A 53946-nucleotide genomic window follows, 5' to 3' on the forward strand; every position below is an offset into this window, starting at 1 on the left:
GACCTTGCGCAGCTTCTTCGCGCCGTCGCTCTTGCCCACCGTCACCGACTTGCGCTTCGCGGCCTTCTTATCGTGCCAGCTGGCGGTCGCGCCTTCCTGCCCGTCGCGCTTCTGGCGCTGCCACATGTGCCGATCGCCATCCTGGCGACGGATGGCGAGAGCTTGAAGGGCGAGGCCCTGCGCGTTCTTACCGGCGCCCTTGGGAGCGAAGATCAGCTGCCCGGCCTTGATGGTGGCGACGGCATCGTTTTCGCGCCCCAGGCGGCGCAGGAACGCGGCATCGCTTTCCCGGCTCTGTGTGGCGGTCGGCAGCGCGATCGACGCCATGGCGGGCGCGATGGAGGCAGCAAGGCCATTGCGCCCGGCAACTTCTGTGAGGACGGCACCCAGCGTGGTCGCGGTCCAGCTTTGCGACCGGCGATTGCGGATCTCGCTGGTGAAGTCGGCGGCGCGGGCGCGGATGGTGATCTGGTCGTCTGTGAAAAGCGCTGAAGCCCGCAGGGAGGCGTGGGTTTTGGTGGATATGAAGTAATCGAATTTGCAAGGTTTTGGGGAAATCGGGCGAAAAGCTTGCGATTACGCGCGCCCGTGCACGTAGGGGCTTTCCTCGCAAGTCGGGTCGTGATTCATTGAGTTGGACGACACGAAGAGGTTTTGCCGATGCCTCCGAAGAAGCCCGCGCAGCGCAGTGACGAGTTGTTCCGCAGTCAGCTCGACAACATGGTCGACATGGAACACGCGCTGGTGAAATTGGCGGGGCTGATCGACTGGTCACGGTTCGATGTGGCCTATGGACGGTTCTACCATGAGAAAGGCCGCCCTGGGCTGTCGACGCGGCTAATGGCAGGCCTGCACCTGCTCAAGCACATGGAGGGCCTGTCGGACGAAGCCGTCTGCGCCCGCTGGGTCGAGAACCCGTACCACCAATTCTTTTGCGGCGAGCAGTACTTCCGCCACAAGCTGCCACTGGATCGCTCGTCGATGACGCGCTGGCGGAACCGGATCGGGGCCGACAAGTTGGAACTTCTGCTCGCCGAGACGCTGCGCGTGGCGATGGAAACAAGGGCAATGCCGCCGCAGGCCTGCGAGCGGGTGACGGTGGACACGACTGTACAGACCAAGGCGATTGCCCATCCCACCGACAGCCACCTGCTGCAACGCGGCATCGAGTGGCTGAACCGGATTGCCCGCAAGCACGGTATCAAGCTGCGCCAGTCATTCCTGCGGGTGGGCCGCCAGGCTCGGCGCGATGTCTCCCGGCTGATCCACGGGCGCGGTCACAAGCAGGCGATGCGTTGGGTGCGCAAACTTCGCACCTGGCTGGGCCGGCTCGACCGCGACATCGGCCGCAAGATCGCCGGAAATGAGGAACTCGAGGCCGCCTTTGCCGTCGTCCGCGAGCGGGTGGCGAAGATCCTCACCCAGAAGGCTGGCAGCACGGACAAGCTTTATGCCCTGCACGCGCCCGAGGTGGAATGCATCGCCAAGGGCAAGGCGCGGACCCGCTACGAGTTCGGGGTAAAGACCTCGATCGCGGTGACAAACGCCCGCACCGCCGGCGGCCAGTTCATCGTCGGCATGCAGGCGTTGCCCGGCAACCCCTATGATGGCCACACCCTGTCCGGGCAGATCGAGCAAGTCGAGCGCCTGACCGGCGTCACCGTTGAGCGGGCTTATGTCGATCGCGGCTACAAGGGGCACAAGCATGGCGGGCAGGCCAGGGTCTATATCGCCCACACCCGCGGGATCACCTCACCCACGATCAAGCGCGAGCTCAGGCGACGAAATGCCATCGAACCGATCATCGGTCACACCAAGTCCGATGGCCTGCTCGAGCGCAATCACCTCGCCGGTGCCACCGGCGATGCCATCAACGCCATCCTGGTCGCCGCGGGGCACAATCTCAGGTTGCTCGTCGCATGGCTGACTGCGCTTTTGCGCGCCCTCATCGCCGCCTGGCTATCCCCAGTCCTGCCCGAAATGGGCGCTGCCTGAAAGCAGCGTACCAGTTCGATAAACCCCTCACGGCACATTCGGACGCAATCTACCCGTCGCCGAAACGAACATCGCATTGTTCACGGCCGACGATCTGGTCAGGCGGGCCGGAATGGCTGACGTCGTCGACCTTGAAGCTGCCCTTGTCGATCAGCCCCGGTGTGACGTCGCGGCCCTGCTTCCAGCCCAGCTGCAAATAGAGCACGGCGCCTTCGGGCGGAATGCCCAGCATGCCGTCGTGATCGCTCAGCACGATGTCCAGCTGATCGGCCTCGTCCCCGCGCTTTTCCGAGAGGGTGAGTGATACCAGGCGCGGGCGGATGCGGTCGGACAGATCCTGCCCGTCCATTGTCACCCGCCAGTCAGGGATGTTGTTCACCGCGCGGTTCATGCGTCGGCCTGCTGCGAAGCCAGCGCGGCGGGATCATCGACGCCCAGCAGATCGATGCCGAAGTCGATCCGGCGCGCGGTGCCGTCCGGCAGGAGATAGGCCTGCCGTTCGTCGATCGCGGTGATGACGAAGTTGCCGTAGACGCGCCCGCTTCCGGCAACCAGCGGCCATGCCTCGCCGGTGTTCGCCATGGCGCGCAGATCGTCGAGCGAGACGCTGCCGTTCGACAGTTCGGCATAGACCGCGCCGGAAAGACTGACCGTTTCGTCACCCGGCCCGACGAACTGCGTGGCGTCGCGGGCGCCGATGCGCGGGGAGCGGGCGTGGCGCCAGTCCATGCGGCGCTGCAGTTCGTCGAAAGGTAGGGAGCCGAGTTCGAAGAGGAACATGCCGAGGGCCATCAGGTGCATGGATCAAACCCCTCGTCGCCAAAGCCGCGACCACGCTTCTCGTTCTCAATCCGCTCGATCGCGCGGCGCACCGCGTCTTCGATGTCCTGCGGGTTCGAGCCGACGTCGTGGAAATGCAGGTTGTAGGTATTGCCTGCCGCAGAGACGGCGGCGGCAGGCGCACCTGCGGGACTGCCGGCAGCTGCAGCCGGAACGGCAGCGGCCATTGCCGCGCCCCCGGCCCCGACCGCCAGCGCGCGCGTCATCTGGCCGGACAGGTCGGTGATGCGCGCGATCGGGCCGGAGGTATTGGCTGCAAGCCCCTGATCGAGGCCAGCCATGACGAAGCCGCCCAACCCGGCGAACACGCGCGAGGGGGAATGGATGCCCAGCTTGGCCTTGAACCAGTTGGCGATCGAGGTGGCGGTGCTGGTGATGGTGGACTTGAGGGTGCCGAGCATGCCGACGATACCGTTGATCAGCCCTTGGATCAGGTTCCGGCCGATTTCTGCGAAGTTGAGGCCGCGCAAGTATCCCAGCACCGGGGCGAAAGCCTGGATCATCAGCCCGAGCGGCGTGAAGTTCAGGAACGCCCTGACGATGAAGGCGAGGGCGCCCGCGAAGAAGGCCTTCACCTGTTCCCAGAGGCCTCCGAACCATGCGGCGATTGCGCCCCAGTTGGCATAGATCAGGTACGCGGCAGCGGCCACCGCAGCGATGGCGGCGACGATGGCGAGGAGCGGCAGCAGGCTGATGCCCAGCGGCGCGGCGGCAGCGGTCAGCGCGGCGAAGGCCAGCGCAAGGCCGCCCAGCAGGATCAGCAGGCCTGCACCTGCGGCCAGGAAGATCATGATGCCCTTGGCCAGCACCGGGTTCTCCTGCGCCCATCCGCGCATCGCGCTGGCCGTCCGCTGGACCAGTCCCGCCACCTTGACCACGGTGGGGAGCAAGGCCTTGCCCATGGTGATGTTGAGGCCGGACAGGGCATTGGTGGCAAGCCCCGTCGCGCCTTCGGTGGTGGCGACGCGGTTGAGGAACTCGCCATGCATCGAGTCTGCGATCTCGCTGGCATTACCAACCAGATCCAGACGCTGTTTCAGCCCGTCGAGGTTGGTCAGCATCGGCGCGATCGCCGCCACGCTTTCCGAGCCGAACAGCTGGGTGAGGATCCCGGCCTGCTTGTCGCCGTCCAGCTTGCCGATGCGCTCCATGACGTCGGTGATCGCGCCGGTCGCGTCGGTCTGCATCCGCTTGGCGACATCGGTGGCGCTAAGGCCCAGCGATTCAAAGGCGGCCTGCTGGCCTTTGGTGGCGGCCTCGCCCTTGGTCAGCGCCAGCATCGTGTTCTTGATGCCGGTGGCGGCAACTTCGCTGGGGATGCCGATGGAATCGAGGGTCGAGCCAAGCGCGGCGATTTCAGGCGCGGCAAGCCCGGCCACCTTGCCCAGCGGGCCGATGCGGGTGATGATGTCGGTGACGTTCGCGGCCTTGCCGCCGAAGCGGTTGGTCAGCGCGTTGACGCCATCGCCCAGGGCACGAACGCCCGCCTGCGGCAGTTCGAAGGCAGTGCGCCACTTCGCCATTGCCTCTCCCGCCTGGTCGGCGGTCATATCGAAGGCGACGCCCATTTCTGCCGCGTCGTTGGTGAACTCCAGCAGCTGCTGGCGCTGATCGCGCATCGGCTTGCCGAACTTGTCCATGCCGACACCGGCGGCGCCAGCTGCAGCGGCAATGGTCGCCAGTTCGTGAGCAGCCATCGGGATCTTCTCGCTCATGTCGAGAAAGTCGTTCGACATCTGCGCGACCGCTCCGGCCTTCATGTTGGTGACCTTGGAGACGTCGGCCATCGCGCTTTCGAGCGTCATCGCCTGTTTCACCGCGGTTACCACCGGAGCCGCCGTAGCTATGCCCGCTCCCGTCATGGCAAGGCCCGCGCCGGTTGCCTTGGCGCTGATGTCAGACAGCTTGTCCGAGTTGCGCTTGGCCTGATTGACCTTTTCCAGCGCGGCGGTCTGCTGGCGCAGCGCGCGGTTCGCCTCTTCCGTCTTTGCGGTCAGACGATCCTCATGGCGGGCGAGGTCCGTCACATCGATCCCGGCGGCAGACAGCTTGGCGGACAGCTGCTGCAGTTCGGCACCGCCCGCATCGAGCCGCGCCGTCAGCGCTGCGGCCTGTTTCTCGGCCTTGGCGAAGTCTGCCGCCAGCTTCTTGGTGGGCGCGTCGGTGGCATCCATCTGCGCGCGCAGCTGGGCCATATGGGCGCGGGTCTCTTCCAGGTTGCGGGTATCGGCGCCAAACGCGGTCTCGCGCGCCTTGTAGCTGCCGATCTGCTTTTGCAGCGCGCCCAGCGCTTTGAGTTCATCCCCGGTCTTGGCCAGATCCCGGCGCGCGGCGGACGACGCGCCGGTGATCGACTTCAAGGGGAGGTCAGCCGGTCCAGTCCCTCAAGGATGACCTGAAGCCGCAGGTTCTTGTCCGCCATTACTTCTTTCCGGGGGTGTCAGGTGGACGCGATCGGCGCTCGGCCTGCTTGCGCCAGGCCATGATCTCCGAAAGGTCCATGTCTTCCATCGCAGCTGGCGGCCAGTGGAACACGACCGCCAGATCGGCCATCGCGTCGTCTACAGATCGAGGGCATCCGTGCGCTGCGACTTCTGCAGCAAAAAACTGCCGATCTCCGCGCCGCAGGCCAGCAGGTCCGCCGGGTCCATGTCGATGGCTTCCGCAGGGGTGAGCGTGGGCGTGGTGATGCGCGGCAGGATCACATGCAGGGCATCGACCTTCAGCTGGCCGAGATCGACAAGCGAGAGGCCCTTGAGCGCGCGGCCCTTGGGTTTGCGCAGCTGCAGGGAGGTGATCTTGTCCTCGCCGCGCACGATCGGCGTGTCGAGGGTGACAGTGGCGACGTCGGGGCGCGGGGTGGAAACGGTAAGGTCGGACATGATGAACTCCGGGGTCAGACGAAAGGGGGATGGCCCGGCGCGTGGCCGGGCCGGGGCATCAAAAGACGCCGAGGAGGGCGCGGCGTTCGGCCAGAAGGTCCACGCCATCGACGATCTCGATCATGTTGAGCGGATCGATTTCCAGTTCGGTGCGACCGTTCCAGACCAGCTTGTAGTAGGCGACGGCCATGGTGGCGGTGAACTCGGTCGCCTCGCCCACTTCCTGATCACCCATCTCGACCTCGGAGAAGCGACCGCGCATGATGACTTCGACGTTGTCGATGTCGGCGGTATCATCGGCCTGGTAGTTGCCGACGAAGCGGATGTAGACGCCGTCCACGGTGGGGGTGCCCCACTGGCGCAGCACCTGGCGCATCGGGCCGCCGCAGACGATCTTCGATTCCATCGCCTCCTGGCCCATGTCCATCTGGAGTTCGCCGCTCATCCCGGCGCCGCGATAGCCTTCCATCTTGCGCGTTAGGGTGGGAAGGGTGACGGTCTTGGCGTCGCCGCGATAATCGAGGCCCTCGTTGAACATCATCATGTCCTTGAGGGTGCGTGGCATTCCCATGGTGGTCTCCTGTGATCGGAAAGAAAGGGGACCGGGCGACCGGGGCCGCCCGGCACGGATCAGACGTCCTCGGTCAGCTGGGCGGCGAAGTCCGCGAAGTAGCTGTCGGTGATGCGCTGGTTGAAGCCGAGGTCTTCGAGCGGGGGCGGCACGGTGTATTCGTACTCGATGCGCAGCTTGCCAGCGCGCAGGGCGGTGACGTCGTTGTTCGCCTCGTCGAACCAGCAGCGGAAGCCGAGCACGACGCCCGAGGCCTTCAGCTTGCGGCCAAGGCCGTTGATGGTCTCGATGATGTCCTTGGCGAGGCTGGGCGTCAGCGGCTTGTCGTTGGCCCACTGCATGCCCTGGATCATCGTATCGGTCAGCAGCTGGGCGACGCGCACGGTGCCTTCGAAGACGAAGTCGCTTTCCGGCTCTGCCGTAGTGCGGTTGCCCCAGAAGATGAACCCGGCATCACTGCGCACGAGCGCGGTGATCTCGGATGCGTTGAGCAGCGCCGCTTCGGTGGTCTGATCCTCGATATCCCAGCGGATCGGTTCGCTGACGCCGACGACGCCGTTGACCACGACATTCGACAGCGACTTGTGTGGGCCGGTGGTCTCGTCGATCTGGGCGCGCAGGCCCATGGCGCGGGCGGCAGCAAAGCTGGTGACTGCAGCGTCGGCTTCAACATCCCAGGCAAGGAAATCCGGCGCCAGCAGCATCAGTTCGCGCGCGCTGAAGTTGGCGCGATAGGCGGTGCGCTCCGCCATGGTGGCGCCGATGACGCGGGCATAGCCGAAGCCGCGCAGCTTCTGCGCCACCACGACAAGCGCGGCGGTGACCGCCTGCGTTTCGAGGCCGGGGGTGCCGAGGATCTTGGGCTTTACGCCCAGCAGCGACTTGGCATCGAGCAGCGCCTGCATGCCGGTCTTCAAGCCTTCGGCGGTGACGGTGCCGATGACGTTGCTGGCGGTCTCCGCATCCGTGGCGCCTTCCTCGACGCGCACGACGACAAGGATGGGGCGCGCCTGGTCGGCAATGGCGCGCAGCGACCGGGCAAGGGTGCCATCGACACCGGCCTTGCCGATCGCGGCGTCGATGTCCGCGATCAGTACCGGCCTGTCGAGCGGGAAGGTGGCGGCGTCCGCGTCGGCGGCGGTGGCGACGAGGCCGATGATGGCGGTGGAGATCGCCGTCAGCGTTCGGGCGCCGCTGGTGATCTCGGTGACGGTGATTCCATGCTTGAAGGCCATGTGTGGATCCTTGTTAGAGCGAGGTAGCGATGCGGGCGGTGGAAGGGACGGCGGTGTCCGTGCGGTCGCCTTCGATGACGACGGTGGCGGCGCCTGGACGGGAACCGGCGGCAAGGCTGACGCGGGTGAGGCGCAGGCGATCTTCCCAGCGTGACAGCGCCAGCGCGGACGCGGCGAAGATCCGCAGCACGTTGGCGGGGTTCAGGGGCTGATCGATCAGGCGCGGGACTTCGGAGCCATAGTCGCGGCGGGCGGGGCGAGTGCCTATCGGCGTTCCGAGGATGTCGCGGACGGACTGCGCGATATGCTCGACGCCATCGAGCGCGGTGCCGCCGGTGCGGGACATGCCAGCCATCAGACCGGGCCTCCGCTCTGCGCGCCGCCTGCCTGGACGCCGGTGTGCTTGTGGCCCTTGAGGCTGATGCCACCGCCGACGACGTCTTGCGAGGCTTCGGCCTTGCCCTCGATCGTGACGTTGCCGTTTATGGTGACGTCGGCGTTGATCGTCAGGCCGCCAGGGGCGGTTACGTCGGCGGTGCCACCAGCGGGCAGGGTGACCGTCAGTTTGCCCGTCGCGAAGTGATAGGAGATCTCCGCGCCGTCATCGAACTCGATCAGGAACAGGTCAGGATCGGATGAGGGCGCAGGGTTCCCATCAGACCACAGGCCCGGCAGCACCAGGCCGTTGGCGAGGTCGCCCTCGGGCGAAAGCACCGCGCATTGTTCGCCGGATGAAGGCGGTGCCCAGATCTTCACGCGCCCAGCGCGCCACGCCAGCCAGGGCAGGCTGCCGGTGACGAGGTCGCCCATTTCCACCGTGCACGTCGCATCGCCGTGATCGACCGATGCGACGGTGCCCAGCTGGATTACCTCGCCGGTGAGATGTTCGATGTCTGCAGTGCGCGCCATGGTCCGACCATGGCGCGCAGTTCAGCAGCTTTCGCGGGGCTGCACTTCGCTCATCGCTCAGCAAAATGCAGCCCGAGCACCGTCAGTTGTCGTTGGCGGGCAGGGTGAAGTTGCTGATCAGAACTTCTCCTGCTGAACGGCACTTGGCGCCGATCTGATAGGTCGTATCGATCGCGGCCACCTTGAAGTTGCGGAAGGTATCCCGCACGCCCTCATTGTCGTTCAGCGACATGAGGAACTTGCCCTTGATGCCCGCCAGCTGGGCCGCCAGCGCGGCGAAGTCGTCGCGGCTGAAGACGCCGGGGCCGTAATCCTTCTCGCAGGCCCAATAGGGCGGATCGAGGTAAAACAGCGCGCCTTCGTGGTCATAGCGGCGGATGAAGTCGGCATAGGGCAAGCGCTCGATAACGACGGACTGTAGGCGATCGTGCAGATCCGCCAGCATTGGCTCCAGCTTGCCGACTTCGAAGCGCGAGGGATTGCGGGCGCTGACACCGAAGGCGCGGCCACTAACCTTGCCACCGAAGGCCAGGCGCTGCACGTAGAGGAAGCGGACGGCGCGCTGCAGGTCGGTCAGGCGTTCGGGATCCTGCGCCAGCAGCCGTTCGAACTCGGCCCGGCTTGCCACGCGGAATCGCAGCATGTCGACAAGGTAGGGGTAGTGCTCTGCCAGGCAGCGGAACAGGGTCACGACGTCGCCGGAAATGTCGTTGATCGCCTCTGCGCGCGGGCGGCTGCGGCGACGCAGAAAGATGCCGCCCATGCCCACGAAAGGCTCCGCATAGCTGGAGTGCGGCGTGCGTTCGATGATGGCGCAGATGCGCTTGGAAAGGTTGCGCTTTCCGCCAATGTAACCGGCGACAGGCGCGGTGGGGGGTACGAGAACAAAAGGGGTAGACATGTTGGATTTCCTGCATGATGTACCCTCCCGCGCCTGAGCGCGGAAGGGTACTTGAACGGGGCAGGCGCGCTGCCCGTAGAGTGCGAGTGCAGGCTCGCTGGTTTCGAGATGCGGGAACATCCGAGGCCCCCTTCCGTACAGGGGCAGAGCGGCGCCGTGAAGCGCCGATATCGTCAGCTTTCGGCCTCAGCCGCCGGGCTTGGGGCACTTGCCAGAATGAGCGCCTGTTCCAGCAGGCTGGAGAGCGCATCGTCACCGGCGTTGCACGCCGCGTTCAGCGCGTTCTGGATGTGGTCGACGAGGACGAGGTTCTCTTCTTCAGGCATGCGGGCACTCCGGTGACGTTTAGAGCTGGGTGACCGAGAGCGCGGCGCCGCCGCTGCCCTCGACCGAGACGAAGTTGAAGGCGATCGAGGCGGCGGGCGTGCCCAGCGCAGTCGCGAGGTTGCAGGAGATGGTCACGACCCCGGCGCTGACCGAGACGGTAAACGCGGGGTCGTTGGCGATCGATGCTGCCTGGATGGCCTTGGCTGCAGGCGTGGCAACGACGGCGGCCGTGACGCCGGTGCCCGCAGTTTCCACCAGCGCGATCTCGATGGTGCCGCTGACCGTCTGGCGCCTGACCGTGTTGCTGAGGATGCCGATCGTGTAGCGCAGCACAAGCCCGGCGAACGTGTTGTTCGTTAGGCCCGAGATCGTCAGGCAGGCGGTGGCGGCACCGGGCGTCAGAGCCGTGGTTTGAGCGACGTTGGCCAGCAGCGGCGTCAGCGTCTTGGATGGCAGGGTGAAGTTGCCGCGATGCGCCTCGACCACGCCCTCTCGCGCGGCATTTGCGAACAGGCGGGCGACGGTGGTGCCGCGATTGCGCACCTCCAACGCAGCGCCCTCGATCCCATCCACATAGTGCCGCATGGAGGTGCCCGCGCTGTCCCGCTCGTACCCGGCGCGGATGTAGCCGAACGCCGATCCCGCCAGCGCCACCAGCTTGCTGGGCGTGGTGCCGGTGGCGTCGAGGATCGCGTGAATGATTGTCTGCTGGGTGGAACCCCCGATCCCTACAGGCCCCCATTTGCAGTTGTTCGCGCGCAGGCGGCCCCCAGCATATTGAGGTTGCCGTTGCTGGTGGAGATCGCGCCATAGCCGTACTGCTCGACCCATCCGCCGCCGACCGACAGGTTGCCGCCCGAGGCGATGATGCCCGCATACTGCGACAGCGGCGGCACGCGGTCGCGCGTCTCGGCGTAGAACTGCTGGATGGCGGCGGAAAAGCCGTTGCGATAGGCCACGCCGACGCCGAAGTATTCGGATTGAACGACGCCGATCGCGACCGTCTTGCCGCGCCGCAGGTTGGCGCCGATCGTCATGCGAACGACGGCGTAGACCCACGTTTCGCCCGCAGTCTTCTGAGCGCTGAACGATCCTGACGTGTAGGCATGCGACGCCCAGTTCGGCGGTACATGCCAGCCCGTCGCGCCATCGGCTGATCGCATCACGCACCAGCCGTAGAAGGGCGTGACGGCATTGTTCCAAGTCACGAGATCGTGCGTCGTGTCGGGGCTATTCGCGGTCACGACAACATCGATCGCGGCGATACCGGTGCCGTCGGGTGCGCCGTTGATGTTAATGTTGTCCATCGACCACGCGCTCTCGCCAGACGACGCTTCCCCGGTGACGCCCCCGAGGTTGATGCCGCCTGTCCGAAAGTTCACGCCGATGATCTGGTTGTAGTAGAGCCCCCAAGGGTGCTCCCACAGCGTGTCGAAGTGGATGCCGATGTCGGCGTTGGCGATGTAGACGCGCTCGATCCGCGCGCCGCCCGCCTTGAGGTTTGCATTCGAGCCGATGAGGAAACAGCCGTCCTCGCTGTTCCCGATCACGCGCAGGTCGCGAATGTCGTAGGCGGGGCTTGGCTTCAGGAGCCAGCCCTTGAAGCCCGGCGCCGCGCGGATAGTGCTGTACGAGCCCCAGCATTCGCCGCGAATGACCAGCGCCTTGCCCGCAGGCGGTGTGATCTCGTCAGTCGAGACGTAGGTTGCGGCGTAGCGGGTCCGCACAAGGTGGCCCGAGTTCACCGCCGCCTGGAACGCGGCCCAGTCGATCGACTGACTAAGCGAAGTGACGTGAGGATAGACGGTCTGCGCCTCCACCAGCGTCGCATACCGACTGGACAGCGGCCGCAAGGTGCCATCGCCCACGATAGCGCCATAGGCGTAGGATTCCGGGGTGACGCTACCGGCCAGACGATCGCCCACGGTACCCGCAGTGGGTGCGCCGACCAGCCCGGCGCCCCACAGTGGATCGTTGGAGCGCAGCGCCGTAGCCGTCGCCTCAGTATAGAGCCGGTCGGAGCCCGTGGCGGTGCGGCGGCGTACGTCGGCGATGCCCGTGGTGCTGTTGACCAGCTTGAAGGTGGTGCCCGCCGCGACAATCGCCTCGGCGTCCTCAAGGAAGAGGTCGAAGAAAATATTCTTCGGCAGGACGAGGTCGGCAGCCTGATCGCGCGCCAGTTGCGCGCCGTCCATGAACGGCTTGGCGGCAGGCGTGACCACGTCGATCACGGCGACACCCTTGGTTTCGCCGCTATGGACGACGGGCATCAGTTCGTTTCCGGTTGCGGCGGCAGCAGGAAGACGGGGCAGAGCGGTAATCTTGGCCATGATCAGAACCCCACAGCGATGTAGCAGGTGCCGTCGTTTTCATCGTCGGCGTTGAAGACGGAGAAGCCGGCCTTGGTGATGGTCGAGACGATCACCGCAGGCGTGTTATCCTGCGACCCGGTGCCGAGGTTGGTGACGCCGCTGACCACCGCCGAGAAGCAGGCGCTGGGGAACTCCTGTGCGAAGACCACGGCAGTGCTGGCGTTGGCGGTCGCCGTGAACCGCCCCCATGCAAGCTGGAAGCCGAAGAAGCGGATGAAGCCATTCTGCTGAAGCAGCATCGTGATCGGCCCCAGGCGGCGCGGCGTAACCACCTTGTCGGCAGCGGTGCCTGCCGTGATCTCCTCGGCACTGGCTTCGGTGACGGTGAGGGTGCGATTGCCGGTGAGATTGCCACCGCCGGTGACTAGGCCGCCGCCTGAAATGGTTCGAGCCTGCAGCGTGTCGATGCGCCCTCCGAGCGCCGTATCCGCGTTGCCGCGCGCGGTGATCTCGCCATCAATCCGGTTGCCCAGCGCACTGTCCGCATTGCCGCGCGCAGTCACCTCCGCGTTGATGCGGCCATCGAGCGCGGTATCGGCGGCGGTGCGCGCCTGCGCTTCCGCGCCGATCGCAGCGGTGACGGCGGCCCACAGCGTCGCCAGACGCGCCCGCAGGGTCTTGGGTGTGACGATCGTCTGCGCATCGTCCTCGCCATCGGCAGCGGCATCCACGCGGGCCTGCGTTGCCAGCTTGGCAATGCCGCGCGTGGCCTCGGTCGCGGGCGGCCACACGAAGGTCGCGTCGCCAAAGGTGATCTGCGCCAGCACATCGGCGTTGAAGGCGATGTCGAAGGCCATGAGCGCGAAGGCAACGCCCGCCTTGCTCAGCACCGGCGCACCGGCGCTGAAACTGGCGAACAGCGTGTTGTCCTCAAGGAACAGGCCAAAGCCGGTAGCGCTCCACGTATCGGCGGAAGTGTCGTAGGCGGTGATGTGCGCCACGGTGGGCGCGGCGGCGACACCTGACAGGATGTCGAGCCGCTTGAACTCGCCGGGCAGCGCAGTCAGCGTTGGCGCAGCCACGAACGGCTGCGCGGTCAGGCCAAGCTTGGCGATCACCGTCTTCTCGGTGCCCGCAGGCGCGCGCACGGCGGCCAGGCCCGCCGTTGTCAGTTGAAGGGCAAGCGCTGCCATCAGTTGGTCTCCAGAAATTCGGTGTCGCTGGCGCCGTTGGCGATCGGTTCGCCGTCCTCGGTCTGCAGCAGCGCCATCCAGTCGCGGCTTTCATCCAGCCCGGCGGCGTAATCGGCCCGGCCCACGCTGCCGACCTTGCTGCCAGCGGCAAGGTACATCCCGGCGACGAGGTCGAGGTTCTGCACGAAGTCGAAGTGCGCGCGGGCGGGCTTGGCGATCGCGACGTCGGCAATGATTTCTTCGGCTTTGGCGACCGTAAGGAAGCTGGCCGGGATCTGCGCTGCCGGGGCGCGAACTTCGAAGGTGTGAGGCGTCAGACGCGGATTGGCTTGATGCCATTCCACGATCTCGAAGGCCGCGTGGTGTTCGGCCAGGACTTCTGCGACGGCGAGGCGGGTGCCCTTGCGGCGGTGGTAGGGAATTGCGTCCGCGACGGCTTCGCGCTTGCGCTCGACCGACCAGCTGGTTTTCCAGTGGCTGATCGCGAGGCCCCAGGCCAGCCAAGGCAGATGCCCTGCCGGGCAGGCGGTGGGCGACCAGACGTCGCGCACGGGCGCGGGCATGTCGAGTAGGACAGCGGCAGCCTGTTCGAGCGATCGTTCCAGCTTCGTCGATGCCGGGGGCAGGATGGAGGGATAGGTCACTCGTTGGTGCCCATCAGGCGCGCGACGACGCCGGTGCAATACGGGGCCTGCAGGCGGGAGATCGCGATATCGGCGGTGGGGGAATTGAACCGCACATTCTGCGCGCCCTCGACATGCGCGGCGCGGAACAGCGCGGACATGGTGATGTCGCGCCCGACCCGGTGGCTTTCCGCAACGTAGGCGCGGACGCTGGCCAGCGAGGCAGCAAGCACCACGGCGCCATCGGGGCCGTTGTACGTCGTCAGGTCGTAGTCCACCGCATACTGAATGATCTCGGCGGACTGCACGGTGACAAAGTCGGTAAGCGGGCGGCGCTCGTCCGCCGAGACATAGGCCTGGACGGCGGCAACCAGCTGAGCGGACGCGGCGCCGGTGCCGAAGCGTGAAAGGATGGAGACGATGACGACGCCAGGCGAAGGGCTGGTGGCGGTCGCATCGAGCACTTCGGGATCTGCGGACAGGGCGTGGAAGAGGTAGGCGCCTTCCGGCCCGGCGACGGAAAAGCCCTCGGGCGCCAGCACCATACGGCGGCGGAACTCGGTGTCGCTTTCCACGACGGCGGGGGTTCCCTTCGCCTCGTCAGCGGGCGTGATGACCTTGCGCACGATGCCGAACAGGGCCGCGATGTTGTCGAGGTCATTCTCGACGGCGAAGGCGGGCATCACGGCGCGGGCGGCATCGTTTACCCGCTGGCGCAGCAGCTGGGCGAGGTAGGCGAACGTCTGCAGCAGCTTGATCGCCGGGTCGCTGTCGCGCGTCTCGATCGTGACGCCGAGCGCTGCCATCTCGGCCTTGAAGCGCGCTACGGCTTCGGAAAGCAGCGCCTCATAGTCGAGCGTCTCGATGATGTCCGGCGCGGGCAGGCGCGAGAGATCGACAGCAGTGAAGGTGGGGTCGGCCATAGCGGCCATGTCGCGGGTGTGGGCAGGAGCGCGCTATCCCCCGGCATTTTGATGCGCGTTCAGCGAAGTGCTAAGCGCAGTGCTTTCAATTTCACAATGAATGTCCGCTACCGGGATGCGCCAAAAGACCAGCGAATGGCGATCATGGGTGGACTGCGGACGTTGAATTTCCGGTGGAGCCGCGCAATGATGGGCAATGAATACGAACCTATTTGCGTTTGGCCTTTTGGCATCCGCGTTGTTTTGCTCGGCATGCTCCGCTGGCAAGCCATCCGTAATCTCTCAGGATGCCTGTGACGTTGCGCTACTCTATGCGAAAGAGTTCAAGACAATGTCCGGCATCCCTATTGCTATGAAGCATTCGCCGGATGCAGATGAAATGTCGATTCCAACGCTGGAAAGCATTGAGATTTTTTAAATAGGCACCCCGAATTCAAGAGCGATCCAACCCTCCCTTTGGAGCGAAAATTGGCAGTCCTGCGCAATGTTAGTGTCGTAGGGTCGTGCCCTGAACTTGAAGCGTGGTATAAAAATAATAGTTCTATCTTAGATGACAGCGTTTACGACAAGTTAGCAAAGGAAATGCCGTCTCTTGATCGTCCGGGTAGAGAGGTATTGAAAACCGCAATGCTAGAAATATCGGCTCCTGCCATCTCCGATGACGGAAATACGGCCTATTTCTATATTGGCGAAGCCACCCGGACGGCGGGTGGACGGTTCACTGTCACTTACAGAAAAGATGCTGGGGGAGATTGGCACCTGTATAGCAAGGAATGAACCGCGGCGTGCCTTAACGTCCGCGTTGGGGCGCTTCTGGTTTGTCCGGATTCCGGGGCGATAGGGTGGCGAGCGGGCGTTCGTCAGTCTCTCTCTTCAAGGCGTATGCAAGCGCGGAAAGCGCCACCCTTTGTGTCCTGCCGGTGCCAGATTTCAACTACATGGTAGTATTTGAAATATCCGGGGGAGTGTCGATTGAAAGATACTCGCCAATGCGGGGCAGGAACTCAAACTCAGTCGTGAATAGCGGTTCTAAGGCGTCTTCGTGGTCAAAGGCTTCTACTATCGGCATGGGGGCACGTTACCCAAGCATGGGAATGTCCGCAACGGGGCGTTTTGCGAATGTCGGCTTTAGAGGTCGGTACGGCGGTTAGCTGCTGCTCAGATGCTCGTATAATGCATCCAGCAGCCGTTCCCGGTCGGCATGCGTAGCGCCCAGCAGTTCGCGCCGGGCATATGGCACCGCCCTCGCGCGGAGTGATGGCCGATCGCGCAGACCATGCTGGTGGACGTCTGCGATCTGGGAGACCTTGCCGGTGAATCCGACCCAGAAGCCCTGATCGTCGGTACCGGTTTTCAGGAATCGCGACGATGCCAGGCGGCGGAACATGGCGCGGCGGCGCAGGCCACCACGACGGCGCAGGCGCCCGCCGCCCGCGTTGCGGTGCTCCTCGGGGACGGGCAGCCATTTGACGATCTTGTCGAACTCGAACGAGCGGATGGCGCCAGCCTCGATGTCGAAGCCGGTCATCATCCGCCCGGTGCCCCATGTGAAACTCTTCATGATCACGCGGCGCGGCTCGCCGGTACCGCCGCCGGGATAGAGGAAGCAGGCGGCGCCGCGCCCGGTGACCGGCGGGGCCTTGTCCTTGCGTTTGGCAAACGCGCTGCCGTCCGGTTGGCGCTGGGCGGTGATGCGTTCGCGCTGACTGATCGCCAGCGCGCGGGCCATGGCGCGCAGGATCTTGCGCCGTTCGCCTGCCGAGACGCTGCGGACCAGCGCCCCTGCAATGCGCTCGATCTCGGCCAGATCGTCCGTCATGCGGCCGGATCTGACGGCAGGGTGTCATTCCCGACGAGGATCCCGGAGAAGTTCGCCTCCACACCGGCAAAGGCATCGGTGAAGCTGGGCTCTTCCGGGCGCTCGATGTCGTAGCCTTTGCCGTCGGCGCGGACCTTGACCAGGCGGTTTTCCGTAAGGTCGATGGAAATCTCGATATCGGAGGTTTCGGTGTCGAGGATCTCCGCCTCGAAGGAGAAGGGCGCGCTGTCCTGGCGGCGCAGCAGCTGCGGCTGTTCCTTTTCCACCCATGCCAGCATCGGCACCATGAGCGTGTCGGGATCGCCCGCGAAGTCGCAGACCAGCACCTTGACGGTGTACTGGTAGCCGAACGAGAGGGTGCGCGATTGGCGCGCGTTGATCGTTCCACCTTCGAGATAGATCTGCAGCCGGTCGGGGTGGGTCTTCAGATCCGGGATGTAGGCGGCAAGCCAGCGCCGCAGGCTATCGGCCTTGCGCATCGCTACCTCCCTGCGCCAGGCGCACTTCGGCCTGCAGTTCGACAAATGCCGCGCGGATCTGCCCGGCGACATCGTATAGCGCCTGCAGGCTGGTCTGGGCGTCGGCGCCGGTCATCTGCCCGTCAGCGCTGCGCTGCACCTTGGGCAGCGCCGGGGCGGCGCCAGCAGCTGAGGCGACACCTTCGCCGTTCGCGGCGGCAGCCGCACGGTCGAGCAGCCCGACGCCATCAGGATCGATGCAGACAGTGCGATAGACAGGGCGTTCAATGATCTTTTGCGATTCATGGTAGATTTCCCTGACGTTGGTCTGCCGGGTCTGTTCGTTGGTCAGATGCTGCTGGGCGGAGGCATCGATCTGGCTTTGCCGTTCGTCGCGTTCGGCCTGCGCCGCTGCATCCGCCCGACGTTCTGCCGCTTGCTCCTGCGCGGTGCCGACCTTCACGCCGTAGGCGAAACCGCCAATGCCGGTGACGCAGGCGGCAAGCGCGCTGGCGAGGGCAAGGTGCGCAGCGCCGATCATGCGGCCAGGCGCCCGCACTTGGCACGATCGACGTTGCCGATGCGGTGGGCGACCCAGCCCTTGTAGAACACGCCCAGATTGCGGTTCACGGCAACGAGACGGCCATATTCAACCTTCTGCCGGGCATCGAGACTGTCGAGCATCCGGCGGCACAACTTCGTTGCGCCCAGGCGCTGCTGGCAGGCGGAGTATGCGCCGATGGTCTGCATGCCGATCTGGCCGTCAACGCCGATGCGGGCGGCGCAGATCTCGTTGATCGACTGCTGGAACCAGCGCGAAGGCCGGGCCGGTCCCATGTTGACCGTGGTGTCGAACAGTTCCTCGGTAACCGCGGCATCGATCGATATCAGCGGGGCGAGGCCGGGCTTCACCAGATAACGCTCGTAGTAGATGCTTTCCGCAACGTCGCGCGGCAGCGTCCGCATCGGGCCGGTGTAGCCGTTTTCGCGCGCGACCTGCTCGGTGATGCCCATGTTGGTGGCGCCGCCGGGGTCGCTCGGATGGTTCACGTAGCCGCCTTCGAGCGCGATCGCGGCGCCGATGATGGTGAGCGCGGCGGCGCCGATACGGCGGACGATCGGTTGGTTTTTGATCATCATCGGCCTTTCTGCGGGGGAGGTGCAGTGCGGGTGGGGGTGGGCGAATGGAAAATGCCGTCCGGTCCACACTGCGGGCGTCGAAGGAACAGGCTGCTCGCTCGCGATCGTTCCTGTGATGCAGGGCGATTGAGAAGCCGGATGGCAAGACCATCTACAGGGCACGTATTTGCCTCGATCGGGCGGCGACATATCTTCACGGCATGGGGTGAGTGCGGTCTCAAAATCACGAGGTGACGGCACGTGAGGCATGGCTTCTCGTGGGCGCGAGATCATGAAGTCACCCTCTCTTCGGTAGAAAGCGGTCGGCCAGGCGACCGGGGATGGTGATGAGGGTGTCGGTAGTCGCCCTGGCGACGCGCGGGGTGGCGTCGAAGGCCAGGAGGGCGATGCCGAAGGCGATCGACTGCGCGACGAAGCCGTTCCAGTCGGTGACCGCGATGATCGCCAGCGTGGCGTAGTAGCTTACCGTCGAGCCGACGACCCACTGCAGCAGGCGCTGGCGCCACGGCATGGCAGGCTTCCATGCCTGCGCGGCGGCGGAACCGATCAGCGAGGGGGTGAGCGAGCCGATAAGGTCGAGGCCCCATTCCGAGGCGGCGTGGATGAAGGTGCGCAGGTCCATGGGGATCAGCTCCAGAGTTGGATGAGCGGCAGCGTGGCGCTGGCCGGGGCGTCCGCCGTGGCGGGAACGATGACGACGGTGCCGAGCGGCAGGATCGGTTCGAGCGCGGCAAGGCCGGGGTTGGCATCGCGCACACGGGCGAGATCGCCGGGGCCAAGGCCCGCTTCGCGCGCCAGCAGCTGGTCGAGCATGTCGCCCTGCAGTGCGACCAGGCGCAGCGCTTTGGCCATCAGATCAGGTCCACGACGGTGCGCCCGCGCCCGGTGATGTCGCGTAGGGCATGCTGGGCATCGCGGCGCAGTTCCCCGATCGAGGGCGTGAGTTCGTCCGCCTGACTGCCGCCCGCTGCCGTCGTGTCGAAGTCGCGGTGGCGCTCGATCAGTTCGGCCTTGGCATAGAGGGCGACGGCGCGGGTGTAGCGCAGCACCTGTACGCTCTTGCCGTCCAGCTGGGGCGCGGGGACGGAGTCGAGCGTGGCATGCCCGGCGGCGATCTGCGCGGCGGCATAGGCGCGCAGGTCGATCTCCACCGTCATGATTGCGCCGATGATGGCGGCGCGCAGTCGGGCAGGTGTGATGCTGATCGAGGGAATGCGCGCGGCTTCGCGCACGGCGGCAGGGTCGATGTCGGGGAAGAAGCCGTCATTGACGATCAGCGCTTCGGATGCGCCGGGATCCTCGATCTCGGCTGCAGACGGAATGGGGATGTGCAAGGTCATTACGAAGCCAGCAGCCATGCGAGCATCGCACCTAGGAGCATCAGCAGCTTGCCGAAGAACCAGATTGCCCAGCAGTTGACCGCCAACGCGAACGTGCGGGTGCACAGGACAACGGTGAGCGGCAGATCATTGACTTGTGGTCTCGCGACGCGGCGAACGAAGCAGAGGCGCACCGTGCAGAGCAGCAGCCATATCACGTTCGCATTTCGCCAGGCGGCACGGCCCATGATGACGATGGCAAGCGCGGCGCAACAAGCAGCGGCGAAGATGATCTGATAGATAAAGGGCACGTTTCCTCCGAACTGCCCCGGCTAACAGGGGTGGGGATCGGGTCAGCTGGCGGCCCTATGGCCCGAAGGCCTCCCGCAGCGCGCGATCCGCCCCTGAGCGCCAGGGGCGAGCTTGTCAGGCGGCAGGTGTGCCGCCGGTATCCGTGGGGGCTGCAGCAGCGTTGACGGCGGCCAGCAGCTTGTCGGCGCGCTTGATGCGATCCTTGACGCCGATGCGATCATTGAGGCGCTGGGCTTCGCGCAAGGTGGCAAGGGTAGCTTCCAGCCCGGCTGCGCTATCAGCAGCGGCCATGTCTTCGGCAATGCGCAGCTGCTCGATGCCGATGGCCTTCAACAGCTTGGCGCGGACCTGATCGTGAATGTCGAGGTCGGCGGTAAGATCGTTGGCGCGGGACAGGACATCGAGCGCGAAGCACTCGCCTGCGTTCTGCACCTTCAGCGCGGCGTCCGCGATCAGTTCCACCACGATGGTGGGCACGTCGCGTTCGTAGCGCTTGGGCATTTCGACCTTGTGCCGCAGCAGGAAGGGGACGAGATCGAGCGCGGCCATGAATGCGCCAGTGTCGATGAGCCAGACCATGTATGTCGGCACAACATCGGCTGCGGTGCCGGTGCCAACGCCCGCGTCGGCCTCTACCACGGCGTTCACCCATGCTGCGTATTCTGGGAGCATCTCGCGTTTGGCGTCGATCTTACGGTCGATCGAGCGGATTTCCTTCAGGCGGCGCAAGTCATGGGTCAGCCGCAGCACGATCTGGGCAGCGACCCGGCTTTCGGCAGACGTCGTGTTTTCCGGGGCGGCGACGATCGCGGCGGCGGCGGTGCGCTCCAGATGGTTCATTGCCGGGGTGCGGGTGGCAGGCGCGGGAGGAGTGCGCCCGCCCTCAGCGGAGGAAACAACCAGTTTCGGGTCGGCGGCAGCAACGATGGCTGCAATACGCTCCCGATGGCGACGTGCGGGGGTCATGTGTCGTTCCTGCTCAATGAGGGCGGGCCGGGCCGAAGGCTTATGCCTTCGGCGCCAGTTCGATGTTTTCGAGGAAGGCGCACTTGCCGTATTCCTCGACCATGAAGGCGTCGTTGATGCTCTCGAAGTTATCGATCTGATCGAGCGACGGGTTGTCCTGGATGGCGCGGCGGGCCGAGCCGATCTGCCAGTAGTACGACAGGTTCTTAAAGCTGGTGACGAGCAGCGAGCCGTTCGGGAAGAACGGCACCTGCACCGTCGGCTTGCCGCCGATCTGACGGCTCGACATCAGCACGTCACGGGCGACCTGTTCGGTTGCGGTGTTGCCGGCCTGCTCGACGATCTTGAAATACTTGTCGTGGACCAGATCGCTGCCGACCATGACGACGAGATCCGTCGAGGTGCGGAAGCGTTCGTGCATCAGGTTCTGGACGGCGTCGAACACCAGAGCGTCGAGGTTGGTGTAATCCGCCGAGCTTTCGGGCGAGACGTAGATCTTGGCGTTATCGAGGCTCCCATGCGCCATGCGGCGGGCGGGAGCGTACTCGCGGATCTTGTGCAGCCAGCCAAAGTTGACGTCTTGCAGGAGGGGAACTCCTCGCGGTCAGTTTCGGCGGCGGCATCGACGCCGTTGAAGCCGATGCACATGATGTCCTCGGCCTTCTGCGCCAGCACCGCGTCACGGCACAGCTGCTGGAAGGTCGGCTCATGGGCCCAGGCATCGAGCAGTTCATACGGCCAGGCGTAGTCGTAGTCCGTTTTCGTGCACAGGTACTTGTCGATCTGGTCGGAGCCGGTGACGTCCTGCGGCGAGCGCTTGTTCCCGGCGGCCCGGTTCGTGCGGCTTGCCAGCGAACGGTTCACGCCGACGCCGACGCGGCCACCCTGCTGGTTGACCACCGGCACCACATTGATGCGCGACATGAAATCGCTGATCGTGCGCAGCTTCGCCTGCAGGCGCTGCTCGATCTGGGGCGAGACGTTGAACTTGTCGAGTTTGCCGGGGGTGGCGGTGAAGTCTTCGGGCAGGCCGTTCAGCTTGGCGACCTGCGCGACGAAGGCATTGAGAAGCAGGCGGGTGGAAGTCTGCATTGAGGGTACTCCGGTGGATGGCGGGGCGGGCGCTGATCAGCAGTCGGTCAGGTACTCGGCGTTGCCGCCGCCGCCGGTTGCCGGATTGCGGTGGAAGGTGTTGCCGCCTTCCGAGGTTTCCAGCCGTTCCTTGAGGTTGGCGAAATCGGCCTGCAGCGCCGCGAGGCCATCGTTTGCGGGCTTGACGGCAGCGGTGACCTGTTCGGCCATGACGGTCGCGAAGCGGTCCATGTCAAAAGCGTTGTCGTTCGCGGCGGCGGGGGCTGGGCCACAGGCTGCTCCTTGGGCTTTTCGGGTTTGAAGAGGGTGGCGAACGCGGCGAGGAAGCCTGTCTTTGCGGCCTCTGCCATGCTCGCGGGATCCTCCGCCGCCTCGCCCTCCATCGCGATGTCGGCTTCGAGGGCGGCGGAGAACAGGTTGTCCGGGTGCTGCTTGCGGGCGTCGAACATCGGCTTGAGAGCAGAGAACGACAGGGCTTCGGTGCCCAGCGATGCCGGATTGTCAGTGACGGCGAGGCCGATCAGGCCCACCTTACCGGTGCCGCCGAAGTCGGGAGAGATCTCGACCGACGTGAAGATTTTCTGGCCCTGCTTGTTGATGTCGAGCAGCTGGGCGTTCGGTTCAATCTGGGCGTAGAGGGCGCGACGGCGCACGGACTGGCCATCGATCGTCAGTTCATCCGTCTGCGCCTTGACGGCGGTGACGCTGCCATAGGCATTGAAGGGCGGCTGCGGGCTGAAACCCTTGATGTGTTCGCAGTTGATGCGCGGCGTGAAGGTGGCAGCGTTGAACGTGGCGACGATGTCGTCGATCCATGCCGCCTCGATCTTGCGACCGTCGCTGGCGGTGAAGCCTTCGACGAAGACACGGAAAAACTTGCTTTTGGCCATGATTGGTCCGGTTCCTTGAGGGTGCGGCGGGTTCGGCAGCGGTGTTGACTGGGCCAAAAGGACCGCTGGGCGCTCCGATCTCAAGGGGAGGCATTTCGCGTAGCGTTCAGCGAAATGGACGGCGGTGATCCGGCCGGAAAGTGCGCGCCATGGTCGCCGCCATGAGCACGAAAGCGACCCTTCCAGATCCGCTGGCTTCCGCATGGAAGTTCGATCCGCGCCGCCATGCGCGCAGCCTCTACTGGCGCGGGTGGGGCGTTACCCAGATCGCAGACGAGTTTGCGCTGCACGGGGTGACCAACGACCAGGGCAAGCCGATCCCCCGGCCCACGATCGATTCGTGGCGGCAGCGCGACAAATGGGACGACGCGCCGTCAATCAAGAAGATCGAAGACGGTCTGGAGATCCGGCTGCTGACGCTCATCGCCAAGGAGAAAAAGCTGCCGGGCGATCTGGTGGAGATGGACGCGCTCAACAGGTCGATCGAAAGCCTGGCGCGTGTTCGCCGATACGAGCAGCCCGGCGGGCATAGCGGTGACCTCAACCAGAAGGTCGGTAACCGCAATGCCGGGCCGCGCAAGGCGCCGAAGAAGAACCATTTCACCGAGGAGCAGGCCGAGGAACTGAAGCGCATCTTCCTCGACGGGTGCTTCGACTATCAGGTTCGGTGGTGGGAGGAGAAGGATCAGCGCACCCGCATGATCCTCAAGTCCCGCCAGATCGGCGCGACCTATTTCTTTGCCTTCGAAGCGCTCATGGACGCGATCGAGACCGGACGTAACCAGATCTTCCTGTCAGCGTCCAAGGCGCAAGCCCACCAGTTCCGCTCCTACATCGTCAGCTTTGCCAAGCTGGTGGGCGTTGCACTGGCGGGCGATCCGATGGTCATCACCTCGGACCTGCGGCCACCGGAGGAGGCTGGCGCCGAACTGCACTTCCTCGGTACCAACTTCCGCACGGCGCAGGGGCGCAGCGGCAACTTCTACTTTGACGAATTTTTCTGGGTCCATTCGTTCGAAGAGTTGAACAAGGTCGCCTCGGGCATGGCGACGCACAAGAAGTGGCGCAAAACCTACTTCTCGACGCCATCCACCATCGCACATCCTGCCTATCCCTACTGGACCGGCGAGCGCCGCAACAAGCGCAAGAAGAAAGCCGATCGGATCGAGATCGATGTAAGCCATGCGGCGCTTGCCGCAGGCAGCGTCGGCCCCGATCGCGTCTGGCGGCACATAGTCACCATCCGGGATGCGGATCTCGCAGGCTGCGATCTGTTCGATATCGAGGAACTGGAAGACGAATATGCCGCCGACGAGTTTGCCAACCTCTACATGTGCGAGTTCGTCGACGACAGCCTGTCGGCCTTCAAGTTCAATGACCTGATCGCCTGCGGCTGCGACAGCCTGGTCGACTGGCCGGATTATAATCCAGAGGCTGCGCGGCCTTATGGCGAACGCCCCGTCTGGGCCGGGTACGATCCGCAATCCAGCGAAAATGGCGACAACGCGGCGCTGGTCATTGCCGCGCCGCCGGTGGCCGAGGGCGCGCCGTTCCGTATCTTCGAGCGGCACCAGCTGCGCGGCTTGGACTTCGAACAGCAGGCCGAGTTCATCAAGGCGACGCTCAGCCGCTATAACTGCACCTATCTCGGCATTGATGCCCAAGGGGTTGGCGCGGGCGTGTACCAGCTGCTGGCCAAGGTCGGCGCGATGCCGGGATGTTCCGTCGCCAAGATCGAATACTCGCTGGAAGTGAAGGCGGGCATGATCATGAAAGCGCAGAACGTCATCCGGCGCGGGCGCCTGGCGTTCGAAAGCGGGTATCTCGACATCGTCTCCGCCTTCGTCTCGATCAAGAAGACGCTGACCACCAGCGGGCGCAACGTCACCTTCAAGGCGGGGCGCGGCGGTGATGACGGCCATGCCGACATTGCCTGGGCGACCATGCACATCCTCATGAATGAACCGCTCGACGGCAAGGAAAAGCCCAAGAGCACGATGGAGATTATCGAATGAGCAAGCGCAACCGTGCCCGCCGAATGAGCCGTCAGGAATCGGCGGAGGCGTCGCCGGGGGCGATCGTCGCCGCCAACGACAATCGCGGCGCCGTGCAGGCCTTCACCTTCGGGGATCCCGAGCCGGTGCTGAGCCGGGCAACGATGCTCGACATGCTGGAATGCTACCACAACCAGCGCTGGTATGAGCCGCCGATTTCGCTGCATGGGCTGGCCCGCGCCTTCCGCGCGTCGCCCCACCATTCGAGCGCGATCATCCTGAAGCGCAATATGCTGGCCGCCAGCCTGGAACCTACGCAGTGGCTCAGCCGGGCGACGTTCAGGGGCATGGTTCAGGACTACCTCGTCATGGGCAACGCCTATGCGGAGGAGGTACGCAACCGTCTGGGCGGGCTGCTGCGCCTCAACCACGCGCTGGCGAAATACACCCGGCGCGGCATCGAGCCGGGCCACTTCTGGTGGGTGCCGGGCGGCGGGGAGACCGAAGCCGAGTTTGCGCCGGGCACCGTCCACCAGCTGCAGGCGCCGGACGTCAATCAGGAGATCTATGGCCTGCCGGAATACCTGTCGGCTTTGCAATCAGCGCTGCTGAACGAGAACGCCACGCTGTTCCGCCGCCGCTATTACGAGAATGGCAGCCATGCGGGTTACATAATGTATGCGACCGGTGAGTTTGCCGATGGCGATATCGACAGCATGCGCGACGCGCTCAAGCGCTCGAAGGGGCCGGGAAACTTCCGCAATCTGTTCGTCCATTCGCCCGGCGGCAAGGAAGGCGGGATCAAGATCCTGCCGATCGCGGAGGTGGGCGCGAAAGACGAGTTCCTTGGGATCAAGAACACGACGCGCGACGATGTGCTGGCCGCGCACCGCGTCCCGCCACAGCTGCTGGGCATCGTGCCTGCAAACGCGGGCGGCTTTGGGGATGTGACCAAGGCGACCGACGCGTTCTTCGAACTGGAGATCGAGCCGCTGCAGTCAGTGTTCCTGGAACTGAATGAAGCGCTAGGCGTCGAAGCGGTACGGTTTCGCGACAGGGTAAAGGCACCGGCTTGATAGTCCTCAACAGCCAGATATGTTCCGGCTAGGGCGAGGGCCCACCGAGAGTGAAGGGCGATCCGCAAGGGCCGCCCTTTTCATATGTGCTGGCGCTTGACTTCTTCATCGCCACCGCCCGCCAGCGGTCGATGTAGATTTTCATGTCGCGGTCGCGCACGTAATCGGCCATGCCGTGGACCGGGGCCTTAGTGAGGGCCTCCCAGTATTTATCGACCTGCCATTGCTCAGCGATGTTGTTGAGCACGAGCCAGGACAAAGCGAGGCGCACGGCAGGTGTTGGCTTGATCGGGACGACCGTGGCTTCGAGCCGGGCCGCGTCCAGCACTTCAATGGCATGCTGGTTCATCCGATGCGGACTTGGCCGACGATTGCCGGACACTTAGAGCAGCTGCCCTGCCGCCACGGGCGCTTCCATGAGATCGGCACATGCCAGCGCGCCCAGCATGTACGGCCCGTCGTCCTGTTCCCCGGCGCGGATCTGGCGCAGGAACTCGCGGTTGTCCAATCCTCGCTCCTCAAGAGCGCGCGCCACGGCGACGCGGATGTCTTCAACCTGGGGCATGTTATGTTCCTAAAAATGGAACATATGAAGAACATGGGCCGAGTCGGTCAAGCGAAGTCGGCGGAAACATCGTACACGGTCGAGCAACATTGTTGCGCGGGCCGAGATGCAGGGCGGCACCCCCTCAGCGCGCGCTTTTCCCCCGCCTCGCCCGCGCACTTTATATGTCCCATTTGATGCACCATCGCGACTTCCCTTCCCCGGCCTAGGTCCTAGGCTGCGCGTGCTCCTCGGAGGCCCTTCCAGCGTTGCAGTTTGATGCAGCTGTAAGCCTGTTTCGAGACGATGCCGATCCTCCGAAAATTTCCAGCGCTCACCGCCTTCCTCCGTAGGGAGTGCGGGAAGAGCGTAACATCCGTAACCTATGGCTGCGCATGACAAACAACTCATTGATTTAATTTGAATCTATAGGTTACATCTCTAAGGTAATCCGGCGCAACCTCTCAAAGCGAAAAACGTAACCCCCGCAGAAATCCTAAGGTTTCTCAGATCAAAAGGTTACGTTTTCAAAAGGTAATCTCGTCACTCCGAGGTTACGCTTTAGGTTACGTCAAAAACCGCAGATTCCGGGGGATGTTACCTTTGTTACGTTTTTTCCGGTAGCCCCTAACTAGGAGGAAGTGCGCAATTCAAAAAAGAGACCCTTGAGCATCCACCGTCTTTCTCGGGGGATATATCAGGCTGATGATTAGCCACTGATCAGGGAATCGATGAATCGTGCCCATCAGGAACTGCAAGTCGGCTGCAGGTAACGTTTCCGCCATTTTGCGCCGAAAAGGGGCCTCCCACTCATCGCCGTATGCATGAACGCAGTTCCAATATAATGCGCCTGCTTCCCAGTCCACAATCTTATGTCTAAATTCCTTTAATTCATTACCGACCAGGCAATTGTATCTGTAATGAAAAGAAAAAGGTATCTTTTTCAACTTAGCAAGTGCGACTTGATCAGAAGTCTCGAACAGCCCAATCTGTCGTTCATTCGCTTCCAGTTTATTTCGCTCTTCGTCGGTCCAATCTGGACGCTCAGGGGTGATGTCTAGCGAAATGACTTGGTATGGTCGCAGCAATCCGATGGTAGTGCCCGCAGATTTCCGATCCTGTTCGAGTGCGGCGAAATCGGAGTAGACGTGGACCTGACTTAGCGCTTGTCGGCGTTCCGACCATTGTGCGCGGGTGGACATCGGCTCCTCCCGGCAATCGATCGTATCAACAAATATCTTGTGGCTTTCGGCCCGGCGGTCGCCTTTTGCTTTTTCTACGCGAGCAGTGATCCACTGCCATTTTTTGAATTGTTGCTCATCCCTAACCAGCCGGAATGGCACCGGAAACAGCCGGATAAAATGACCGTTTTCATCAAGGCCAGCGACACACGAAGTCTCGACATGCTTGGCGCTGGGCGAAGGGTAGGTTTTGCACAGAATGAGGATCCGTGCGTTTCGCGATGGCACTTGCTCGACTCCTGAGTAACTTGTCCGGGAGCCTTCGTGTCATTGAGGAAGCCTAGAACTCAAGCATGGGCCGCTGAATCTGTGGGGTTCTTCGTCTTGAGAGATACCTTATTCGAGGACAGAATGCTCTTCTGCACTCCAAGATGACGGACCTGAAACCTGCCTCGGTTTTGCATCTGCTCCACAACCAAGGTTCGGTGGCATTCCTTCGGGCTTCTTTCGTAGCAGAGAAGAACAGTTTTGGAAAATTTCGCGATGTCTGCCGCCTGATCCAGCGCCTTTTGCGCAGGGTCAGTTGAGATGTGTGCTGAGTAAACCGCGAGAAATTCCTGATAGTCTCCGCGTTTCATCGCATCACGGCCAGGCTTGGGGTCGCCCAGGGCTTTCAGATGGGTGTAGCTTATGCCTACCCCGTGAAGCGCTTCAGAAAGGCTCGATTTCGAGAAACCTCGTTTACGTGAAATCGGCAGATCTCGAACATCCAGCAGGTGTTCCACGCCGGCAGAAGTCAGGGTCGCCAAGAACGAGATCAAGGTCAGCCCCTCGTACCCGATCGTGAGGATTTCTGGCGTCATCTGTTTGTCCTTCTAACCCTGCGGCGAATAGCAGGAGCAGCGAGGTGGCAGCCGATAATTGCCCCGTCCTTACGCGCGCCGCGCCTAGCCGCCATACCGTGGCGCTGCAAGTTCAATGAGGTGAGATGGGAACCCCGCCAGGATAACCGGACGTTGGCGTGGTCAGGATAGATCGACGAGTCGCGACCTCAACCTCCTTTCCTTAGCCCTGTCTATTCCGCAATAGGACTCTGTAACCCGCAGCATCCCGTAGCCAAGCGGACAGCACGAATTGCGGAAGATGACGAAAGAAGGCGCTGCGATCCGGATTTTAAGTCCGCAGCGTCTACCATTCCGCCACGCCCGCACGGCCCGGCTGGGCGTGGCAGCGTCTAGCCGCCTGTGAGCGGCGGCGCAATCTTCTGAACGTGGTCTTCTATTCCCCGACGTTGAGGCGGACGCGCATTTCCTTGCCGGGCTTGAAGTAGGGGACGCGCTTTTCCGGCACTTCGACGCTTTCGCCGGTGCGTGGGTTGCGGCCCTTGCGTCCGTCGCGGTGGCGGGTGGAGAAGGCGCCGAAACCGCGCAATTCCACGCGCCCGCCGTCAGCAAGGCGCTGGCTGATTTCCTCGAAGAAGGTATCGACGGCGCGTTCTACGTCTTCGGCACGCAGTTCCGGGTTGTCCTTGCCCAGTACCTGAAGCAGTTCGGACCTGATCATCGCGACTTTCCCCCAAAAAGCGTGCCCATGGCGACCGGGTGTTAAAAATTGTTCACCCGAGCCCCGAAACAGAAAATTACGTTTGGCCTCCCCATGGCCTGTCGTGAAAATGCCACCAGCGTGCGCTTCGCGCAATGCCTCGCGTGAGATGCGCAAAAGTGATCATTTGAGCGCGGCGTGAGCACCATCCGTGGCAAGGCGGACCCATTTACAGCGTAAAATAGGGCGCTAACTTCCTGTTCCTTCACGCGCGGCCTGTCGGGGCGTGGGATCAAGAACCAAAGCAAACACAAACATTCAGGGCGCGAAGGCATCAGCACCATGAAAGACATGTCACTCTGGACGGAAGGGGACTGGATCGGCGCCGCGGGCGCGGTCTTCCTCTTCGCCGTGCTTGCCGTGGGCGGCATCATCGCCACCCGCAAGAGCGAGGAATTCGCCGGCCACCCACGCGGCCTCTTCGTGCTGTTCTATGCCGAGATGTGGGAGCGCTTCTCCTACTACGGCATGCGGGCGCTGCTGATCCTCTACCTCGTCAAGTTCTGGCTGTTTTCCGACGGCCAGTCGAACCTCATCTACGGCGCCTATACCAGCCTCGTCTACATCACCCCGGTACTGGGTGGCTACATCGCCGACCGCTGGCTGGGGCAGAGGAAGGCCGTGCTGTTCGGCGGCATCGTGCTCGCGGTGGGCCACCTGTTCATGGCCTACGAGGGCCTGCAGGGCGTCACCGACCCGGCGACGAAGCAGGCCGACCCGGCAATCAACGTGTTCTGGCTGGCGCTGGCGCTCATCATCGTCGGCTCGGGCTTCCTCAAGGCGAACATCTCGGTGATCGTCGGCCAGCTCTACAAGATGACCGACACCCGGCGCGACTCGGCCTACACGATCTTCTACATGGGCGTGAACACCGGCGCTACGCTGGGCACGATCCTCGTCGGTTATCTGGGCGAGACGATCGGCTGGTCGTGGGGCTTTGGCCTTGCGGGCATCGGCATGCTGCTGGGCCTCGTCATCTTCGTGCTCGGTCGCCCTGCGCTCAAGGGCCGGGGCGAGCCGCCCAAGCCGCTGACGAAGAACCGCGAGTTCACGCTATACGGCGTGGCCATCGCTTCGGTCGCGGTGATCTGGTTCCTGATCCAGTACGTCTCCGTGATCCAGACCCTGCTGATGGTCTCGGGCGTCGCGATGCTGGCCTATACGCTCTACGAAGCGTTCAAGCTGCCCAAGGAACCGCGCGAGCGTATCTTCGCGATCCTGTTCCTGATCGCGCTCAACCCGATCTTCTGGGGCCTGTTCGAGCAGGCGGGCGGCAGCCTCAGCCTCTATACCGACAAGTTCGTCGATCGCGGCGGAGTGCCGACCAGCCTCTTCCAGTCGATCAACCCGATCTACATCGTGCTGTTCGGCCCCATTTTCGCGGGCCTGTGGGCCTGGCTCGGCAAGAAAGGCCTTGAGCCCAGCGCACCTGCCAAGTTCGCACTGGCGCTGGCGCAAGTGGGCCTCGGCTTCCTCGTCTTCGTATGGGGTGCGGGAACCGGCGATCCGGCAGTGATGACCTCGGTGGTCTTCGTGTTCCTGATCTACATGCTGCACACGACCGGCGAGCTGTGCCTGTCGCCCGTGGGGCTCTCGGCGATGACGCGCCTGGCGCCGCTGCATCTGGGCAGCTTCATCATGGGCGCGTGGTTCTACATGACCGCCGTGGGCAACTTCGTGGCGGGCAAGATCGGCGAGGCCACCGGCGGCGAAAGCGGCACCATGGACAAGGCGCTGACCCTCTCGATCTATTCGAAGATCGGCTGGATCACGCTGGGCGTGGCGGTCGTGGTGCTGGCGGTCTCGCCGCTGGTCAGACGCTGGATGCACCTCGACACGCTGGCGGACCGGGGCATGGACGCCGACCTTGAGGGGCAGGCCGGGATCGGGCTGGAGGCGCAGGAAGCGGGCCTCCACCCGACCATCAGGCACTGAGATGACTGACCGGCCCGGGGTGCTCCCCGGGCCGGTTTCGTATTGCAACAGGGGAAATTGCCAATGAGGGAAACGCCTTGGAAGCGGCGTCTGCTGTGTGGCCTGGCCATGAGCGCCACTCTCGTGATGACCACGCAGGCCGCCGATGCGAAGAAGAAGGACAAGGACGCCAGGTCCGGACCAGCACCCTATGCTTCGACTTACAAGCCCTATCCGGGCCGGCCGACGGCGCTGGTCGGCGCGACGGTCTATGACGGGCGCGGTGGGCGGATCGACAACGGCACCGTCCTGTTCGAGAACGGCAAAGTCGTCGCCGTCGGGGCGGCGGACCTAGCGATTCCGGCCGGTTACGATCGCGTGGACGGCTCCGGCAAGTTCGTGACGCCCGGCGTGATCGACATCCACTCGCACCTCGGCGTCTATCCCAGCCCTTCGGTCGATGCGCTGTCGGATGGCAACGAGATGACTAGTCCGACCACTCCCGACGTCTGGGCCGAGCATTCGGTCTGGCCGCAGGACCCCGGTTTCACGCGGGCGCTGATCAACGGCGGCGTCACCACGCTGCAGATTCTCCCTGGTTCCGGCAACCTCATCGGCGGGCGGGCGGTGACGCTCAAGAACGTGCCCAGCCGCACCGTGCAGGGCATGAAGTACCCCGGGGCGCCCTATTCGCTGAAGATGGCCTGCGGCGAGATCCCAAGCGGGTCTATGGCGCCAGGAACCAGAAGCCCATGACTCGAATGGGGAATTTCTCGGTCGACCGGCAGGCGTGGATCGATGCGAAGCAGTACATGGACGGCGACCATGCCGAGCGCGATCTTGGCAAGGACACTCTCGAAGGCGTGCTGAAGGGCGAAATTCTCGTTCAGAATCATTGCTATCGCGCCGACGAGATGGCGCAGGTCCTCGATATGGCCAAGGAGATGGGCTACAAGGTCACCGCCTTCCACCACGCGGTCGAGGCGTACAAGATCGGCGACCTGCTCAAGGCCAACGACGTTTGCGCCGCGATCTGGGCGGACTGGTACGGCTTCAAGATGGAAGCCTACGACGGGATCCCTGAAAACGCTGCACTTTTGGCCAAGCAGGGGGCCTGCGTGGTGATCCATTCCGACGACGAGAACGGCATCCAGCGGCTCAATCAGGCGGCGGCGCGCGCGCAGGCGGCAGGCAGGCGGATCGGGGTGGACGTGCCCGACGGGCAGGTCGTCGGCTGGTTCACCTACAATGCCGCAAAAGCCATGGGAATCGGCGAGAAAACCGGCAGTCTGGAGGCCGGGAAGATGGCCGACGTGGTGCTCTGGAACGGCAACCCGCTGTCGGTCTATTCGCGCCCGGAGAAGGTCTGGTCGGACGGCGCGCTGCTCTACGATGCCCATGATCCCAAGCGGAAGCCAGTCAGCGATTTCGAGCTTGGTCAGCCCGGCGAAGGAGACGTGAAATGAAGCGCCTGATCCTCGCCGCGCTGCTCGGTGCAGCGCCGATTTCCGTTTCCGCACAGAACGTTACCATCACCAACGCGACCATCGCCACCGGCGACGGCAGCGCCCCGATCGAACACGCAACCGTCGTCGTCCGGGCTGGAAGGATCGTTTCGGTAGGACGGGACACAACGGTACTCAACGGCACCCAAGTGGTGGACGGAACGGGCAAGTGGGTCACACCGGGCCTGTTCTCCGCCGTCACCGACCTCGGCCTGTGGGACGTCGAGGCGGTCGACGACAGCAATGACACCTCGGCCGACAAGTCCCCCTTCAACGCCGCGCTCGACGTCGCGACCGCGCTCAACCCCGCGAGCGAACACATCGCCGTCAGCCGCGAAGGGGCGTCACCCGAGCCAGCGTGACCCCTTTCAACGGCGGCTCGATCTTTGCCGGGCAGGGCGCGGTGATCGACCTCGGCAAGGACGCCGCGATCGTCATGAAGCCACGCGCGTTCCAGTATGTCGAACTGGGTGAAAGCGGGGCGAAGCTCGCAGGCGGCAGCCGCGTCGCCGCCCACACCGCGCTGCGCAATGCCCTGCGCGAAGCCCGCGAGGTCGCCGCGCTTCCCCTCGGTGCGCAGCGACAGGGCGACGTCCTCCTCACCCGCGCCGACGCCGCCGCGCTGGCGAAAGTCATCGACGGCACGCAGACGCTCTACATCGGCGTCGAACGCGCCTCCGATATCCGGGGTGTCATGGCGCTCAAGACCGAGTTCCCGAAACTCGACCTCGTCCTCGTCGGCGCCACCGAAGGCTGGCTCGTTGCGCCGGAGATCGCGGCGGCGCGGGTGCCCGTCATCACGATGCCGATGCGCGACCTGCCCTCTGCCTTCGAGGCGCTGGCGGCGACCATGTCCAACGTCGGGCGGATGAAGAAGGCGGGCGTCAAGGTCGCCATCGGCCTGTTCGAAGGCGGCAACCAGCCCCGCAACGCCACCGAGCAGGCCGGCAACCTCGTGGCCCTGACGAAGATCCCCGGCGCCTCGGGCCTTACCTGGGGCGAGGCACTGGCGGCGATCACCTCGATCCCGGCCGAGATCAGCGGCTTTGGCGGAAAAGCCGGGGTGCTGGCCCCCGGCGCAGTCGGCGACGTGGTGCTGTGGGACGGCGACCCGCTCGAACTGTCCTCCGCGCCGGTCTCGGTGTGGATCGACGGGGTGAAGCAACCGACAGAGAGCCATCAGGCGCGGCTGCGCGAACGGTACAAGGATCTGGATGAGACTTATCTGCCCAAGGCTTACGACTGGTAATTGAGCAGGTTAAGGCAGGGGGCCATCGCCCCCTGCACCCCCGTTACCGGCGACGTCGTGCGCGCAGCGGCGACTGTGCTCGCATTGCGACGAAGGGGTGGTTTAAACACATGTCATTGTGCTCTAGAGGTCGATCGATGGGACGCCCTGCGGCATTGCATGGCCTCCTTCCACGGTTCCGTATGCCTGCGCACGGTTCCCCCTTATGCCGCACGAAGAAAGTCCACGACCGAACAATGGAATCGTCCGATCTCACCCTTGAAGATCTCGGTTGGAGAGAGGCTTTCAGCAGCCAGCTGACAGCTGACGAACGGGGCGGCGATCTGTGCCCGGTGCGGGTCATGGCGGTCCATCGCGGCTGGATCGAGATCGCCGGCAGCGGGCTGGGCGGCATGATCCCCTCCGCGCTGCCATCGTCGGACGGACCGGTGGACCGCGCCACTGCCGGTGACTGGCTGATCGTCGACCGCGTGAAGATGGAGCCGGTGCGCGTCCTCGACCGGATCAACCTGTTCCAGCGGCAGGCCCCGGCCGACCAGCGCCGCGTGCAGCTGATCGCGGCGAACGTCGATACGCTGTTCGTCGTGACCTCGTGCAACCAGGACTTCAATGTGGCGCGGCTCGAACGTTACCTCGTCATGGCGGGGGAGGTCGGTGTGACGCCGGTAGTGGTGCTTACCAAGATCGATCTTGCCGATGCGCCGGAACGCTATCTGGAGATGGCCCGTGCGCTCCGGCCCGGTCTGCAGGTGGAGATGGTCAACGGCCGCGATCCCGACAGCGTCGCGCGGCTGGCCCGGTATTGCGGCAAAGGCGATACGGTGGCGCTGCTCGGGTCTTCCGGCGTCGGCAAGTCCACGATGATCAACGGTCTGCGCGGATCGGCCGACATCGTCACCCAGCCCGTTCGCGAAATCGACGGCAAGGGGCGGCATACGACGACCTCCCGGCAGCTGCACCGTCTCGATGGCCCCTTCGCGGAGGCGCTTGGAGGCGGCTGGCTGGTCGATACGCCGGGCATGCGCGAGCTTCACCTGCCCGAAGCCGCCACCGGGATCGCCGAAGTGTTCGATGACATCACGGCGCTGACGCTGGAATGCCGCTTCACCAACTGCACCCACGGTGCGGAGCCCGGCTGCATGGTGCAGGCGATGCTGAAGGACGGTACGCTGGAGCCGGAAAGGCTGGAGCGGTGGCGCAAGCTGGTCCTCGAAGACGCTGAAAGCTCACAGAATGCCGCCACGGGCCGCCCCGGCCCGACGCACGCCCGCAAAAGGAAGAAGACGAATGGCTGACCTCTATCTCAAGGCCCTGGAATCCGAGCGCAGGAGCCTGTGGGCCGAATGCCGGTTGAAGGGCCTTGCCAAGGAACGCCCGAACGGCTGCGGATCGCCGAACTCGACAAGCTGCTGGCCGAACACAAAGCGAAGAAGGCCGGCTGAGCGTCGATGCTGCCGAGAGTGATGCCTTGACCTTGAATCGTCATTGCGAGCGCAGCGAAGCAATCCAGGGCGGCATTCAACTGCCCTGGATTGCTTCGCTGCGCTCGCAATGACGAAGGGTTGGTGTGACGGTGGCCTGGCGGTAAAGCGCGACATATCTGCACGCGCGACGACGACAGCACCGGAGTCTGGGGCGATGGCCCCAGGATATTCTTTTCTAGAACGAAATCGCCCTGCCTTCGGAAGGAGAGTTAAGCCCGCGCCTCGTTCATGCCTGCGCTGTTGTGCCGCAGCGCCTTCAGCACCGTATCGACGATCTGCGGTGCGTTCAGCCCTGCTTCGTCGTACTGCGTCTCGGGCTTGTCGTGGTCCTGGAAGGTGTCGGGCAGGCGCATGGTGCGGATTTTCAGCCCGGCGTCGGTCAGGCCTTCGTCGCTGGCCATCGTCAGCACGTGGGCGCCGAGGCCGCCGATCGAGCCTTCCTCCACGGTCACCACGACTTCGTGGGACAGCATCAGGCGGCGGATGAGGTCGGTGTCGAGCGGCTTGGCAAAGCGAAGGTCGGCCACGGTGGTGGACAGGCCCTTGGCCTCCAGCTGGTCGGCGGCTTTGAGGGCTTCGCCGAGGCGGGTGCCGAGCGACAGGAGGGCGACCTTGGTACCTTCACGCACCACGCGGCCCTTGCCGATCTCCAGCAGTTCGGGAGTCTCGGGCAGGGCGGCGCCGGTGCCGTTGCCGCGCGGGTAGCGGAAGGCGATGGGGCCTGCGTCGTATTGCGCGGCGGTGTGGACCATGTGGACAAGTTCGGCTTCGTCGGCCGCGGCCATGACCACCATGTTGGGCAGGGTGGCGAGGTAGGTGACGTCGAACGAGCCGGCGTGGGTGGCGCCGTCCGCACCGACGAGCCCGGCGCGGTCGATGGCGAAGCGCACGGGCAGGTTCTGGATCGCCACGTCGTGCACGACCTGATCGAAGGCGCGCTGCAGGAAAGTGGAGTAGATCGCGCAGAACGGGCGCATCCCCTGCGCGGCGAGGCCCGCCGCGAACGTGACGGCGTGCTGTTCGGCGATACCGACGTCGAAGCTGCGTTCGGGGAACATCTGCGCGAACTTGTCTAGGCCCGTGCCCGACGGCATCGCGGCAGTGATCGCGCAGATCGTGGCGTCCTTTTCCGCTTCGGCGACGAGGGCCTTGGCGAACGTGCCGGTGTAGCTGGGCGGACCGGCGGGGGCCTTGGCCTGCTCGCCGGTGATGATGTCGAACTTCTGGACGCCGTGGTACTTGTCCGCCGCGCTTTCGGCCGGGCCGTAGCCCTTGCCCTTCTGCGTGACGACGTGGACGAGGATCGGACCTTCGCCGGCGTCGCGCACGTTTTCCAGTACCGGGACGAGGGCGTCGAGGTCGTGGCCGTCGATCGGGCCGACGTAATAGAAGCCCAGTTCCTCGAACAGAGTGCCGCCCATGGCCATGCCGCGCGCGAATTCGTCGGTCTTCTTGGCGGCGAGGTGCAGCGGGCGCGGCAGCTTGCGGGCGAACTTGCGGGCGAGTTCGCGCAGGCCCAGGAACTGGCCCGAGGATACGAGACGCGCGAGATAGGCCGAGAGGCCGCCGACCGGCGGGGCGATCGACATGTCGTTGTCGTTGAGGATGACGACGAGGCGGTTTCCGGCCTCGCGCGCATTGTTCATCGCCTCGTAGGCCATCCCTGCGCTCATCGCGCCGTCGCCGATCACGGCGATGCCGCGGCCGGGCTGGCCCTTGATCTTGCTGCCCATGGCAAAGCCGAGTGCGGCCGAGATCGAGGTGGAGCTGTGGGCGGTGCCGAAGGGGTCGTATTCGCTTTCGGACCGCTTGGTGAAGCCCGAAAGGCCGCCGCCCTGGCGCAGGGTGCGGATACGGTCGCGGCGGCCGGTCAGGATCTTGTGCGGGTAGGCCTGGTGGCCGACGTCCCAGATCAGGCGATCGACGGGCGTGTCGAAGACGTAGTGGATCGCTACCGTCAGTTCGACCACGCCGAGGCCGGAGCCGAGGTGGCCGCCGGTCTGACCCACGGCCGAGATCATCTCGGTCCGCAGTTCGTCGGCAAGCTGGCGCAGTTGCGCAGGCTTCAGCCTGCGCAGGTCATCGGGAGTCGAAACCGTGTCGAGCAAAGGAGTGGCCGGATTGGCGTTCATTTGTCGGCCCCTTACACCTTTGAGACTTGCGTGTCGATTGACCGTGACTGTTAATCTGCGTCAAGAGCAGGCGATTGGAATGAAAGGGGATACAATGGCGATCGTTCCTGAGGCACGCGCGATTACGTTCATCTCTACGACCGACCGCGCGCGGGCCGAAGCGTTCTATGGCGATGTGCTGGAACTGCCGGAACTGTCGCTGGACGAGTACGCGACGATCTACGACATGGGCGGCGGGGCGATCCTGCGGCTGACCTCGAGATCGGGAATGGGAATCGCACGAGTATACCGTGCTCGGCTGGTCGATCCCCGATATCGACACGACGATGGCGCAATTGCGTGCGAAGGGGGTTGAGTTCCTCGTGTTCGATGAGGAGAATCAGGACGTCGGTGGGCTCTGGACGTCGGTGGACGGCGGGATGAAAGCCGCGTGGTTCCGCGATCCCGACGGCAACCTGCTCAGCCTGACGCAGACGGGCTGAGCGATTTTCTCCCTCCGTCATTGCGAGCATAGCGAAGCAATCCAGGGCAGCATGAAACCGCCCTGGATTGCTTCGCTACGCTCGCAATGACGAGGATTGGGTTCAGCTACACTGCGCGCAGATGCCGCGCAGTTCCACGACCGGGCGAACGTCGGCGAAGCCCGCGCCCTTGGCGGCGGCGATGAGGGCGCCGGTCAGCTTGTCGTCGTCGATGTGGACGGCCTGGCCGCAGCTGTCGCAGATCAGGAAGATGCAGTCGTGCTGGCAACCCGGGTGGCTGTTGGCGACATAGGCATTGGCGCTCTCGACCCGGCGGGCGAGGTTGGTGCGCACGAACAGGTCGAGGATGCGGTAGACGCTGTTGGGCGCCACGCGCTTGCCGCGCAGGGCGGATACGCTCTCGGCAAGATCGTAGGCGGAGGCGGGGCGTTCCCGCTCGGCGAGGGCGCCGAAGACGTCGGCGCGCATCTCGGTCCACTGCTCGCCCGCTTCGACGAGGGCGTTGCGGGCGGCCGATACAAGGCTGTCGCCGGAATGTTCGTGGTGATGATGGTTGCCGGACATGGCGCCCATATGGGGCCTGTCGCGGACTTGTGCAATCAGTGCGGGCTTACGGTGTAAGCTTACTGGGCCTGGGCGGCCTGCGCAGGCGGCACGAGATCGTTCGAGAGCGGCGAGACGTGGCCGATACCCATCGCGCCGAGCACCAGCAGCGCGCCACCGGCGAAGCCGAAGGCGAAGTAGCGGTAGAAGTCGGCCTTGAAGATACCCATGACGTCTGCTTTCGAATTGTCTCTTAGAGGAACAGCGTGATGCCGATCCGGGAAATATGTGGTGCCCCTTTGGCCGCAAATGGGTTGCCGTCCAGTGAACGGAACCGTTTACAAGTGCATTTGTCGACGAACGGTTGATCGCACGCGATGAACGCCCGGAACGTTTGCCCTCAGCGTGAGTAAGCTGCGGCCACGGAGATCGCCACCAGCACCAGCACCGGCAATGCGGCGCAACCGAAGGGCAGGGCGGCGGCTCCCAGCGCACTCAGCGGAGAATTCAGGCGACCAAGCCGCAGCAGCACCGCTGCAAGAGTAAGTCCGGCGAGGAAGCCGACGACGACGAGGGGGCCGAGTCCGGTTACCGTCATCGTCGCTGCGTCTCCTGCCGGGTTACTGGGTTACCCTTAGTGCTTGAAATGGCGCATGTTCGTAAAGACCATTGCGAGACCGGCCTCGTCGGCAGCGGCTATGACCTCGTCGTCGCGGATCGAGCCGCCCGGCTGGATCACCGCCGTCGCACCCGCCTCGGCAGCAGCGAGCAGGCCGTCAGCGAAGGGGAAGAAGGCGTCGGATGCAACTGCTGAACCGACGGTGCGTGCCTGCGCCCAGCCGAACTTCTCGGCGGCTTCGGCGGCCTTCATAGCGGCGATGCGCGAGGAATCGCGGCGGTTCATCTGGCCCGCGCCGATCCCGGCGGTGACGCCGTCCTTGGCGTAGACGATCGCGTTCGACTTGACGTGGCGGGCCACGGTCCACGCGAACAGGCAGTCGGCCAGTTCCCGGTCGGTCGGCGCGCGCTTGGTGACGACCTTGAGATCGTCGAAGCCGATCGCGCCGTTGTCGCGGCCCTGTACCAGCAGGCCGCCGGTGATCTGGCGCACGGTCAGGCCAGCGCGGCGCGGATCGGGCAGGTCGCCGGTCAGCAGCAGGCGCAGGTTCTTCTTCTTTGCGAAGAAGGCGCGGGCTTCCTCGTCGGCGTCGGGGGCGACGACGACTTCGGTGAAGATCTGGCAGATCGCCTCGGCGGTCGCGCCGTCGAGCGTCTGGTTGACGGCGACGATGCCGCCGAAGGCCGAGACGTCGTCACAGGCCAGCGCGCCTTCCCAGGCACCCAGCAGCGTATCGCCCTGGGCCACGCCGCAGGGGTTGGCGTGCTTGACGATGACGACGGCGGGCTTCTGGCCCCGGAACTCTGCGGCGAGTTCGAGCGCGGCGTCGGCGTCGTTGTAGTTGTTGTAGGACAGTTCCTTGCCCTGCACCTGCTCGGCCTGCGCCAGACCCTTGGTGAAGGGGCCGACCGGCGTGTAGAGCGCGGCCTTCTGGTGCGGGTTCTCGCCGTAGCGCAGGGTGGTCGAGAGGCGGCCGTTGACGCTCAGCATCTCGGGGAATTCAAGGCCCTGGTCGGCGAAGGCGAACCACTGGCTGATCATCAGATCGTAGGCAGCGGTCTGCGCGTAGGCGCGCGCGGCCATCAGCTTGCGGAAGCCCAGCGTGGTGCAGCCATCGGTCGCTTCCAGCTCGACCATCAGGCCTTCGTAGTCCTTGGGGTCGGTGACGATGGTGACGAAGGCGTGATTCTTGGCCGCCGAGCGCACCATCGAGGGGCCGCCGATGTCGATGTTCTCGATGATCTCGTCGCGGCTCGCACCCTTGGCCACGGTCGCCTCGAAGGGGTAGAGGTTGACGACGACGAGGTCGATCGCGCCGATGGCGTGTTCGGCCATGGCGGCGGCGTGCTCGGGGTTGTCACGTACGGCGAGGAGCCCACCGTGGACCATCGGGTGCAGCGTCTTGACGCGGCCGTCCATCATCTCGGGGAAGCCGGTGATGTCGGAGATGTCCTTCACCGTCAGGCCCGCATCGCGCAGCGCCTTGGCAGTGCCGCCGGTCGAGACCAGTTCAACGCCCCGGTCGCTGAGCACCTTGCCCAGTTCGGCAAGGCCGGTCTTGTCGGACACGGACAACAAGGCGCGGCGGATCTGGACGGAATCGGTCATGAGGCGGGCTTCCCTGGCGAGTGGCTCTTTGCGCGCGCCCTTAGGACGGCAGGGCCACGGGGGCAAGGGCGAGGCCGCTTTCCGGGGCGCGGGTTGGGCGGGGCGGTGAAGGAGCGTTAACCGCTGCCGCCCGCCGTTTTCGGCTAAGCCGCTGGAGCAGCGCGTGGAAACCCGAATTCTGGCTGCAGAGGGGGTGATTGAAATCAAAGTAGAAACAACAATCCTGATCATCATGGCGTGCCTGGCCTTCACGACGCTTGTTCTCAAGATCGTGGAGATGAGCCGCAACAAGTGATGACGGGCGGGGGATGGGCTGGCACCTGTCCCCCAAACGGCGAAAGGCGCGCCACTGGCATGGCGCGCCTTTCTTTGTTCGAAGGTGATTTTCATCAAACCAGAAACAACAATGCCAATATACACGGCCCATCGGGGGCTTCAAGGCGCGGTTACCATCAATTCATCTTCTTGATGATCCACCCGAAAGTCCCGCCGCCGCGCGAGACCATGCCCTGCACGACGATCTGCTGCGTCGCCTGCGGGCGGCCCTGACCATCGACCCACAGCGAGATCCTCGACCGTCATCTCGCCCTCGTCGGTTGCGGAGCGGAACTGCCAGTAGCTGCCGTCGGGCAGCGAGAGCCCGGCGCCCTTGCCGTCGGCGGTGAGGTTGACGTCCACCTCCGGGCCGAGGTGGAAGCGCACCGCGAAGCCGACCTTGCCGCGCTTGCCCTTCTTGCCCGCCGGAAGCAGCAGGTCTTCGCCGCGCAGTTCGCTGCCGTCGTCGCGCAGCAGCAGGATGCGCTGGTGGGTCAGGCCATAGCGGGTGGCGTAGCCGTTGTGGCTGGCCTCCAGCCGGGTGGCGTTGGAGCCGGTTTCCTGCGGCAGGGTCTTGCGATCAACCGCCACTTCGGTGACGCCTGATCCGATCATGCCGTTGATCAACACGGCCGTGGAATTCGCATCATCGAGGGTCAGCGTCGAATGCGCCGCCGTCGCGCGCAGGCCTTGCTCAAGCCGCACCGGAACCAGCCCGCCACCACTCGCCGCGCCGCCGCAGTTGACGACGATGCGGTGCATCCCGTGCGAGAACTCGAAGGCGAGCGTCGAGGCGCAGCCAAAGCGGGCCTGCGCGGGCATCGGCGGCGGCGCGGTGTCGAACTGCAGGATCGACTTGTGCGCGGAGACACGCTGGTAGCCCCATTGGCGCACGTCGCGTAGGGGGCGGGTGCGCACGCCGCTGGCCTGGATCAGCGCCTCGACGTCCGCGCCGTCGACGGCCCAGCCGCCCTGCCAGGAACCGAGGCCGCCGTCGCCGTGCGTCAGCGCCAGCAGCGGCGGCACCAGCAGTTCGACCACGCGCTCAACGGCGGGCGGGGCGTCGCGGCGGGTGGCGTGATAGCAGCCGCGCAGCCGCACCAGCAGTGCGATCGCCTCCATCTGCGCGAGCGGGCTGCGCGACAGGACGCCGCCGTCGTCGCCCATCAGTTCGCCGAGCGCTTTGATCAGCCCGGCCTCGCCATAAAGGCGGCGGGGGCGGCCGTCGGGCAGCAGCAGTCCCGCGGCAACGATGCCAACCCAGCCCGCCACTTCGGCAAGACCGTCCTCGGCATTGGTGACGTGGCGATCGAGCCAGCGCGCGGTCGCGGCGATGTGTGCCAGCGTGCGGATGCGCAGCGCCTTCTCGCCCGAGAGGATCAGCGGGGCATGGGCCAGCCAGTTGGCAAGGCGCGCGCCGGTGTTGCCCACGCTCCACGCCGGGCCTTTGCCCGGCTTTGTGGGGGCTTGGGGTTGGCCTGAAGCCAGGCCATGAGCACGCGCTCTGCCACCGGCGCAGCCTGTTCGCGCGCGGCGCAGGCTTCGAGGTCGGTGAGCCACGAGAAGGAGTGAACGACCTTCTCCAGCGGCGGAGTGACCCGCGCGGCACCGGCGAAGTCGACTTGCGCGATCGGCGTCTTGGCGCCGTGGACGAGGAAGTGCCCGGCCCGGATCGCGGTGCCTGCCGCGCGGCTGCCGGGCAGGGTGTTGTTGACGGTCGCCAGCAGGCGGGTGCGCGCCTTCTTGCCCATCGGCCCGGACAGCATCGCGCCGGGCACGCCCATGCGATAGGCCATGCGGATCAGCCGCTCGCCAACGCCCACGGACGGCGGCGAGAAATCGACCAGCGCCAGTGCGCGGCCGGGTTCGATGTGGGGCGTTTCGGCCGGAGCGGGCGCGCGGTTGTCAGCAATTCCGGTCACGACACCCTCCTCAGTCTCACGCGACAGGGGAAGCGCCCGGGCGTTGTCCGGGTTCCATGCCGCCGGGCTGAAGCGGGTGTCGGCGCCCATGCCTTATTCGAGGCCCTTGAGGGTCTTGATGTTCGCCGCGTACTGCGACGGCCCGCCCTTGAAGGTCGCGGAGCCCGCCACCAGCACGTCGGCACCGGCCGAGACGCACAGCGGCGCCGTCTTGGCATCGACGCCGCCGTCGACTTCGAGACGGATGTCGCGGCCGGACTTATCGATCATCTTGCGTACGGCCTCGATCTTGCGAAGCTGGCTGGAGATGAAGCTCTGGCCGCCGAAGCCGGGGTTGACGCTCATGATCAGGACGAGGTCGATGTCGTCGATCAGGTAGTCCAGCATCTTGGCCGGGGTCGCCGGGTTCAGCGAGATGCCCGCCTTCTTGCCGAGGTTGTGGATCGTCTGCACCGTGCGGTGGACGTGCGGCCCGGCCTCAGGGTGGACGGTGATGTAGTCCGCGCCCGCGTCCGCGAAGGCTTCGAGATAGGCGTCGACCGGAGAGATCATCAGATGGACGTCGAAGGGCTTGGCGCTATGCGGGCGCAGGGCCTTCACCACGGCCGGGCCGATGGTGATGTTGGGGACGAAGTGGCCGTCCATGACGTCGACGTGGATCCAGTCGCAGCCTGCCTCGTCGATGGCGCGCACTTCCTCTCCGAGCCGGGCGAAGTCGGCGGACAGGATCGAAGGGGAAATCAGCGGAATTGTCATGGCGGGAAACGAACGCTCCTTTTCCCAGCGATACGCCACTACATCTTGGGGCGACAAGCGTATGGGGGTGCGTTTTCCACACGCCATCTTGTAGCAAGGCAGGCGACACGGCGTTTGCGCCCGGCCGGGCCTTGCGGGCGGTGAAACAGAAAGTTCAGTGCGGGTTCACCGCTTTTCGGGCACTTGGGCGGCATTGGAGGGTTTCAGGCTGCCAGTTTGCCGCAAACCCAGTAGACGGGAAAGAGATGATCAGGATCAACGCCTTGCTTCGCCGTACCAGCACCGCCGCCGCGCCTGTCATCGCACTTGCCGCGGTGGCCGGTCTCGCCGCGCCGGTTCCGGCGCTGGCCCAATACCGCAATGAAATTCCCAACGAGATGCGCCGCTGCCAGTCCGACAAGGGGCCGGCGATGATGGTCACCGTGGACGGCATCAAGTCCTCCTCGGGCAACCTGCGCGTCCAGTCCTACCGGGCGACTTCGGCCGAATGGCTGGTCAAGGGCAAGTGGCTCTCGCGTATCGAGGTTCCGGCGCGGGCCGGCTCCATGACGTTTTGCGTGCCGCTGCCCGCTTCCGGCACTTACGGCGTTGCGGTGCGGCATGACGTCAACGGCAATGGTGAGACGGATATCCGCACGGATGGCGGGGCGATGTCGAACAACCCGGCGATCACCATCTTCAACCTCGGCAAGCCCAGCTACACCAAAGTCGGCGTGCCGGTGGGCGAGGGCGTGAAGTCGATCCGGATACAGATGAAGTATATGTGAGGGCGCCGCCCCCGGGGCTTCGACGGGCTCAGGTTGTCCAAGCCCCGGCGCGCCCACCCATTATCGCCCGCGCATCGACAAGGTCCGAGGGCTTGTCCACGTCCACCGCTGCAAGCCCGTCCCTCGCGGCGACGAGGCTGGCGGTGACGCCGATCTTGCGGCCCAGCCGACCAATCGCGTCGGCGAGCGTCAGGCGGCCGAGCGCGTAGCCGAGCAGCATCCCCACGCCCAACCGGGCCGCGATGCGCCAGGGGCGCTTGCGGTCGGCCTCGACCATCTTCCAGGTATCGATCGCCAGACCCGCGCGAGGGCTCGCCAGCAGAAACAGGTTGCAGCCCGACCAGTGGCCGTCGGCGAAGCGCAGATATGTCCGGCGGCTGCCGGGCATGGCGGCCTCGATCGTCTCGCGCCGGGCCAGGAGGATGGCGACGTCGCTGCCCGCCGGCGTGTCGGCGAGGAAATCTCGGACCCACTCGGGCTTCAGCAGCGCATGGTCGCTGGTGGTGACCAGCAATGGTGCGCCGAGCGTATCCAGCCCGATAGCGACGCTCGCGCTGGGACCCGTGCCTGTGGCGAGCACCTCGCAGCCGAGTTCCGCGGCGAGATCGCGCACGTGCGGATCGCTGGCGGAAACGGCGATCCGTGCGATCCCGGCCTCGCGCAGTGCGACGACGACGTGGGCGAGCATCGGCTTGCCCGCTATCTCGACCAGCGACTTGTGCGCGACGCCTTCGGCCTCGGCGACGGGGTCGGGCGCGCCGGGGCGCGATCCGGCGAGGATCAGGGCGTTCATGCGGTCTTCTCCCGTTTGCCGCGCCAGACCTGCCAGAGAACGCCGGGGGCGGCGAGGATCGGGTGACGCTCGCGCCAGGGGGTGATCTTCACGGGGACGCCGGTGTGGCGCTCGATCTTCCAGGCGGCGTAGCGGGCCGCGCCTTCGAACGTCGTCGATGCCTTGAGCAGGCGCAGGACATTGTAGGGCTTGCCCAGCCGCCGCCGCCGTGCCCACCAAGAGAGGATGCGCGTCCGTTCGTTCGCGGGGAGGGTGGGGTGCAGGCGGTCGCCGTCCTGCGTGAAGGCGATCCCGGCACCGTCCAGCGCGAGCGGCAGCAGTCCGTCGAAATGCGCGCGGTTGGCGGCGAGGATCGAATCCTCGCGGCCCGCCTTCTCGACACGGAATTCTGCGGCGTAAGTCGCGCGGAACAGGGCGCGCCAGTAGTCCTCGGGCGCTCCCGCGTCAGGCCCCAGCGCTACGGCGAGGCGCGCCGCCGTGCGGGCGGCGCCTGCGACGGCCTGCGCGATCGCGGCTCCGGCGGCCGCGTCGCGCTGCCAGGCGAGAGCGCTCGGCTGCACGAAGCGTGCCCAGATGGTGGTATCGACGCGCTCTCCGGCGGCGGCAGCGCGGAAGGTCTCCAGCGCCATCGTCGCGACCTTGGCGCGTAACGGAACACCGTCGTGCGTCCATTCGTGATAGCTCACGCGCGGCCAGATCCGCTCGACCTGAGCGCCCGGCAGCAGGACGTAGAAGTCCAGCACGCCCTCCAGCGATCCGGTGCGCAGGTTCGATCCGTAGAACAGCACGCCCAGCGCATCCGCCGCCTGGGCCAGTTTCCCGGCAAAAGCGCGCACTTCGGGCACGACCTCGCGCGTCAGGGCAGAGGCGATGCGGTCATCGAGAGGGGAATGCGCGATCATTGCCGCGTCAATCGGACAGGCCAGCCGCAATTACAAGGTGCCAGTTGGAACCCGGCCGTCAGGCGTCAGGGGACGACGAAGTTGATCTGCGGCCCTTCCTCGAGCACGTAGCGACCGGCCGGGAAAGCCTCACCGTCGAGGATGAAGGTGCCGCCAATGTCCATGTCGACTTCGCTGGCGCTCACGCGGTGCGCGCCCTTGCGGGCGAACAGCTTGAGGTTCAGGCCGAACATCATCGCGGGCAGCAGCGCCACCAGCCAACGGATCGGCCAGTCCATCACTGCCAGCTTGAGTCCCGGCGCCGGATTGCGCCCGAAAGGCTTTGCGCCGAGCGGGAAGCGCTCGAAGGTGGTGGCGATCGTCAGGTAGCGCTCGTCGGCACTGCCCTTGCCCATGTAAGGCAGGTGCTCGCCGGTGCGGCGATCGACGATGCGGGTCGGAGTGCAGGCGCGCCAGGCGTTGCGGGCGCCGCCGAACAGGGTCTGCAGCACGCCCCACAGAATGGTGAGGCCGACCGCGAAGCTGTTGAACAGGCCGCGGCGGTGCGCTTCCTGCCCGGCCTCGGTCGCGAGCGAAAAAGCGCCGGTGCCCAGGATGAAACCCTGCACGCAGCGCGCGGAGCCGTCAGCGGGCGAAATCCGCAGCGGGCTGCGCGAGATCGTGCGGCCACGATGGGCGGAAGCCAGTGCTTCGGCCAGCGACCACTTGCCCGGCAGGCCAAGATCGACCGCCAGCGCGTTGGTCTTGCCTTTGGGCAGCACGATGAAGGTGGGCCAGTCGTTTCCGAAGATGTCCGCGCCGGCCGAGAGCACGTCACGCACGGTGCCGTCGCCGCCGTCGACCACGAGGTAATCGATCCCGCGCCGTGCGAACTCCGCCAGCGTATAGTGCAGTTCCTCGCGCGTGGAGGGGGTCTGCGTCAGGATATTGGAGCAATCGGCCATCTCGGGCTTGATGCCCTTGTTGCGATGGCTACGGGGATTGCGGACGATGCCGACCAGCGGAACCGCACGGCCACGGCGGACGGGGCGCACCGTGCGCGCGCCATCGCGGCGACCAAGCTCGCCGAAGATCGGCAGCGTCTCGAAGGTGTGAATGCTTCCGTGCACGGCGCACCATGTAGTGTCACCGGCCCGGAAAATCACCCAGAAATATGCTCTGACACATTTGAGTTACAGTTTAATGGCGCTTGTTACCGTATCGACACGCTTGTGGCCGAACCGGGGCAGCCGCGATTGTCACCCGGTGCGCAAGGCACTACGTGGCGGTCCATGGTCCAGAATACGCAAGTGCTGCCGGTGGTCACGATCGGCGAAAATCCCGTCAAGCTATGGGGTCTGAGCCCGTCCGTGCGGGTCGGCCGGATCGCCCGCGCCGCCGGTCTCGAACCGGTCGATGCGGTGCCCGAAGGTGCGGCTGTCCTCTCCAACGCGGCTTTCGCGTGGGATCCGGCGTGGTTCGGAAACATCACCGGGCGGCCGGGCATGGTGCTGACTCTGGGCGGTGTTCCGGCGCTTGCCCATGCTGCAAATGCACATCAGACGGCGCGAGTCGCCGAGGCGATGGCGGCAGGCGTTTCGTTGGCTGATTCGACCGGGTTCGACGTCGTCGCCTACGAAGACGGCCCGACCATTGAGAACAAGCAGCTTCGCAAGCGCGAGACGCCGTTCCTCATGGCCCTGACGTCCGCGACGTTGCGCCAGATCGAGCGGGCCAGTTATTTCGGCGCCTACAAGGGCGTGACCGACGTGCTGACCAAGTACCTGTGGCCGGAGTGGGCGCTGGTGCTCACCCGCATCTGCGCGAAGCTGGGCGTGACGCCGAACATGGTCACCACGGTGGGCGCGGTGTTCTGCGTGGTCGCGACGGTGCTCTTCGCTTACGGGCATTACTGGCTGGGCATGGCGCTGGGCCTCGTGTTCATGGTGCTCGACACCGTGGACGGCAAGCTGGCGCGCTGCACGATCACCTCCTCGGCGTGGGGCAATGTGTTCGACCACGGCATGGACCTCGTCCATCCGCCGTTCTGGTGGTGGTTCTGGGCAACCGGTCTCGGCGCCTGGGGCCTTGCCTATGATCCCACGACTTTCTGGTGGGTGCACGGCGCGATCCAGGGCGGCTACTTGGTGCAGCGGCTGATCGAGGGCGCCTTCATGCGCCAGAACGGGCTGATGCACATCCACGTGTGGCGGCCGTTCGACAGCAAGTTCCGCCTGATCACGGCGCGCCGCAATCCGAACATGGTGATCCTCTTCGTGGCGATGGTGTTCTCGCGGCCCGACCTCGGCCTGATCGCGGTGGCCTGGTGGACGGCCCTGTCGTGCCTGATCCACGCCGTGCGGCTGGTTCAGGCATGGATCGTGCGGGCGCGCGGTGGCACGATCACCTCCTGGCTGGCGGAAGGCTGAAGATCATGAACGCGACGCCTGTGAACGCTACAATCGAGAAGTTCGGCTGGCCCGCGACGCTGGTGGCGGAGTTCGACCACTGGGTCGTGCTGGCCCGCCCGGCGCAGCCGACCCTCGGCTCGCTGGTGCTGGCGGCGAAGAGCGATGTCACCGCCTTCGGCGACCTTCCGGCCGAGGCGCATGCCGAACTGAAGCGCGCGACCGGCGCCGTCGAGGCGGGGCTGGGTAAGGCGGTCGGCTATGCCAAGCTCAACTACCTGATGCTGATGATGGTGGACCCGCATGTCCACTTCCACGTCATCCCCCGCTACGAAGGCGCGCGCGAGTGGCAGGGGCGTGAGTTCGTCGACTGCGGCTGGCCCAAGGTGCCGGACCTCGGCCATGCGGTGGCGCTGGAAGGCGCGGACCTCGATGCGCTGGTGACGTGGTTGAAGGGGTTTTTCGAGGGCTGATGCCCACCCCGTCCGGCTAGATCGCTTCGCTCTCAAGCCTTCCGGCCCTCCCGCACGCGGGAGGGCGAAACGATGGGCTCTCATCCCCTCCCGCGTGCGGGAGGGGGCAGGGTGGGCTTCCCCTTACCTCACCACGTATCGGTCAGCTTCGTCGCGATCTCGATGTCGTTGAGGAAGTCCACCTCGGCCCAGTCCAGCCCCTCGATCGAAACCGTGCCGACCTTGCCGGTGGGCGCGATCGAGATCGATGACCTTGAGATACCAGTGCTGGACGCCCTCGGGCGTGCGCATCGCCTGGCGCACGGTCTCGCGGAACAAGTCCGCGCCTTCGCCCCGGAATGCGAGGAAGCCGATCGATTCGGAATTGGACTGCGCCGCCGTCAGCGTCTTGCCGATGTGGATCAGGCGGCCTTCGGGGCTGCGTTCCACCTTCATGTCGTCGCTGTCGTAGCCGTCCGCCTTGACGTCCACCGTCACGGTGATCGGCCAGGGCTTGCCGTCGGGACCGGCCGCGCCCTGCTGGACCGTGCGCACGATCTCTTCCGACACCAGCGTGTCGCCGTTGAGGATCATAAAGTCACCGCGCATCGCCTCGCGCGCGATCCAGCATGAACCGAGGTTGTCGGCCACCTTGAAGAAGGGATTGAATCGCACCGTGATTTCCACGCGCGGGTCGCGGATGGAATTGAGGTGATCCTCCAGCATGTCGGTCATGAAGCCGGTGACCACATCGATCCGCTTGACCCCGCCGCGCGCCAGCATCTCGATCTGCCACTCGATCAGCGAGCGGCCGGAGAAGTCGATCAGGCACTTGGGACGCTCGGCCGTGAGAGGGAGCAGGCGCGAGCCCTGGCCGGCGCTGAGGAGGATTGCGTGTTCGATCATGTGTCATTCAGTCTGCTTGGGGAAGGGGCCATCTAGCGACTGCACTGCGAAAGGGAAAGCTCTGGCGGGGCGACCCGAGCCGGCCATACGTACAAGAAGAGCGAGCCCACCCTTGCAACTGACAGCCCCCTCGTCCAAATGCGAGCCAATGTCCGCCAAACGCTACCGCCAGGAGAGTGCATCTCCGCTAGGGCGGATACTCCAGAACACCGCCTGGCTGCTCGGCGGCAAGGGCTTCGGCGCGATTTGCGGGCTGGCGTACCTCGCCATCCAGACGCGCACCCTCGGCCTCAAGGATTTCGGCCACTTCTCGCTGATCTTCGGCACCGCGCAGGCGCTGACCTCGCTCGCAGGCTTCCAGACCTGGCGAGTCGTCGTGCGCTACGGGTCGGAGCACGTCCACGCGAAGGACTGGGAGAAGTTCGGCCGCCTCGGCATGCTGTGCGGGGTGATCGATGCGGTCGGTGCGATTCTCGGCTGCGGGCTGGCGGCGATCCTGATCTTCGGCTTTGCGCATCTGCTCGAACTCAACCCCAGCTTCATCCATATCGCGTTCTGGTATTGCGTGGGCTCGCTCTGGGCGCTGGTTTCGGCCCCGACCGGGATCGTGCGCGCGCTCAACCGGTTCGACATGGCCGTCTATGTGGAGGCGATCGTGCCGAGCGGGCGCCTCGTCGCCGCGCTGATCATCTGGTTCACCGGGCCGACCGTTGGCCGGTTCCTGGCGGCCTGGGCCGCAATCGATATTCTCGAGGCCATCCTCTACTGGACCATGGCCCGCCGCCTCAGCCCGCAGGCGGTGCGGATTTCCTACCTCTTCCAGCTGCGCCGCGCGATCCGGGAGAACCCGGGCGTCACCCAGTTCTTCTTCGTTACCTACATGGGCTCGGCCATCGATGCGGCCATGAAGAACGGCCCGCTGCTGGTCGTCGGCGGCTGGGTCGGCACCAAGGCGGCGGGCCTCTATCGCCTCGCCTCGCAGCTGTCGCAGGCGCTGAGCAAGCTCTCCACGCTGCTGACCCGCTCGGTCTATGCCGAAGTGGCCCGCGTCCGCGTCGCCTCCAAGGCCGAGGAATTCCGCAAGCTGGCGCTCCAGACCAGCCTGATCGCGGGCGGTGCGGGCCTTGCCGTGGTGGCGGTCGCGTATTTCCTCGGCGAACAGCTGCTGGCGATGATCGGCGGCGATGCCTTCGAAAGCGGCGCCTCGATCCTCATCCCGCTGGCCGTGGCCGCCAGCTTCGACCTTGCCAGCGTGGCGTTCGAGCCGGTGCTGCACTCGACCGGCAAGGCGCGCCAGTCGCTCGTCGCGCGCCTGATCGCGCTGGCGGCGCTGGGCGTGGGCCTGTGGCAGTTCATCCCCATCGGCCCGAGCGGCGCGGCCTGGGCCGTGGCGCTGGCGGGGGCGACCTCCTACGTCGCCATGGGCGTGATGGCGTGGCATACGCTGCGTCAGGTCGATGCGGGCAAGATCATGGTGGGCCTGCCCGATGACGTCGAGGTCGGGCCGGAGGAGTAACCCCGGCTCGACAGCGAAGCGTCCGCGCGTATCATGCGCGGTATGACTCTCGTTGCCGAAGCCGCCGCCCTTTCCGACAGCATCGTCGCCTTGCGCCGTGCGATCCACGCCGAGCCCGAAATCGGCCTCCACACCCCGAAGACGCGCGACAAGATCCGCGAGGCGCTGGCGCACCTGCCCCTCGAATGGGCGGAAGGGCCGTCCACCACCGGCCTCGTCGCGACGCTCAGGGGCGGCGCGGGAAAGGGCCGCTCGGTGCTGCTGCGCGGCGACATGGACGCGCTGCCGATGCCCGAGGAAACCGGGCTGGACTTCGCCTCCATCATACCCGGCGTCATGCACGCCTGCGGCCACGACACCCACGTCGCCATGCTTGCCGGGGCCGCGCAGTTGCTCTGCGCGCAGGCCGACCGGCTGGCGGGCGAGGTCCGCTTCATGTTCCAGCCCGGCGAGGAAGGTTACCACGGCGCGCGCTTCATGCTGGAGGACGGCCTGCTCGGCGGTGAGGGCTTCGACCGGCCGCTGCCTGACGCGGCCTTTGCGCTCCACGTCATGCCCAATGCGCCCCACGGCCTGATCGGCGGGCGCGCGGGCGCTCTGCTGGCGGCGGCGGACCAGCTCAGGATCACCGTGACCGGGCGCGGCGGCCATGCCTCGATGCCGCACGATACGATGGACCCGGTGCCGATCGCCTGCGAGATCGTCGGCGCCATCCAGACCATGGTGGCGCGCCGGTTTAGCGTGTTCGATCCCGTCGTCGTCACGATCTCGAAGATCGAAGCGGGCACCGCGCACAACGTCATCCCCGACACCGCGACCATGACCGGCACCATGCGCACGCTTTCCGCCGCCAACCGCGCGCGGCTGAAGGACGAACTGCCGCTGCTCGCCGCCGGGATCGCGGGCGCGCACGGGCTCAAGGCCGAGGTCGAGGTGATCGAGGGCTTCCCGGTGACCCTGTGCGACCATGGCGCCGTCGATTTCGGCGAGGCCGTCGCCCGCGACCTGCTGGGCGAGGCGGCGTTCCTGCGCCTCGCCGACCCGATCATGGGAGCGGAGGACTTCGCCTACGTGCTGGAGAAAGTGCCCGGCGCGATGTTCTTCCTCGGCGTCAGCCACGAGGGCGCGGATTGGCGCCAGTGCTGCGGCATCCATTCGACGCGCATGATGGTCGACGAAAGCGTGATGCCGCGCGGCGCGGCCTTCCTCGCCGAGCTGGCGACGCGGTTCCTGGCGGATGGGTGGGGAGGGTAAGCAACCTCCCCTCGTTCGTCATTGCGAGCGTAGCGAAGCAATCCAAGGCGGCGCTGAATTGCCCTGGATTGCTTCGCTACGCTCGCAATGACGAACGAGGGGAGTGGGACTAATGACGAGGGGAGTGGGCCAGGGCCGACCCCAGCGCCCTCACGCCTTCACGTCCGCCCATTCCGGATGCCGCTTGAACGCCACCGCGACGTAGCTGCATGCCGGCTCGATCTTGAAGTGGTTCTCGCGTGCATCGGCGACCATCGCCTCGACCAGCCGCATCGCGACGCCGCGCCCGCCGATCGCCTCGGGGACCAGTGTGTGGTCGGCAGAGCGCACCAGGCCGCGTTCGGTCCATGTCAGGCGGCCGATATGCTCGCTGTCCGCGACGTGGGCGTGGTACTCTCCGGCCGAGCCGAACTCGTGCTTGGTAATGGTGACGCCGACCATGGGGCGGTTCTCCTCGTTGCGCGCTTGACGGGGCGTGCGCGCGCTCACAGGGCATATGGCCATGCAGTTCACGTCCGACAATGCCGCCGCCGTCCATCCCGCCGTCTGGAAGGCGATGATGGCCGCCGATGCGCCCGACGCGCCCTATGACAACGACGCGCTGAGCCAGCGCCTCGACGCCACGTTCTCGGCGCTGTTCGGGCGCGAGTGCGCGGTGCTGTGGGTGGCGAGCGGGACCGCCGCCAACTGCCTTGCCCTCGCCGCCATGACGTCGCCGCACGGCGCCGTCGTCTGCCACCGCGAGGCGCATATCGAGATGGACGAGGCGGGCGCGCCGGGCTTCTTCCTTCACGGCGCCAAGCTGCTGCTGGCGGACGGGGCCAGCGCCAAGGTCACGCCTGAAACCCTCGCCGCCGTGATCGATCCGATCCGCGACGACGTCCATCAGGTCCAGCCCCATGCGATCTCGATCACGCAGGCGAGCGAGTACGGCTGCGTCTACCGTCCCGAGGAAGTCGCCGCGATCGCCGCTTTCGCGCAGGCGCGCGGCCTTGGCCTGCACATGGACGGCGCGCGTTTCGCCAATGCGACGGCGTATCTGGGCTGCTCTCCCGCCGAGGCCGCAGGCGCGGTCGATGCGCTGAGCTTCGGCTTCGTCAAGAACGGCGGCATGGGCGCGGAGGCCATCGTCTTCTTCGACGTCGAGGCCGCGCGCACGATCCGCTACCGCCGCAAGCGCGCCGGGCACCTGCAGTCCAAGGGCCGCTTCATGGCCGCGCAGATCCTCGCGATGCTGGAGGGCGACTTGTGGCTGGGCAACGCGCGCGCCGCCAATGCCGCCGCCGCCGAAATCGCCGCTGCCGCGCCGGGCCGCCTGCTCCATCCGGTAGAGGCC

The 53946-nt window shown here is 65.4% G+C and carries 58 protein-coding genes, 1 tRNA gene and 5 pseudogenes (2 of these 64 cut by a window edge); 18 read left to right on the forward strand and 46 right to left on the reverse strand.

Features of this window, described 5'->3' with window-relative positions:
* Nucleotides 1-558 carry the 5' portion of a contractile injection system protein, VgrG/Pvc8 family gene (locus KZO24_RS16495; RefSeq protein ID WP_486487188.1) on the reverse strand. Its footprint begins 252 nt before the window's first position, so only the first 558 of its 810 coding nucleotides appear in the window; its start codon is at nt 556-558; its stop codon lies off the left edge, out of view.
* A 102-nt stretch (nt 559-660) separates the two neighbouring features.
* Here KZO24_RS16495 and KZO24_RS16500 point away from each other — a divergent pair, with 102 nt between their 5' ends.
* Entirely contained in the window at nt 661-1995 is a 1335-nt protein-coding gene (locus tag KZO24_RS16500; protein ID WP_486486609.1) for an IS5 family transposase, read from the forward strand.
* A gap of 49 nt (nt 1996-2044) precedes the next feature.
* On the opposite strand, the gene KZO24_RS16505 is transcribed toward KZO24_RS16500, so the two are convergent.
* The 16 genes from KZO24_RS16505 to KZO24_RS16580 all read right to left on the reverse strand — a co-directional run bounded on the left by KZO24_RS16505 (nt 2045) and on the right by KZO24_RS16580 (nt 14711).
* Entirely contained in the window at nt 2045-2386 is a 342-nt protein-coding gene (locus KZO24_RS16505) for a hypothetical protein (protein ID WP_486486610.1), read from the reverse strand.
* Nucleotides 2383-2796, reverse strand: a complete 414-nt coding sequence (locus tag KZO24_RS16510) for a phage tail protein (protein WP_486486611.1) — start codon at nt 2794-2796, stop codon at nt 2383-2385. The genes KZO24_RS16505 and KZO24_RS16510 overlap by 4 nt, the downstream gene beginning before the upstream one ends.
* Complete coding sequence (locus KZO24_RS16515; RefSeq protein WP_486486612.1) at nt 2787-5195, reverse strand: phage tail tape measure protein; 2409 nt, start codon at nt 5193-5195, stop codon at nt 2787-2789. Before KZO24_RS16515 ends, KZO24_RS16510 begins: the two co-directional genes overlap by 10 nt.
* A gap of 61 nt (nt 5196-5256) precedes the next feature.
* Nucleotides 5257-5388, reverse strand: coding sequence for a GpE family phage tail protein (locus tag KZO24_RS16520; RefSeq protein WP_103096087.1), 132 nt, complete (start codon nt 5386-5388; stop codon nt 5257-5259).
* Between the two features lie 8 nt (nt 5389-5396).
* Nucleotides 5397-5717 (reverse strand): phage tail assembly protein, encoded by a 321-nt coding sequence (locus KZO24_RS16525; protein ID WP_486486613.1) that lies wholly within the window; start codon nt 5715-5717, stop codon nt 5397-5399.
* Nucleotides 5718-5775: 58 nt separating this feature from the next.
* Complete coding sequence (locus KZO24_RS16530; RefSeq protein WP_486486614.1) at nt 5776-6288, reverse strand: phage major tail tube protein; 513 nt, start codon at nt 6286-6288, stop codon at nt 5776-5778.
* A gap of 59 nt (nt 6289-6347) precedes the next feature.
* Nucleotides 6348-7523 (reverse strand): phage tail sheath subtilisin-like domain-containing protein, encoded by a 1176-nt coding sequence (locus tag KZO24_RS16535; protein ID WP_486486615.1) that lies wholly within the window; start codon nt 7521-7523, stop codon nt 6348-6350.
* Nucleotides 7524-7536: 13 nt separating this feature from the next.
* Entirely contained in the window at nt 7537-7878 is a 342-nt protein-coding gene (locus tag KZO24_RS16540; RefSeq protein ID WP_486486616.1) for a GPW/gp25 family protein, read from the reverse strand.
* Nucleotides 7878-8432, reverse strand: coding sequence for a phage baseplate assembly protein V (locus KZO24_RS16545; RefSeq protein ID WP_486486617.1), 555 nt, complete (start codon nt 8430-8432; stop codon nt 7878-7880). The genes KZO24_RS16540 and KZO24_RS16545 overlap by 1 nt, the downstream gene beginning before the upstream one ends.
* A gap of 82 nt (nt 8433-8514) precedes the next feature.
* On the reverse strand, nt 8515-9333 hold the full coding sequence (locus KZO24_RS16550; RefSeq protein ID WP_486486618.1) for a DNA adenine methylase: 819 nt from the start codon (nt 9331-9333) through the stop codon (nt 8515-8517).
* 173 nt (nt 9334-9506) lie between these two features.
* Nucleotides 9507-9659, reverse strand: coding sequence for a hypothetical protein (locus tag KZO24_RS16555; protein WP_486486619.1), 153 nt, complete (start codon nt 9657-9659; stop codon nt 9507-9509).
* A 19-nt stretch (nt 9660-9678) separates the two neighbouring features.
* The gene (locus tag KZO24_RS16560; protein ID WP_486486620.1) at nt 9679-10491 is read right to left on the reverse strand and encodes a hypothetical protein; all 813 of its coding nucleotides are present in this window, start codon (nt 10489-10491) and stop codon (nt 9679-9681) included.
* Nucleotides 10389-11990, reverse strand: a complete 1602-nt coding sequence (locus KZO24_RS16565) for a hypothetical protein (RefSeq protein ID WP_486486621.1) — start codon at nt 11988-11990, stop codon at nt 10389-10391. Before KZO24_RS16565 ends, KZO24_RS16560 begins: the two co-directional genes overlap by 103 nt.
* Before the next feature lie 2 nt (nt 11991-11992).
* Complete coding sequence (locus KZO24_RS16570) at nt 11993-13165, reverse strand: gp53-like domain-containing protein (RefSeq protein ID WP_486486622.1); 1173 nt, start codon at nt 13163-13165, stop codon at nt 11993-11995.
* Nucleotides 13165-13809: a phage tail protein I gene (locus KZO24_RS16575; RefSeq protein WP_486486623.1), complete on the reverse strand. Its 645-nt coding sequence runs from the start codon at nt 13807-13809 to the stop codon at nt 13165-13167. Before KZO24_RS16575 ends, KZO24_RS16570 begins: the two co-directional genes overlap by 1 nt.
* The gene (locus KZO24_RS16580) at nt 13806-14711 is read right to left on the reverse strand and encodes a baseplate assembly protein (protein WP_486486624.1); all 906 of its coding nucleotides are present in this window, start codon (nt 14709-14711) and stop codon (nt 13806-13808) included. The genes KZO24_RS16575 and KZO24_RS16580 overlap by 4 nt, the downstream gene beginning before the upstream one ends.
* A 196-nt stretch (nt 14712-14907) precedes the next feature.
* Between KZO24_RS16580 and KZO24_RS16585 the strand changes: the two genes are divergently transcribed.
* Both KZO24_RS16585 and KZO24_RS16590 read left to right on the forward strand, forming a co-directional pair.
* Nucleotides 14908-15129 (forward strand): hypothetical protein, encoded by a 222-nt coding sequence (locus KZO24_RS16585; RefSeq protein WP_486486625.1) that lies wholly within the window; start codon nt 14908-14910, stop codon nt 15127-15129.
* Between the two features lie 50 nt (nt 15130-15179).
* Nucleotides 15180-15488, forward strand: coding sequence for a hypothetical protein (locus tag KZO24_RS16590; RefSeq protein WP_486486626.1), 309 nt, complete (start codon nt 15180-15182; stop codon nt 15486-15488).
* 370 nt (nt 15489-15858) lie between these two features.
* Here the strand turns inward: KZO24_RS16590 and KZO24_RS16595 are convergent, their stop codons facing one another.
* From KZO24_RS16595 to KZO24_RS16645, 11 genes and pseudogenes are all read right to left on the reverse strand, one after another.
* On the reverse strand, nt 15859-16530 hold the full coding sequence (locus KZO24_RS16595) for a phage virion morphogenesis protein (protein WP_486486627.1): 672 nt from the start codon (nt 16528-16530) through the stop codon (nt 15859-15861).
* Nucleotides 16527-17009, reverse strand: a complete 483-nt coding sequence (locus KZO24_RS16600; protein ID WP_486486628.1) for a phage tail protein — start codon at nt 17007-17009, stop codon at nt 16527-16529. Before KZO24_RS16600 ends, KZO24_RS16595 begins: the two co-directional genes overlap by 4 nt.
* Nucleotides 16993-17529, reverse strand: coding sequence for a hypothetical protein (locus KZO24_RS16605; RefSeq protein ID WP_486486629.1), 537 nt, complete (start codon nt 17527-17529; stop codon nt 16993-16995). The genes KZO24_RS16600 and KZO24_RS16605 overlap by 17 nt, the downstream gene beginning before the upstream one ends.
* Nucleotides 17526-18128: a glycoside hydrolase family 108 protein gene (locus KZO24_RS16610; RefSeq protein WP_486486630.1), complete on the reverse strand. Its 603-nt coding sequence runs from the start codon at nt 18126-18128 to the stop codon at nt 17526-17528. Before KZO24_RS16610 ends, KZO24_RS16605 begins: the two co-directional genes overlap by 4 nt.
* Nucleotides 18129-18405: 277 nt before the next feature.
* Nucleotides 18406-18750, reverse strand: coding sequence for a hypothetical protein (locus KZO24_RS16615; RefSeq protein WP_486486631.1), 345 nt, complete (start codon nt 18748-18750; stop codon nt 18406-18408).
* 5 nt (nt 18751-18755) lie between these two features.
* Nucleotides 18756-18980, reverse strand: a complete 225-nt coding sequence (locus KZO24_RS16620; RefSeq protein WP_486486632.1) for a tail protein X — start codon at nt 18978-18980, stop codon at nt 18756-18758.
* Nucleotides 18980-19468, reverse strand: coding sequence for a head completion/stabilization protein (locus KZO24_RS16625; protein ID WP_486486633.1), 489 nt, complete (start codon nt 19466-19468; stop codon nt 18980-18982). The genes KZO24_RS16620 and KZO24_RS16625 overlap by 1 nt, the downstream gene beginning before the upstream one ends.
* Nucleotides 19468-19758 carry a hypothetical protein gene (locus KZO24_RS16630; RefSeq protein ID WP_486486634.1) on the reverse strand — a complete coding sequence of 97 codons (291 nt, stop codon included), beginning with the start codon at nt 19756-19758 and terminating at the stop codon, nt 19468-19470. Before KZO24_RS16630 ends, KZO24_RS16625 begins: the two co-directional genes overlap by 1 nt.
* Nucleotides 19759-19873: 115 nt before the next feature.
* Nucleotides 19874-20725 (reverse strand): phage terminase small subunit, encoded by an 852-nt coding sequence (gpM, locus tag KZO24_RS16635; RefSeq protein WP_486486635.1) that lies wholly within the window; start codon nt 20723-20725, stop codon nt 19874-19876.
* A gap of 40 nt (nt 20726-20765) precedes the next feature.
* Nucleotides 20766-21817, reverse strand: a pseudogene (locus tag KZO24_RS16640) (phage major capsid protein, P2 family).
* 47 nt (nt 21818-21864) lie between these two features.
* The gene (locus KZO24_RS16645; RefSeq protein ID WP_486486636.1) at nt 21865-22707 is read right to left on the reverse strand and encodes a GPO family capsid scaffolding protein; all 843 of its coding nucleotides are present in this window, start codon (nt 22705-22707) and stop codon (nt 21865-21867) included.
* A gap of 161 nt (nt 22708-22868) precedes the next feature.
* Here KZO24_RS16645 and KZO24_RS16650 point away from each other — a divergent pair, with 161 nt between their 5' ends.
* Nucleotides 22869-24722, forward strand: coding sequence for a terminase large subunit domain-containing protein (locus tag KZO24_RS16650; RefSeq protein WP_486486637.1), 1854 nt, complete (start codon nt 22869-22871; stop codon nt 24720-24722).
* Nucleotides 24719-25777, forward strand: coding sequence for a phage portal protein (locus KZO24_RS16655; RefSeq protein ID WP_486486638.1), 1059 nt, complete (start codon nt 24719-24721; stop codon nt 25775-25777). Before KZO24_RS16650 ends, KZO24_RS16655 begins: the two co-directional genes overlap by 4 nt.
* Nucleotides 25778-25805: 28 nt before the next feature.
* Here KZO24_RS16655 and KZO24_RS16660 read toward each other — a convergent pair whose 3' ends face one another.
* The 6 genes from KZO24_RS16660 to KZO24_RS16685 form a co-directional block, all read right to left on the reverse strand.
* The gene (locus KZO24_RS16660) at nt 25806-26126 is read right to left on the reverse strand and encodes a hypothetical protein (protein WP_486486639.1); all 321 of its coding nucleotides are present in this window, start codon (nt 26124-26126) and stop codon (nt 25806-25808) included.
* 33 nt (nt 26127-26159) lie between these two features.
* The gene (locus KZO24_RS16665) at nt 26160-26342 is read right to left on the reverse strand and encodes a hypothetical protein (RefSeq protein ID WP_486486640.1); all 183 of its coding nucleotides are present in this window, start codon (nt 26340-26342) and stop codon (nt 26160-26162) included.
* Nucleotides 26343-26971: 629 nt separating this feature from the next.
* Entirely contained in the window at nt 26972-27790 is an 819-nt protein-coding gene (locus KZO24_RS16670; RefSeq protein WP_486486641.1) for a hypothetical protein, read from the reverse strand.
* Nucleotides 27791-27849: 59 nt separating this feature from the next.
* Nucleotides 27850-28365 (reverse strand): DUF488 domain-containing protein, encoded by a 516-nt coding sequence (locus KZO24_RS16675; RefSeq protein ID WP_486486642.1) that lies wholly within the window; start codon nt 28363-28365, stop codon nt 27850-27852.
* A 256-nt stretch (nt 28366-28621) separates the two neighbouring features.
* Nucleotides 28622-28711 (reverse strand) — tRNA-Leu (locus tag KZO24_RS16680).
* A gap of 69 nt (nt 28712-28780) precedes the next feature.
* Nucleotides 28781-29065 (reverse strand): integration host factor subunit beta, encoded by a 285-nt coding sequence (locus tag KZO24_RS16685; RefSeq protein WP_036525893.1) that lies wholly within the window; start codon nt 29063-29065, stop codon nt 28781-28783.
* A gap of 321 nt (nt 29066-29386) precedes the next feature.
* Between KZO24_RS16685 and KZO24_RS16690 the strand changes: the two genes are divergently transcribed.
* The 4 genes and pseudogenes from KZO24_RS16690 to rsgA all read left to right on the forward strand — a co-directional run bounded on the left by KZO24_RS16690 (nt 29387) and on the right by rsgA (nt 35067).
* Nucleotides 29387-31039 carry a peptide MFS transporter gene (locus KZO24_RS16690; RefSeq protein ID WP_271181429.1) on the forward strand — a complete coding sequence of 551 codons (1653 nt, stop codon included), beginning with the start codon at nt 29387-29389 and terminating at the stop codon, nt 31037-31039.
* 126 nt (nt 31040-31165) lie between these two features.
* Nucleotides 31166-32484 (forward strand): annotated as a pseudogene (locus KZO24_RS16695) (amidohydrolase).
* Nucleotides 32481-33772: pseudogene (locus tag KZO24_RS16700) on the forward strand (amidohydrolase family protein). Before KZO24_RS16695 ends, KZO24_RS16700 begins: the two co-directional pseudogenes overlap by 4 nt.
* 236 nt (nt 33773-34008) lie before the next feature.
* Entirely contained in the window at nt 34009-35067 is a 1059-nt protein-coding gene (rsgA, locus tag KZO24_RS16705; RefSeq protein WP_285020193.1) for a ribosome small subunit-dependent GTPase A, read from the forward strand.
* Nucleotides 35068-35465: 398 nt separating this feature from the next.
* On the opposite strand, the gene dxs is transcribed toward rsgA, so the two are convergent.
* Entirely contained in the window at nt 35466-37388 is a 1923-nt protein-coding gene (gene dxs / locus KZO24_RS16710) for a 1-deoxy-D-xylulose-5-phosphate synthase (RefSeq protein WP_486486643.1), read from the reverse strand.
* Between the two features lie 94 nt (nt 37389-37482).
* Here dxs and KZO24_RS16715 point away from each other — a divergent pair, with 94 nt between their 5' ends.
* Together KZO24_RS16715 and KZO24_RS16720 are read left to right on the forward strand one after the other, a co-directional pair.
* Nucleotides 37483-37743, forward strand: a complete 261-nt coding sequence (locus KZO24_RS16715) for a hypothetical protein (protein ID WP_486486644.1) — start codon at nt 37483-37485, stop codon at nt 37741-37743.
* Between the two features lie 7 nt (nt 37744-37750).
* Entirely contained in the window at nt 37751-37870 is a 120-nt protein-coding gene (locus KZO24_RS16720) for a VOC family protein (RefSeq protein WP_486486645.1), read from the forward strand.
* A 102-nt stretch (nt 37871-37972) separates the two neighbouring features.
* Here the strand turns inward: KZO24_RS16720 and KZO24_RS16725 are convergent, their stop codons facing one another.
* The 4 genes from KZO24_RS16725 to purH all read right to left on the reverse strand — a co-directional run bounded on the left by KZO24_RS16725 (nt 37973) and on the right by purH (nt 40640).
* On the reverse strand, nt 37973-38443 hold the full coding sequence (locus KZO24_RS16725; protein WP_081799008.1) for a Fur family transcriptional regulator: 471 nt from the start codon (nt 38441-38443) through the stop codon (nt 37973-37975).
* Between the two features lie 50 nt (nt 38444-38493).
* A complete protein-coding gene (locus tag KZO24_RS16730; RefSeq protein WP_271181424.1) occupies nt 38494-38643 on the reverse strand; it encodes a hypothetical protein in 150 nt (49 codons plus the stop codon).
* A gap of 170 nt (nt 38644-38813) precedes the next feature.
* Nucleotides 38814-39011: a hypothetical protein gene (locus KZO24_RS16735; RefSeq protein WP_271181423.1), complete on the reverse strand. Its 198-nt coding sequence runs from the start codon at nt 39009-39011 to the stop codon at nt 38814-38816.
* A 36-nt stretch (nt 39012-39047) separates the two neighbouring features.
* Nucleotides 39048-40640: a bifunctional phosphoribosylaminoimidazolecarboxamide formyltransferase/IMP cyclohydrolase gene (gene purH, locus KZO24_RS16740; RefSeq protein ID WP_486486646.1), complete on the reverse strand. Its 1593-nt coding sequence runs from the start codon at nt 40638-40640 to the stop codon at nt 39048-39050.
* A 163-nt stretch (nt 40641-40803) separates the two neighbouring features.
* Between purH and KZO24_RS16745 the strand changes: the two genes are divergently transcribed.
* A complete protein-coding gene (locus KZO24_RS16745; protein WP_486486647.1) occupies nt 40804-40935 on the forward strand; it encodes a hypothetical protein in 132 nt (43 codons plus the stop codon).
* A 157-nt stretch (nt 40936-41092) separates the two neighbouring features.
* Here the strand turns inward: KZO24_RS16745 and KZO24_RS16750 are convergent.
* Nucleotides 41093-42967 (reverse strand): annotated as a pseudogene (locus KZO24_RS16750) (heparinase II/III family protein).
* Between the two features lie 3 nt (nt 42968-42970).
* A complete protein-coding gene (rpe, locus tag KZO24_RS16755) occupies nt 42971-43633 on the reverse strand; it encodes a ribulose-phosphate 3-epimerase (RefSeq protein ID WP_036525820.1) in 663 nt (220 codons plus the stop codon).
* Between the two features lie 245 nt (nt 43634-43878).
* Between rpe and KZO24_RS16760 the strand changes: the two genes are divergently transcribed.
* Nucleotides 43879-44400: a DUF2141 domain-containing protein gene (locus tag KZO24_RS16760; protein WP_271181419.1), complete on the forward strand. Its 522-nt coding sequence runs from the start codon at nt 43879-43881 to the stop codon at nt 44398-44400.
* Nucleotides 44401-44428: 28 nt separating this feature from the next.
* Here KZO24_RS16760 and KZO24_RS16765 read toward each other — a convergent pair whose 3' ends face one another.
* The 3 genes from KZO24_RS16765 to KZO24_RS16775 all read right to left on the reverse strand — a co-directional run bounded on the left by KZO24_RS16765 (nt 44429) and on the right by KZO24_RS16775 (nt 47204).
* Nucleotides 44429-45193 carry a nucleotidyltransferase family protein gene (locus KZO24_RS16765; protein WP_271181418.1) on the reverse strand — a complete coding sequence of 255 codons (765 nt, stop codon included), beginning with the start codon at nt 45191-45193 and terminating at the stop codon, nt 44429-44431.
* Nucleotides 45190-46095 (reverse strand): hypothetical protein, encoded by a 906-nt coding sequence (locus tag KZO24_RS16770; RefSeq protein WP_271181417.1) that lies wholly within the window; start codon nt 46093-46095, stop codon nt 45190-45192. The genes KZO24_RS16765 and KZO24_RS16770 overlap by 4 nt, the downstream gene beginning before the upstream one ends.
* Before the next feature lie 65 nt (nt 46096-46160).
* On the reverse strand, nt 46161-47204 hold the full coding sequence (locus tag KZO24_RS16775; protein WP_271181416.1) for an acylglycerol kinase family protein: 1044 nt from the start codon (nt 47202-47204) through the stop codon (nt 46161-46163).
* Between the two features lie 162 nt (nt 47205-47366).
* Between KZO24_RS16775 and KZO24_RS16780 the strand changes: the two genes are divergently transcribed.
* The gene (locus tag KZO24_RS16780) at nt 47367-48503 is read left to right on the forward strand and encodes a CDP-alcohol phosphatidyltransferase family protein (RefSeq protein ID WP_486486648.1); all 1137 of its coding nucleotides are present in this window, start codon (nt 47367-47369) and stop codon (nt 48501-48503) included.
* Nucleotides 48504-48523: 20 nt separating this feature from the next.
* Nucleotides 48524-48955: an HIT family protein gene (locus tag KZO24_RS16785; protein WP_271181434.1), complete on the forward strand. Its 432-nt coding sequence runs from the start codon at nt 48524-48526 to the stop codon at nt 48953-48955.
* A 128-nt stretch (nt 48956-49083) separates the two neighbouring features.
* Here KZO24_RS16785 and KZO24_RS16790 read toward each other — a convergent pair.
* A pseudogene (locus tag KZO24_RS16790) lies at nt 49084-49840 on the reverse strand (phosphocholine cytidylyltransferase family protein).
* 148 nt (nt 49841-49988) lie between these two features.
* On the opposite strand from KZO24_RS16790, the gene KZO24_RS16795 reads away from it, so the two are divergent.
* Together KZO24_RS16795 and KZO24_RS16800 are read left to right on the forward strand one after the other, a co-directional pair.
* Nucleotides 49989-51356: a lipopolysaccharide biosynthesis protein gene (locus KZO24_RS16795; protein ID WP_211149465.1), complete on the forward strand. Its 1368-nt coding sequence runs from the start codon at nt 49989-49991 to the stop codon at nt 51354-51356.
* Between the two features lie 33 nt (nt 51357-51389).
* Nucleotides 51390-52610 carry a M20 metallopeptidase family protein gene (locus KZO24_RS16800; RefSeq protein WP_271181413.1) on the forward strand — a complete coding sequence of 407 codons (1221 nt, stop codon included), beginning with the start codon at nt 51390-51392 and terminating at the stop codon, nt 52608-52610.
* A gap of 150 nt (nt 52611-52760) precedes the next feature.
* Here the strand turns inward: KZO24_RS16800 and KZO24_RS16805 are convergent, their stop codons facing one another.
* Nucleotides 52761-53051, reverse strand: a complete 291-nt coding sequence (locus tag KZO24_RS16805) for a GNAT family N-acetyltransferase (RefSeq protein WP_008829718.1) — start codon at nt 53049-53051, stop codon at nt 52761-52763.
* Between the two features lie 61 nt (nt 53052-53112).
* Here KZO24_RS16805 and KZO24_RS16810 point away from each other — a divergent pair, with 61 nt between their 5' ends.
* On the forward strand, nt 53113-53946 hold the 5' portion of the coding sequence (locus KZO24_RS16810; protein ID WP_271181412.1) for a threonine aldolase family protein. It continues 162 nt past the right edge of the window; only the first 834 of its 996 coding nucleotides appear in the window; its start codon is at nt 53113-53115; its stop codon lies beyond the right edge, outside the window.

It is taken from the genome of Novosphingobium sp. NFX11 (assembly GCF_057376415.1).

Excerpts from the sequence above, each read along its gene's own strand:
- KZO24_RS16500 (WP_486486609.1), top strand. The coding sequence starts at position 661 with ATGCCTCCGAAGAAGCCCGCGCAGCGCAGTGACGAGTTGTTCCGCAGT.
- KZO24_RS16505 (WP_486486610.1), bottom strand. The coding sequence starts at position 2,386 with ATGAACCGCGCGGTGAACAACATCCCTGACTGGCGGGTGACAATGGAC.
- KZO24_RS16510 (WP_486486611.1), bottom strand. The coding sequence starts at position 2,796 with ATGCACCTGATGGCCCTCGGCATGTTCCTCTTCGAACTCGGCTCCCTA.
- KZO24_RS16520 (WP_103096087.1), bottom strand. The coding sequence starts at position 5,388 with ATGGCCGATCTGGCGGTCGTGTTCCACTGGCCGCCAGCTGCGATGGAA.
- KZO24_RS16525 (WP_486486613.1), bottom strand. The coding sequence starts at position 5,717 with ATGTCCGACCTTACCGTTTCCACCCCGCGCCCCGACGTCGCCACTGTC.
- KZO24_RS16530 (WP_486486614.1), bottom strand. The coding sequence starts at position 6,288 with ATGGGAATGCCACGCACCCTCAAGGACATGATGATGTTCAACGAGGGC.
- KZO24_RS16535 (WP_486486615.1), bottom strand. The coding sequence starts at position 7,523 with ATGGCCTTCAAGCATGGAATCACCGTCACCGAGATCACCAGCGGCGCC.
- KZO24_RS16540 (WP_486486616.1), bottom strand. The coding sequence starts at position 7,878 with ATGGCTGGCATGTCCCGCACCGGCGGCACCGCGCTCGATGGCGTCGAG.
- KZO24_RS16545 (WP_486486617.1), bottom strand. The coding sequence starts at position 8,432 with ATGGCGCGCACTGCAGACATCGAACATCTCACCGGCGAGGTAATCCAG.
- KZO24_RS16550 (WP_486486618.1), bottom strand. The coding sequence starts at position 9,333 with ATGTCTACCCCTTTTGTTCTCGTACCCCCCACCGCGCCTGTCGCCGGT.
- KZO24_RS16555 (WP_486486619.1), bottom strand. The coding sequence starts at position 9,659 with ATGCCTGAAGAAGAGAACCTCGTCCTCGTCGACCACATCCAGAACGCG.
- KZO24_RS16560 (WP_486486620.1), bottom strand. The coding sequence starts at position 10,491 with ATGGGTCGAGCAGTACGGCTATGGCGCGATCTCCACCAGCAACGGCAA.
- KZO24_RS16565 (WP_486486621.1), bottom strand. The coding sequence starts at position 11,990 with ATGGCCAAGATTACCGCTCTGCCCCGTCTTCCTGCTGCCGCCGCAACC.
- KZO24_RS16570 (WP_486486622.1), bottom strand. The coding sequence starts at position 13,165 with ATGGCAGCGCTTGCCCTTCAACTGACAACGGCGGGCCTGGCCGCCGTG.
- KZO24_RS16580 (WP_486486624.1), bottom strand. The coding sequence starts at position 14,711 with ATGGCCGACCCCACCTTCACTGCTGTCGATCTCTCGCGCCTGCCCGCG.
- KZO24_RS16585 (WP_486486625.1), top strand. The coding sequence starts at position 14,908 with ATGAATACGAACCTATTTGCGTTTGGCCTTTTGGCATCCGCGTTGTTT.
- KZO24_RS16595 (WP_486486627.1), bottom strand. The coding sequence starts at position 16,530 with ATGACGGACGATCTGGCCGAGATCGAGCGCATTGCAGGGGCGCTGGTC.
- KZO24_RS16600 (WP_486486628.1), bottom strand. The coding sequence starts at position 17,009 with ATGCGCAAGGCCGATAGCCTGCGGCGCTGGCTTGCCGCCTACATCCCG.
- KZO24_RS16605 (WP_486486629.1), bottom strand. The coding sequence starts at position 17,529 with ATGATCGGCGCTGCGCACCTTGCCCTCGCCAGCGCGCTTGCCGCCTGC.
- KZO24_RS16610 (WP_486486630.1), bottom strand. The coding sequence starts at position 18,128 with ATGATGATCAAAAACCAACCGATCGTCCGCCGTATCGGCGCCGCCGCG.
- KZO24_RS16615 (WP_486486631.1), bottom strand. The coding sequence starts at position 18,750 with ATGGACCTGCGCACCTTCATCCACGCCGCCTCGGAATGGGGCCTCGAC.
- KZO24_RS16620 (WP_486486632.1), bottom strand. The coding sequence starts at position 18,980 with ATGGCCAAAGCGCTGCGCCTGGTCGCACTGCAGGGCGACATGCTCGAC.
- KZO24_RS16625 (WP_486486633.1), bottom strand. The coding sequence starts at position 19,468 with ATGACCTTGCACATCCCCATTCCGTCTGCAGCCGAGATCGAGGATCCC.
- gpM (WP_486486635.1), bottom strand. The coding sequence starts at position 20,725 with ATGACCCCCGCACGTCGCCATCGGGAGCGTATTGCAGCCATCGTTGCT.
- KZO24_RS16645 (WP_486486636.1), bottom strand. The coding sequence starts at position 22,707 with ATGGCCAAAAGCAAGTTTTTCCGTGTCTTCGTCGAAGGCTTCACCGCC.
- KZO24_RS16650 (WP_486486637.1), top strand. The coding sequence starts at position 22,869 with ATGAGCACGAAAGCGACCCTTCCAGATCCGCTGGCTTCCGCATGGAAG.
- KZO24_RS16655 (WP_486486638.1), top strand. The coding sequence starts at position 24,719 with ATGAGCAAGCGCAACCGTGCCCGCCGAATGAGCCGTCAGGAATCGGCG.
- KZO24_RS16660 (WP_486486639.1), bottom strand. The coding sequence starts at position 26,126 with ATGAACCAGCATGCCATTGAAGTGCTGGACGCGGCCCGGCTCGAAGCC.
- KZO24_RS16665 (WP_486486640.1), bottom strand. The coding sequence starts at position 26,342 with ATGCCCCAGGTTGAAGACATCCGCGTCGCCGTGGCGCGCGCTCTTGAG.
- KZO24_RS16675 (WP_486486642.1), bottom strand. The coding sequence starts at position 28,365 with ATGACGCCAGAAATCCTCACGATCGGGTACGAGGGGCTGACCTTGATC.
- KZO24_RS16685 (WP_036525893.1), bottom strand. The coding sequence starts at position 29,065 with ATGATCAGGTCCGAACTGCTTCAGGTACTGGGCAAGGACAACCCGGAA.
- KZO24_RS16690 (WP_271181429.1), top strand. The coding sequence starts at position 29,387 with ATGAAAGACATGTCACTCTGGACGGAAGGGGACTGGATCGGCGCCGCG.
- rsgA (WP_285020193.1), top strand. The coding sequence starts at position 34,009 with ATGGAATCGTCCGATCTCACCCTTGAAGATCTCGGTTGGAGAGAGGCT.
- dxs (WP_486486643.1), bottom strand. The coding sequence starts at position 37,388 with ATGAACGCCAATCCGGCCACTCCTTTGCTCGACACGGTTTCGACTCCC.
- KZO24_RS16715 (WP_486486644.1), top strand. The coding sequence starts at position 37,483 with ATGGCGATCGTTCCTGAGGCACGCGCGATTACGTTCATCTCTACGACC.
- KZO24_RS16725 (WP_081799008.1), bottom strand. The coding sequence starts at position 38,443 with ATGGGCGCCATGTCCGGCAACCATCATCACCACGAACATTCCGGCGAC.
- KZO24_RS16730 (WP_271181424.1), bottom strand. The coding sequence starts at position 38,643 with ATGGGTATCTTCAAGGCCGACTTCTACCGCTACTTCGCCTTCGGCTTC.
- KZO24_RS16735 (WP_271181423.1), bottom strand. The coding sequence starts at position 39,011 with ATGACGGTAACCGGACTCGGCCCCCTCGTCGTCGTCGGCTTCCTCGCC.
- purH (WP_486486646.1), bottom strand. The coding sequence starts at position 40,640 with ATGACCGATTCCGTCCAGATCCGCCGCGCCTTGTTGTCCGTGTCCGAC.
- rpe (WP_036525820.1), bottom strand. The coding sequence starts at position 43,633 with ATGACAATTCCGCTGATTTCCCCTTCGATCCTGTCCGCCGACTTCGCC.
- KZO24_RS16760 (WP_271181419.1), top strand. The coding sequence starts at position 43,879 with ATGATCAGGATCAACGCCTTGCTTCGCCGTACCAGCACCGCCGCCGCG.
- KZO24_RS16765 (WP_271181418.1), bottom strand. The coding sequence starts at position 45,193 with ATGAACGCCCTGATCCTCGCCGGATCGCGCCCCGGCGCGCCCGACCCC.
- KZO24_RS16770 (WP_271181417.1), bottom strand. The coding sequence starts at position 46,095 with ATGATCGCGCATTCCCCTCTCGATGACCGCATCGCCTCTGCCCTGACG.
- KZO24_RS16780 (WP_486486648.1), top strand. The coding sequence starts at position 47,367 with ATGGTCCAGAATACGCAAGTGCTGCCGGTGGTCACGATCGGCGAAAAT.
- KZO24_RS16795 (WP_211149465.1), top strand. The coding sequence starts at position 49,989 with ATGTCCGCCAAACGCTACCGCCAGGAGAGTGCATCTCCGCTAGGGCGG.
- KZO24_RS16800 (WP_271181413.1), top strand. The coding sequence starts at position 51,390 with ATGCGCGGTATGACTCTCGTTGCCGAAGCCGCCGCCCTTTCCGACAGC.
- KZO24_RS16805 (WP_008829718.1), bottom strand. The coding sequence starts at position 53,051 with ATGGTCGGCGTCACCATTACCAAGCACGAGTTCGGCTCGGCCGGAGAG.